The following is a 57,671-nucleotide window of genomic DNA, read 5'->3' on the forward strand; positions in this document are numbered from 1 at the left end:
TGAATGGTACGACGGTATGGCTTACGGGACGATCAGTGGGAACGGATTCAAGACCTCCTTCCCGGACGCGAAGGGCATGTGGGGGTAACCGCTCGGGACAACCGGTTGTTTGTCGAAGCGGTGTTGTATCGTTATCGGGCCGGGATTCCCTGGCGGGATTTGCCGGAACGGTTTGGCGCTTGGAAAGCCGTCCATACGCGCTTCAGTCGTTGGGCCAAAGCGGGCGTTTGGGAGCGAGTATTCAAGTACTTAGTGGAGGATGCCGACAACGAATACGCCATGATCGACAGTACCATCGTCCGGGCTCATCAACACGGCGCCGGGGCCTCAAAAAAAGCGGCGACGTCCAAGCCATCGGTCGGAGTAAAGGTGGATGGAGCACGAAAATCCATGCGACGGTAGACGCGTTAGGCAATCCGACCGGGTTTGTTCTGACGCCGGGGCAGGCCTGCGACCTAGCGGGAGCGGACGAACTCTTGCCCACTCTGGAAGCCGAGATCGTCATCGCGGACAAGGGCTATGATGCCGATCAACGGGTGATTGAACCTTTGCAACAGGCGGGTAAAACCGTCGTGATTCCACCGAAGCGGAACCGCAAAGTCCCACGCGAGCATGATCGACACCTCTATAAGGCACGCCACCTGATCGAGAATTTTTTCTGCAAACTCAAGCAATTCCGCGCCATCGCTACCCGCTATGACAAAACCGATTGCAACTTTCTGGCCGCCATTTTTCTCACTGCAGCCGTTATCTGGCTCAATTGAGGACACGCCCTAAAGCTCCAGGCATCCCGTTAAAAGCCATTTAAAAAGAAAGTATGCCTCGGGAAGACCTAACTCATACCTTCAAGGTGGGTAATTGACACACGCGCACAGCATTCTGGACCGGCGTCGCGCCGGCATTCTCCTGCATATCACTTCTTTGCCCAGCAATCTCGGGAACGGGGATTTAGGTCAAGACGCCTATAGATTCATTGATTTTCTGGCAGGCTGCGGCGTAAGCGTTTGGCAGACGCTTCCGATTAACCCCACGCATGCCGATGGTTCACCCTACCAGTGCTTGTCGGCCCATGCCGGTAATCCGCTGATGATAGACCTTAAATGGCTGTCCGATCGTGGCTGGCTGCCGGCGTCACTGGCTCCTATCGGGGAAACGTCAGCCTTTGATTATCGAGTTCGCTGCTTAAAGCAGGCCTTCGAATCTTTCAAAAGATGCCCGCAAGGCGAATACCGCGACGCTCATGACCAATTCGTCAAAATACATGATTGGTGGTTATCGGATTACGCACTCTTCATAGCGCTAAGAGAGGACCTCGGCAACAAAGCATGGCAGGAATGGCCCGTAGCAATTCGGGACCGCGAGCCCGCCGCCCTAAAAGCAGCTCAATTACGTCTGGCGGATAGCATCGCCCGAATTAAATTCGAGCAGTTCGTCTTTTTCGAACAATGGATTGAATTACGGCGCTATGCCAAGCAGCGGGGAGTCGTGCTATTCGGCGACATGCCAATATTCGTTGCCGGCGACAGTGCGGACGTATGGGCTTGCCGAGAGTTTTTCGACTTGACGGACAGAGGTTATGCCCGCGTCGTAGCCGGGGTGCCGCCCGACTATTTTTCGGCCACAGGCCAACGCTGGGGAAATCCCCACTATAACTGGGAACACATGGAATCCACTGGGTTCCTCTGGTGGCTGGAACGATTCCGGAGTCAATTGGCACTTTACGACTGGGTGCGCATCGACCACTTCCGCGGTTTCGAAGCGTACTGGGAAATACCCGCCGAATCCGACACGGCTATTCACGGCCGCTGGGTCAAGGCTCCCGGCAATGCTCTATTGGATAAGGTATTTGCCACGCTCAACGGCTCCGGCCTGCCACTGGTTGCGGAAAATCTTGGCATTATCACACCCGAAGTCGAAGCACTGCGTACCCAGTTTAATATTCCCGGCATGCTAATACTGCAATTCGCCTTTGACGGAGGCGATGATAATCCTTATTTGCCCGATAACCACACCGAGAACAATGTGGTCTATACGGGCACTCACGACAACGACACCACGCTATCCTGGTACGAAAGCTTACCAGAGGCGCAGCGGTATCGTGTTTGTGAATATCTTCGCAATCATTGCGATGACGATGACAAAGAAGTGCGAATGCCACAAAGCCTCGTCCGGTGCGCATTGGCTTCTGTGGCGAGATTAGCGGTAATACCGATGCAGGATGTCCTGGAACTGGGCCATGGACACCGCATGAATACGCCCGGAACAATCGCCGGCAATTGGCAATGGCGTTTTTCCTGGGAGCAACTCACAGAGCACAAGGCCGCAAGCCTGGCCGAGATGGTTCGCTCTTATGGACGGCACATCTAGATCCGCCTGAGCACCTTAACATCCGGCGGCGCAAACCTGCTCCGCGCTTGCAGATAACTTCTGGTTGCGGTGCGTTACTCCAAAAAACGCTTCGATAATCGCCATGTCGTGATATTCGAAACGCGAATGCTTATAGCCTTTGAGAGGCTATCTTGCGGTGAGGGACGACGAAGTTAGACTAGGCTGAACGTAGCCAGAAGAAGCTTTGTTGCATAAATTCGGTGAGGGTTCGGCCATACGGCAACTAACTTTCTCAACCTCTTTACGCAACAAAGCTTAGCGATCAGATGCTCCTCCGGAGCCGTTATTTTTTCCTCCGGTCTTAGCGCTTGCCTGCAGATATTAACTCCTGCTTTAGCGGCAAGATTTCTTACGGTTTTGCGTTCTGTATCTGTCTTTCAACTTGAGATCTCGTTTCCTCAAAAGCCTTGACGGGCACGCTCTCCATTTCCCTGCTCTTCAAGAGGAAAACTCCGACAATAGCTGCCACGATGATACCGCCGATGTAGAGCCAAAAATTGTCTTTTTCTTGTTCCATCTTTTTTTACCTCAACAAAACTCTTTGGTTTGTGACACAACGCTCCCTGACATCAAGAGCGTCTAGTTAGGACCGTAACTAAGTTACGCCCGCTGGTGAAAACCTCTCATCAGCAGAGACTTTCCACGCAACGGGACACTATTCTATGAGCGTTAATAATGATGTTCAAGATTTTAGCCTTGACTTTTTTTTAGCGTGAAGCGGGTTGAGCTCTAAGGCGTTGGCTTTACAGCATTTTCTCGTTTCTCAAAAATTCTTGTAAATGTTCCATTAAGCCCTCTGCAGCCTGTTCGATCATGTCCCGCACCCGGATGAAAAGGACTTCTTCGGCGTGAAAAGGATCGGGAACATGGTGCGTTTTGAACTGTGGCGCAAAGTCGAGAAGATACCGAATTTTGTGGACTTGACTTCTCGGACAAATAAACCTCAGCGCGTCGTAATTTTCTCCGTCCATCACCAGAATATGGTCGAATCGCTGAAAATCAGCGAGCGCAACCCTTCTCGAGCGTTGACCGCTAATATCGATGCCCCGTTCCAGCATGGCTCGCTGAGCACGCGGATCGGGCGGATGCCCCAAATAGTGGGCATGGGTTCCGGCCGAGTCTATGAATATCTCGTCCACGTAACCAGCCTTTTTCACCAATTCCCTCAGGGCGCCCTCGGCCATGGGGGATCGGCATATGTTGCCCGTACAACACAGCAAAACGTTAATTTTATTCATGATCCATAGTTACTCCGGATAGCTGGAGCTTCAGGTGTGCAGGATGATTCCTGGTTGTCCGCTTTGGCAGCCAAACCTTATCTCTCACTTGTTGTAAAGAATTCTCATACCGAAGAAACTCATTCACCCATCTGTAACAATAAACCGCGTTTGCGGGCAACATGAAAGGCGAAAAGATAAAGGATGAGGCCGATCAAAAGGTAAATCGCATTCAGCATAACGGCCATCCAAAACAAATCGAGGGGAAAAACATGCTCGCGCACGACCGCACGCATGCCTTCAAACACATGGCTGGAGGGTAACAGCAGAGCAACTTTTTGCAGCCAGTCGGGAAGCACCGAGATCGGATAATAGATGCCGCTGAGGGGTGCGACGGCAAAAATCACCGCCCAGGCCAAACTCTCGGCTCCCAGCCCGTAACGTAATACGAGTGCGACCACCATCAGGCCGATGGCCCATCCCATGACGAGCAAATTTGCAAAAAAAGCCACGAGCGGGAGTCCCATATCAAAGATCGAATAGCGATATAGAACGACCGCCAAGCCTGCGGCCGCTCCGACACCGATCGATGTCCTCAGGAAACTTACCGTCAGCAAGGCCATGACCAATTCATGAGGACGCAGCGGACTAACGAACAAATGCCCGAGATTTCGGGAATACATCTCTTCGAAGAAGACTACGGAAACGCCCAATTGGGCGCGAAACAACACATCCCATAGCAACACGGCGCCGATCAACAATCCCGCAGCCTGCGCCACCCATTCGCTGTGGCCGATGAAGAATTGATTGATAAAACCCCACAAGACCATCTGCATCGTCGGCCAATAGATAAGCTCGATAAGCCGAGGCCAGGAGCTGCGCATCAAATACAGGTAACGCATGACCAGGGCGAAAATACGACGCAGGCTCATAGACATCACTGTTTCAAGCTGATTGGTGTTCTCGGTCGCGCGCGATATCGATAAAAACCTGCTCCAGACTGTCTCTCCCATACTTCTGCACCAGCATGGCGGGCGTACCCTGATCCACGATACGGCCTTGCTTAAGAATCAAGACGCTATCGCATAGCCGCTCCACCTCCTGCATATTGTGAGAGGCAAGCAGCACCGTTGAGCCGGACCTTTGCTGATAGGCTTTCAGAAACGTTCGGACCGTGTCTGCCGAAGCCGGATCCAAGGAAGCGGTTGGCTCATCCATCAGCAACACTTCAGGCTCATTCAAGAGCGCTTTGGCTAACGCGACACGGGTGCGTTGTCCCGCCGAAAGGGACCCGTAAGAGCGATGCATCAGGGCTTCGAGGTCGAAGGTCTCCGCAAGAGAGCGCAAACGTCGAGCCCGGTGCCGAATCCCGTAGAGACGGGCGTAAACGTCGAGATTTTGCTTGACCGTAAGGCGATGCGGCAAGTCCACGTAAGGAGAGGTAAAATTCATGCGAGACAGCGCGGCATAGCGGTTTTTGACCATATCCACGCCCAGAATCCGGATACTCCCCGAAGAAGGCAGTAACAGCCCCAATAGCATACCCAGAGTGGTCGTTTTCCCTGCCCCATTTCCGCCGAGCAAGGCACAGGTGGCGCCTTCCGGCACATCGAACGAAATTCCGTCTACGGCCACCACGGGACCATACCGTTTGCAAAGACCGTGAACTTCGATTGCGGGAACCCGCATAAATTTATCCTCTGCCTAATACGACGCACGAAGCCTGCTTGTTGGATTACCGTAGCCTCGAACATAGGCTTTGCCACTTTTTAGTAGAACGATGACACCCGAGCCGAACACTACTTCCATATCGTGTAGACCGCCTGAACCGGCTGTTGGCGTTGGAGCGATCGTTTTCGATGCATCCGAGCGAGTTCTTCTGATTCGCCGCGGCAAAGAACCTGCCTTCGGACTATGGTCGATCCCCGGAGGCAGACAGGAACCCGGCGAGACTCTCATTCAATGCTGCCGGCGCGAGGTACTTGAAGAAACGGGAATCGAGATAGAGCCAGGTCCTATCGTTGCTCTCGTCGAGCGGATTGTCAGCAACTTTCATTACATCATCATCGACTTCGTCGCAGTCCCGAAAGATCCTGATGGCCCCGACCCCAACCCCGCCACCGATGTCTCCGACGCTCTTTGGGTGGCGCTTACCGATTTGAATCGCTACCCACTCGTAGAGGGTCTGGAACGGGTTATTCGAATCGCTCGTGAGAGTTCACGCTCAGGTTTCGCTGTGGGCTTAGTCGATGCCGATGGGATTGGCCGCGACTTCTTGCCCAATCTCTAGCCGGAGATACACCACTTGGAGATTTCCAAATTTAAGTCAGGCGAAGACGGAAAATTGCAACCAAAGCGCCCGTAAGCGCCAGCAGTGTTGGAAAGAAAGCCGCAAATATTGGGTTCATCTCATAAATCAGGCCCAAGTGGCCGAATGTACGGTCAAACAAATAAAAGCCCAATCCGATAACGACACCCACTACGATGCGCTGCCCCATACCGACCTCTCGACGAACCGGCAGCACAAAAGGCGCGGCAACAAGCAACATGACCAAGGTAACCGCCGGATTCACGATTCTTCCCCAAAACGCCAGTTCGACGGACGAAGATTGCTGTCCGTTTTCCTTCAGATAATCGATGTAGCGCGACAGTTCGTAAGCCGATAGGTTTTCCGGACTGATCACGAATGCATTCAGCAGATTCGGCGCAAGCACCGAGGACCAATCGGTATGTGCTTTTTGTTCGGTGACGATCCCATCGGCATGAAATTGGCTCTCGCGAATGTTGTCCAATCGCCACTGCTTGCCATCGTAAACAGCTTTGTCGGCATGCGTGGCCGAATGGAGTTTCTGTGCCTCGTCCAGCTTGAAGATATTGATATCGCCTAAATTTTCCGGCCGTTCGATCTGACGAATATTGATGAACACATTGCCGTCTCGCACCCAGAACCCGTACTTGGTTCGTGATGCCACCTGCTTTTTCAATGCGGTAGCCTTGAGCGTATGAGCCGCGCGCTCCGCTACGGGAGCGATGTATTCGCCGATCCCCAGGGAAATCAACACTAGCATCATTCCGCCCGCCAGCACCGCAGCGATGATACGCAGGCGAGAGACTCCCGCGGCTTGCATGGCCACCAACTCCCGATTATTGGCCAAGGCTCCCAGGGTAACCAGGCTTCCAACCAATGCAGCGGAAGGCATCAGCTCATAGAAGTTACGCGGTGAAGTCAAGATCAGATATTGAAGGATATTCGCCAGACCATAATTCCCCTGGCCCAAATCCCCCAACTCATCTGCAAACGTGAAAAAATTAAGGAGCACCAGCAGGATCAACACAGCAATCAACGATCCCTTGATCACTTCTCCGGCAATATATCGGCTTAGGGTTTTCATAACCGGAACTTATCCTTGGCGACCTGGATGATCCAACCAAAGCCGAGATTTCTAATGAACAGGACTCCGGCAATGACCAGCAAAAAGAAATAAACCCCGGAATAGCTCAGCCAGAGCGGTATCTTCTCGGTCATCAGAAGACCCTGGGTGATCTTTTGAGCATTCTCGTAAACCACATAGATCAGAAAGGCTGTAAATACGTTGCCGTAGACGCCGCTACGTGGCGCAATTTTCGCTAGCGGAACGGCCAAAAAGCTCAAAAACAGCACCCCAAACGGTACCGCCAACCGTTTCTGCAACTCCGCCAGTTCCCGTGGCGTGTGCGAATACCACAGCATAACGCTATCGGCGGCCTCGCGCTTAAGCGACGCCGTCTCACCCTCCGGACCATCTATGCGCACGGCGTATTCCTCAAACTCGCTGATGATGAAATCAGCCTGTCCGGGTATCCCTTGATAACGGCGGCCGTTCTGCAAAACGACGAAATACTCGTTTAGTTCGTTTCTTTTGAGTCGCCCGTTCTCAGCGATAACCACGCCGGTCTTGTCCCGCTGCCGGCTTTGCACGAAGATCTTGTGCATGGAGTTGTCTTCGTTCAACTCCTCGGCGTACAAGATGACATCGCCTTGGCTGAATTCATTAAATCGGCCCGGCTTGATACCACGTATGTCGGCGCTTTTCTCGTCCTTCTTCATAAGCGCCTGAGCCTGCCGCTCGGACCACGGCATGACCTGCAAAGCTAAAATGGTGGCCAAACCACACACCGGCAGCACCAGCCAGCTCATCGCCCGATAGACGCGACTGGAACCCACTCCGCTGGACGCCAGCACCGACATCTCGTGATCCCGGTACATACGTCCCAGCACGGTCAGTGTCGCCATGAACAAAGCGGCGGGAAGCAATTGGGCGGTTGCCGATAGGATTTTGAACCCGAGCAGTTGAAATATGGTTTCGCCGGACAATTCGCCTTCAATGGCTTTGGCGAGAATGTTGAGAAACTTACGACTGACGATGATTACGACCAAGACACCGAGAACAGCACTCAAGGTCTTGGCGAGTTCCGCCGCCACCATCCGGTCGAGTACCGAGATGATCGGGGCATGTCTCCACTGAAGCGGTTTAAAAGGATGGGGTTTCATAATAAGCTTTAACGATTCGAGGCCTCCCTTGAAGATTGCGATCAATTACACAATCCATCCTTAAGCAATAATCCGCAGATTTTACCATGGACTATTCGGCAAAATGTGACTCGCTCGACACGGTTACCGCCAACTGTGCAATTCTAGGCTTTCACCAAAAACGAAAACTGACCTCGGCCGGAAGCGCTTTAGACGATCATTTAGGAGGTTTGATCTCCAAACTTCTCAAGCGCGACGACATCGAAGGAAAAGTCGGTGACATCCTGTTAATAAACCATGTTCCCGATGGCGATATCGAGCGCATTTTACTCGTCGGTCTCGGCAAGAAGGGCGAGTTGGGTCCCGCCGCTTACCGCAAGGCGCTAACCACCGCGGCGAAATTGCTGAAGGATTCAGGCGCAAAGCTCGCCGTAAGCCTTCTCCACGAACCGGAGGTCGAAGGGCGCGATTTGGGCTGGAAGGTCCGTCAAGCCGTGGAAATCCTCGAAGGAAGCTTATACAAATTCACCCGGTTGAAAAACGACGCGGACGATAAACCGCAACGCCTATCCAAGCTGCAGTTCCTGCTCGACAGTGAGGATCAACTGGCCGAAGCCAAGCTCGGCATCAGACAAGGCCAGGCCATCGCTAACGGCATGAACATCGCCAAGGACTTGGCCAATTTGCCGGGCAATCTCTGCACTCCGACGTATCTGGCCGAACAAGCGGAACAGATGGGCAAAAGCCGCAAAATCAAGGTTCGAATACTGGATGAATCCGATCTCGAAGAATTGAACATGGGCGCTTTCCTATCCGTCTCCAAAGGCAGCGAACAGCCCGCCAAGCTCATTGTCATGGAGTATTCCGGCGCCTCATCGAAAGCCAAGCCGTTCGTTCTGATCGGCAAAGGCCTCACTTTCGATGCCGGCGGCATTTCGCTGAAGCCGGCAGCCAATATGGATGAAATGAAATACGACATGTGCGGAGGCGCGAGCGTTATCGGCACACTCTCGGCGGTCGCCGAACTCGAGTTGCCGCTCAACGTGGTGGGATTGGTTCCGGCTTCCGAGAATCTCCCGGACGGCAGGGCCAATAAACCCGGCGACATCGTCAAGAGCATGTCCGGTCTTTCCATCGAAATTTTGAATACGGACGCCGAAGGCCGCTTGCTGCTGTGCGACACGCTCACCTACGCCAAGAAATACGAACCGGCCGCCGTAGTGGATGTCGCCACCCTGACCGGCGCCTGCATCGTCGCTTTGGGCCGTCATCCCAGCGGACTCTGGAGCAACAACGAAGACCTGGCAGCGGCGGTACTCAAGGCCGGCGAGGCATCTTGGGACCGGGTGTGGCGCATGCCGCTCTGGGAGGAATATCAGGAACTGCTCAAGTCCAACTTCGCCGATGTCGCCAATATCGGTGGACCCGACGGCGGCAGTATTACTGCCGCATGTTTCCTGTCTCGCTTTGCCAAGGAGTTTCCGTGGGCTCACGTGGACATTGCCGGAACCGCTTGGAAAAGCGGCAGTGAAAAAGGCGCGACAGGACGCCCGGTGCCGCTTCTGGTGCAATATCTGGTCGACCAAGCGAAATGACCCGGATCGATTTTTATGTATTGCCGACCGGGGATGCTCATAACCGGCGGTTGATGGCATGCCGACTCACCGAAAAGGCCGTTAAGCAAGACCTTACGGTTTTCCTTTATGCATCTTCCGAAGACGAAGAGCGGGTGCTCGACGATTTACTGTGGACATTCCGGCAAGGCAGCTTCGTAGCCCACGAACGGCTCGATGACTCGGGAATCCAAGGCGAAGCGCCAGTGGTCATCGGGCGCCAAACTGCGCCACAGCCTGCCAAGGACATACTGATTAACTTGAGTGCCGATATACCGCCCGCTCTCGACCGGTTTGAACGTCTGATCGAACTCGTCGACCAGGATGAAACGATAAAGCAGGCGGGCCGCCGCCGATACCGGCTCTATACGGATCAAGGACATACCATTCAGACCCACCACTTGGATAAGCCCGACTGAAGCCCTTGAGCCCCCGAGTTTTCAATATAATTCAAGATCGATCGCCCTGCGCCGACCCTAACGGCGTGATCGGCCATCTCTCATAGAACAACAGAACACGTCATGGATAAAACCTACGAGCCTCATTCCATAGAACCGCGATGGTACAAATTCTGGGAGGAAAACGGATATTTCGCGCCCAGCGGAAGCAGAACACCTTACTGCATCATGATTCCGCCGCCGAACGTGACGGGCAGCTTGCATATGGGACATGGCTTCAACAACACCGTCATGGATACTCTGATCCGCTACCACCGCATGCTGGGCCATAACACCCTATGGCAGATGGGCACCGACCATGCCGGCATCGCCACACAAATGGTGGTGGAACGGCAATTGGCAGCGCAGAACCTCACTCGCCATGACCTAGGCCGCGAAAATTTCCTGGAAAAAGTTTGGGAGTGGAAGGCCGAATCCGGTGGAACCATTACCCGACAGTTGCGCCGACTGGGTTCGTCGGTGGACTGGAGCCGGGAACGCTTCACCATGGATGAAGGTTTGTCCCGTGCCGTGCAGGAAGCCTTCGTGCGCCTCTACGATGACGGGTTGATTTACCGCGGCAAGCGCCTGGTGAATTGGGACCCCAAGCTGCACACTGCCATCTCCGACCTGGAAGTGCAGAGTGAGGAGGAAAAAGGCAGTCTGTGGCACTTTCGCTATCCGCTGGCGGACGGCTCGGGCCATTTGGTCGTCGCCACCACCCGCCCGGAAACCATGCTGGGCGATACCGCCGTGGCGGTGCACCCGGCGGACGAGCGTTACAAGCAGTTGGTGGGTAAGACCGTCAGGCTGCCCATTACGAACAGGGAAATCCCAATCGTTGCCGATGATTACGTCGATCCCGAATTCGGCACCGGCTGCGTGAAAATCACTCCGGCCCACGATTTCAACGACTACGAAGTGGGCAAGCGCCACAACCTGCCGCTCATCAACGTGTTGGACAAGGATGCCCGGATCCTGCACGAATTCACCGTGCTCACCTTTGAAGGCTACGCGGGAACCCACGGCGAACAGGCGCCCGAAAAGTATGCGGGACTGGACCGTTTCGAGGCGCGTAAACAAATCGTCGCCGAGTTCGAAGCACTGGGGCTATTAGAAAAAATCGAGCCGCACACTCTCAAAGTACCCCGCGGCGATCGTTCCGGCGTGGTCGTCGAGCCCTGGCTCACCGACCAGTGGTACGTCAGCGCCAAGGAACTGGCCAAACCCGCCATCGAAGCAGTGGAAGACGGCCGCATCCGCTTCGTGCCCCAACAGTACGAAAATCTTTATTTCTCATGGATGCGCGATATTCAGGACTGGTGCATCTCCCGCCAATTGTGGTGGGGTCACCGCATCCCGTCCTGGTACGACAATCACGGCAACGTCTACGTGGGCCGCAACGAGACGGAAGTACGCTCCAAATACAGCCTCGACGCCGGCCTGGAACTGCGCCAGGACGAGGATGTGCTGGACACTTGGTTCTCCTCGGCCCTGTGGACTTTCTCGACTCTGGGCTGGCCGGACGAGACGCCGGAATTGAAGACCTTCCATCCCACCGACGTACTGGTGACCGGGTTCGACATCATCTTTTTCTGGGTGGCACGCATGGTCATGATGACCATGCACTTCATGAAACACCCGGACGGAAGCCCGCAAGTCCCGTTCAAGACGGTTTACGTGCACGGGCTGGTGCGCGATGCGGAAGGCCAGAAAATGTCGAAATCCAAGGGCAACGTGCTGGACCCCCTGGACATCATCGATGGCATCGGCTTGGAAGACCTGGTTGCCAAGCGCACCGGCGGCCTGATGCAGCCGCAAATGGCGCAGAAAATCGAAGCACGCACCCGCAAAGAGTTCCCTCAGGGCATCGCCGCATACGGCTGCGACGCCCTGCGCTTCACCTTCGCTTCCCTGGCCTCCACCGGGCGCGACATCAAGTTCGACATGGGCCGGGTCGAGGGCTACCGCAATTTCTGCAATAAGCTGTGGAACGCGGCGCGCTATGTGCTGATGAACACCGAGGGCAAGGACTGCGGACTGGATAATGCGAACGTAAAGTTCACTCTGGCGGACCGGTGGATTCGGAGCCGTTTACAACTGACGATACGAGAGACGATCAGCGCGATCGAGAGCTATCGTTTCGACCTGGCCGCTCAAGCGATCTATGAGTTTGTTTGGAACGAGTATTGCGACTGGTACTTGGAATTGTCCAAACCTACGTTGTATGGCGTGGAATCCTCTGATGGCAGGGAAACACTGATCTCTATCGAATATGTTTTAGGAACACGCCAGACGCTGGTCCACGTATTGGAAACAATTCTTCGCCTGGCCCACCCGCTGATGCCTTTCATCACCGAAGAAATCTGGCAGCGCGTAGCGCCTTTAGCCGACAAGAAGGGCGTGAGCATCATGTTGCAAACCTATCCCGAGATCGATGAAAGCTGGATCGACCCGGAATCGACGGCCGAGATGGAATGGGTCATGAACATTATCTTGGGCGTTCGGCGCATCCGCGGAGAAATGAACATCGCGCCCGGCAAGCCGCTGCCGCTTTTGGTTCAAAATGGCTCCGAACAGGACCGGCTTTGGTTGAACCGTAACCAAGAGTTCATTGTAAAACTGGCCCGCGTCGAAACCGTAACGTGGCTTTCGGAATCCGAGGCGGCTCCGGAGTCGGCCACGGCTCTGATCGGCGAAATGAAAGTTCTCATTCCCATGAAAGGATTGATCGACAAGGACGCCGAGCTGTCACGGCTGGAAAAGGAAATCCAGCGCTTGTCCAAAGACCTGCCTCGAATCGAAGGCAAGCTGAACGACGCTGGCTTTCTTGAAAAAGCCCCGCCCCAGGTTATAGCTAAGGAGCAAACCCGCCATCAAGAGATTCGACTTAGCCTAACGGAGTTGCAGGCGCAGGCGGAAAAAATCCGCGCTTTATAGGGCCAGTCAACTATATGCAAGACGATTCGGCCAAAGAAACCCCTGAAAACAGCCCAAAAGCGATCGACGCTGGTTCGTTGGCGGTCCACGAGGAGGACATCCCGACAACTCTGGAAGACTGGACCAGTTGGCTGCGGGACAAAGAAATGCCCATTTTCTCCCACACCGCGCAACGCCTTAATCAAGCAATTGAAGATAAACGCTCGGGAGTATCCGAACTCGCGAAGATCATTCTCGAAGATCCGGGTTTAACGGCCGGGCTGCTGAAGCTCGCCAGCAGTCCCTACTACAATCCCAACAGCGTTCGTCTGGCCACCGTTACGCGAGCCATCGTGTTGCTGGGACTTAATGTTATCCGCGAATTGGCTTTAGCCTGCTCGTTCATCGAAACGGTCATGTCGAAGCATGGGAAACAGCAAGTCAACAAGGAAATCGCCTGTGCCTTGCACAGCGCAGTACAGGCGAAATCACTCGCAATTTTGGTCAACGATCCGCAGCCGGAGGAAGTATTCATCGCCGCCTTGCTGCACAACATAGGCCACATCGGCTTTTGGTGTTTCGAGCTGAACATGGGTGGCAAGATCCAGGAGTTAACGGAAAAGCAAAAAATGCCTGCGGAAAGAGCCGAAAGAGCGGTCCTGGGATTCCAGCTTATTCAGCTCGGCGCCTCGTTGAGCAAAACCTGGCGCCTCGGCGGATTGATCGAAGAAGCATTTTCCGGCAGATCGCCCCGTACGGAGTACGTTAAGCTGGGCTACCAAATCGCGAGAGGTTCTTCACGCGGGTGGCAATCCGAAGAAATCAAGCGCTGCATCTATAGAGTGGCCGAGCTGACGGGCCAACCGCACCGCAACTTGCTCCAGCTATTGCAGCGTAACGCGGAAAGCGCGGTAAAACTCGCCAGACAATTCGGAGCCCATGAAGCCATGGCATATATTCCCGGCGCCGAGCGGGAATCGACGGCTCGGCAGCGGCAAACCGACGAATCCACACAGCGGGACGAAGCCGGCCTAATGCAAATTATGCAGGATATTACCAACCTCTTATGTGGTGAGTTCGACTTGAATCTAGTCTTCGAAATGGTCATGGAGGGAATCTATCGGGCTTTGCGCATGGACCGCGTGCTTTTCGCGTTGTTGACGCCGGATCGTAGACGGCTCAAGGAAAAGTCCGCTCTCGGATGGCCTCCGGTCGAAACCCGGGGGCTCTTGCAAGTCGGCATTGGCGGTTCACCGCCCAACATTTTTTCTAATACGCTGGAGAAGAACGAGTACCTTTGGGCGCGTGAAACCGATGCGGAAACTCAACGGCTATTTACCGGAGAGGTCATAGCGCATTTCGGCCAACACGATTGCTGCCTCTCACCAATCAGCTTCGACAAAAAGGTCATCGGCCTCTTCTATGCCGATCGCGCGTTTAGCAAAGAGCCGATCACGCGGGATGTTTTTGACAGTTTCCGTCAGTTGACCATGCAGGCCAATATCGCCTTGAAGCTTATTCAAGCGCGCTGACATTCGACGGTATCGTAAACCACTCCGTTCGTCGGACATCGGAGCAAACTGGATAAAGTCTACGTATCAACTAATATTATCCAGGCTTTCAACACACGCATGCTTAGCAGTCCGCAGCGTTAATACTCATGGCGACCACGGCGACGAAATTGCAACTCAGCGGATTGGCCAGAAGCCTGGTCAAGGATGGGCTGTTAACGGAATCCGATGCGCAGCTTCATTTCGAAGAGGCTCTGCGAAAAAAGACCCATTTCGTAAGCTATTTGGTCAACAACAAAATTCTCGATAGCCTGACTATCGCATCCGTGGCATCGAGAGAATATGGAGTTCCCCTGTTCGACCTGGATGCGATATCTCTGGACATGATGCCGATCAAGGCAGTCAGTGAGAAGTTGATCCGCCAACACCACGTTCTACCTCTTTTCAAACGCGGAAACCGCCTGTATTTGGGTGTTACGGATCCGACCAATCTCCAAGCTCTGGACGAGGTCAAATTTCATACCCGATCAAGCACCGAAAGCGTCATCGTAGAGGAAGACAAACTGGCGCGGATGATCGACACGGCGATGGAAGCGGTCGACACCTCGTTCAAAGACTTGTTGGACACAGATCTCGACAATCTTCACATTACCGGTGGCGATGAAGCCGATCAGCCGGCCGAAGGCGACACTTCCGACATAGACGATGCGCCGATTGTCCGTTTCGTCAACAAAATTCTCCTCGACGCCATCAAGAGGGGTGCTTCTGACATCCACTTCGAGCCTTACGAGAAAAATTTCCGCATTCGCTTCCGCCATGACGGCATGCTTCACGAGATCGCAAGCCCTCCGCCCAATCTGGCAGGACGTATGTTGGCGCGGCTTAAGGTCATGTCACGAATGGACATTGCCGAGCGGCGGATACCTCAGGACGGCCGTATCAAGATGGCGCTGTCGAGAACTCGCGCCATCGACTTCCGTGTCAACTCCTGTCCGACGCTATTCGGCGAAAAGATCGTACTGCGTATTCTCGATCCCACCGCGGCCCAACTCGGAATTGAAAAGCTCGGCTTTGAGCCGGAGCAGCAACAAAATTTTCTGAGCGCCATCAATAAGCCCTACGGAATGATCCTAGTTACAGGACCTACCGGAAGCGGCAAAACGGTAAGCCTCTACACCGGGCTCAATATCTTGAATACGGCCGACCGCAATATCTCGACGGCCGAAGATCCGGTGGAAATCACTGTACCCGGCATCAATCAGGTCAACGTCAACGTCAAAACCGGCCTGACCTTTGCCGAGGCGCTTCGGGCGTTTTTGCGGCAAGACCCGGACGTCATCATGGTGGGCGAAATTCGTGATCTGGAAACGGCTGAAATTGCGGTCAAGGCTGCACAGACCGGCCATTTGGTGCTATCCACCCTGCACACCAATGATGCGCCTCAAACGCTCAACCGCTTGATGCAGATGGGTATACCCGCGTTCAACATCGCCTCCTCCGTGCTGTTGATTATGGCGCAACGGCTGGCACGGCGACTTTGCGAACATTGCAAGAAGGAGGAGAAACTCCCCCCGGAAGTCCTGTTGGAAGCCGGTTTCCGGGAAAACGAGCTGGGCAGCTTCACGGTTTTTGGACCGGTAGGCTGCGATAAATGCGTAAAAGGATATAGAGGCCGGGTCGGTATTTATCAGGTCATGCCCATTTCGGAATCCATTAACCGCATCATTCTCGAAGGCGGAAACGTCCTTCAGCTTGGCGAGCAAGCGAAAGCGGAGGGCGTAGCAGACCTACGGGAGTCGGGTCTGCGGAAAATCAAGGCCGGCATTACCAGTTTGGAAGAAATCGACCGCGTCACCCGAGACTGATTTTTTATGGCAAAAGAAGAACTTATTCTGTTTTATTGGGAAGGTGCCGACCGCACCGGCGGGCGCGTCAAAGGGGAACTGTCCGCACGCACCGAGACTACGGCCAAGGCCGAACTCCGGCGCCAGGGCATCAAAGTAATTAAGATCAAGAAAAAACCCAAGCCGCTGTTCAGCGCGCGAAAGAAAAAAATCACGACTAAAGACATCGCCGTATTTAGCCGCCAGCTAGCGACCATGATGAGTGCAGGCGTACCGCTGGTTCAGGCCTTCGATATTGTCGGACGCGGCCACGAAAATCCAAGCATGCAAGATTTGATTATGAGCATCAAAGCGGATGTCGAGGGTGGCAGCCCCCTTGCCGAAGCATTGGGCAAACATCCGATTTATTTTGACGAGCTATTTTGTAACCTGGTGCAGGCCGGCGAGCAAGCCGGCGTTCTAGAGACGCTGTTGCACAAGATCGCCGAATACAAGGAAAAAACCGAAACCCTTAAAGGCAAGATCAAGAAAGCCTTGACTTATCCCACAGCCGTCATCGTGGTTGCCTGCATCGTAACCGCTATTCTGCTGATTTTTGTTGTACCGACATTTGAGGATTTATTCAAAGGTTTTGGGGCGGATCTCCCAGCATTTACCCAAATGGTTATCGAGATGTCCCGGTTTCTCACGGCCTGGTGGTATGTAGTACTGGGAGTCCTTGTCGTTATCGGCTTTGTTTTCGTAAAGCTCAAGCAGCGCTCCGCCGCTTTCAATCATGCCCTGGACCGATTTATGTTGCAGATACCGGCTATCGGCACAATCCTGCACAAAGCCGCTATTTCGCGTTTTGCCCGAACCTTGGCCACCATGTCGGCCGCCGGAGTACCCTTGGTAGAGGCGTTGCAATCGGTGGCCGGCGCTACCGGTAATATTATTTATTCCAATGCCGTCTTGCGAATGCGGGACGAGGTAGCCACCGGACATCAGCTTCAGCTAACCATGCGTCAGGCAAATCTATTTCCCAACATGGTAATACAGATGGTTGCGATCGGGGAGGAATCCGGCTCCCTGGACAGCATGCTTGCCAAAGTGGCGGACTTCTACGAAGAAGAAGTAGACAACGCCGTAGATTCTCTAAGCAGTCTTCTTGAGCCCATGATCATGGCATTCTTAGGGGTGGTCGTCGGTGGCTTGGTAGTCGCCATGTACTTGCCGATATTTAAACTCGGATCCGTTGTCTGAACGAGAGAATACGGACGTGACTCCATCCATCCGATTACTGGCTGATAATCCCCTTTTGTTCTTGGCCGTTATCGCCGCTTTGGGGCTCGTGGTCGGCAGCTTTCTAAACGTGGTCATTCACCGGCTTCCGGTTATGCTGGAGAAAAACTGGCGGCGCGAGTGTCAGGCCTTTCTGGATCTCGAGCCTGAAGCCGATCCAGGTCAGCCCTACAATTTGCTAGTTCCGGGCTCTCATTGCCCCCAATGCAAACGACCGATTCGGCCTTGGGAAAACATTCCGATCGTCAGTTATCTAATGCTTAAAGGGCGATGCGCAGGGTGTGGAATGCCGATAACCTTTCGCTACCCGGCTATCGAGGCGCTGACCGCCGTGATTTCGATCGCTGTTGCCTGGCATTTCGGCGTTACCTGGCAAACCGCATCCGCGCTGCTACTCAGCTGGAGTCTAATTTGCCTGAGTTTTATCGACTTCGATCGCCAACTGCTTCCCGACGCGATTACAATGCCCATACTCTGGCTGGGTCTGTTTCTCAGTCTGTTTAACCTATTCACAGACAGCACTTCTAGCATACTGGGAGCCATTTTCGGATATCTATGCCTTTGGCTGGTATACCATCTGTTCAGGTTAGCGACCGGCAAAGAAGGAATGGGACACGGCGATTTCAAACTGCTTGCTTTGCTGGGCGCTTGGCTGGGATGGAGCATGCTGCCGACCGTGGTGCTCCTCTCTTCTTTGGTCGGGGCTGTAATCGGCATCGCCATGATTGCCATTTTCAGGCACGACCGCAGCATTCCCATTCCATTCGGTCCTTATTTGGCTATGGCTGGGTGGATTGCGTTGATGTGGGGTCACGACATAAACGCCGCTTACATGCGTTTCGCGGGGATTTCCGGCTAAGAGCTTGTGAAATAACCTACTACGCGGCCCGAGTCCGCGCCTGCGATGCTCAACGTACCCGATCCAACGAAAGCACATCGCGTAAGCGACTCATTAATCTCCCTCTCCCGATCGCTCACAGTACATCTCCCTCTGGGAGAGGGTTGGGTGAGGGCCGTACACCCGCGCTTTTTATGCAGGGCTTCCATGCCCGGCACCCTTCGGGCGGCTACCGCCGTGTACCAATTCGCCGGGAGCGACCATTCTGCCGGGAGCAGAATGGGACGAACGGAGTTCGCCCGGAGGGCAAAGTCGAGGAAAGGATTTTGTCGTTTGGAACGTGCAAAACATGTCCCGAAGGGCGAGCCTCAGGGATGAGGCGAGTAAATCGGCCATCCTGCCGATTTGTCGACGCGGACTCGGGCCGCTCACTGCGGTTTTTTCTCAACCTCTGAGTTAATATGCTCAAGATCGGCCTAACCGGCGGGATCGGCTGCGGCAAAAGCACGGTTGCCGAATTATTCGCCGCCAAGGGTATTCCGATTCTGGATGCGGATGTGATCGCCCGCGAGTTGGTCGAGCCAAACCAACCGGCATTCGAGGCGATAAAGCAGCACTTCGGAGCGGCGATTCTAAAAGATGGCTGTCTTGATCGAGTAAGGTTGCGAGAAATCGTTTTTTTCGACCCCGAAGAAAAACGCTGGCTTGAGACCCTGCTACATCCCTTGGTGTATTCCGAAATAAACCGAAGACTAGCGATTCTATCCGCGCCCTACTGCATCTTGGTCGTTCCCTTGCTGCTGGAAACCGGACGAAGACATCTTGTGGACCGGCTACTCGTCGTGGATTGCCCAGAAGACTTACAGCGGCAGCGTGTCGAGCTTCGCGATGGACTGAGCCAGCCAGAAATCGAAAAAATTATGTCCTCCCAACTTAGTCGCAGCGAACGGCTCGCGGCCGCGGATGATGTGCTCGAAAACATTGGCGATAAAGTAAGTCTCTCAGACCAAGTCGAGCAATTACACCAATTTTATCTCGCTCTTAGCAGACATTGATTGCCACGAGTCTCGCACAAAATCAGGTACAAAAGGTAGGTATTGACTAATTGCCGGGATAAACGAAAATGTTGATCGCCAACGGACACCCTTAATTTATAAATCCTGGATCGGATTGTTTATTATGCTTTCTATTGCCGAAACTCCCGCCTTAAACGATTCCATCATTTATGAGTTCCCGCTTAATGAACGCATACGTGTGCTCATGCGGCTCGAGCAACTCTTTCAGCAGCTTGACCACTTCATGACCGGTGATTCGATTTGGGACAGTCGGGCGGTAATCGCAACCCTGCTGGATGTCCTAACTCTTTTTAGCCGCAATGATCTTAAGTCGGAAACTCTAAAGGAATTAGATCGCCATGCAGCAGTGCTCACTCGAATGGCGCACAATCAAGACATTGATCATGCCAAGCTAGATAAAATCCTGACTAAGCTGGACAAATTAAGTAAAGAGCTTTACGCCACCCCGGGTAAACTCGGCCTCTCTCTGATGGAGAACGAGTTGTTTAAGAGCATCTCTCAACGCAGCGCCATTCCGGGCGGGACTTGCTCATTCGATTTACCCGCCTTTCATTACTGGCTTAAACTCGACGACCACACACGCCGACAAGATCTCGAGAATTGGCTAGAGCCGTTCCGGCTCATACGTTCGGCTATCGATATTCTGCTAAATTTCATACGCACCGGCGCCGCCCCGACCGAAGAACGGGCTAGCGGGGGCTTCTTTCAGAAAAGCCTGGATCACACCCTGCCATTTCAACTTCTCCGCGTCGGCGTGAAGCGTTCACAACCATATTTTGCCGAGATTAGCGGGGGCAAACACCGATTTACCGTCCGTTTCATGATTCCTGATACGGTTGAACGGCCAACCCAGTGCCAGGATGACATTACTTTCCAATTAACGTGTTGCTTATTGTGACGAGCGAGCTTGTCCGACGCACTTCCATACAAAATCATTAAATGTCCTCGCTGTCGAAAGCCGGTAGCTTGGAACGAAACCCATCCGTTTAAGCCATTTTGCAGCGAATACTGCAAATTGATCGACCTGGGCGAATGGGCTACAGCCTCCTATGCCATAGCCGGTGAGCCGGCAGCCCCCGACGCATCGGACGGCGAAACACCGTTATCTAACGACCATACTGATCACCTTCCGGGTCCATAAGCATCGAGGACCACGCGCCCACACTATGGAGCGCCGTTCTTGAAAACTCATCCTAAACCCTCATATTTACAAGCGCCTGTTTTAGACCAAACGAGGAGTCCTCCATGCCTATCTATGAATACCAATGCAAATCGTGCGGCCACGAATTCGAAGCGATACAAAAAATCAGTGACGATCCCTTGAAAGAATGCCCTGCGTGCGGCGATCTCGAATTGAATAAATTGGTGTCGGCTGCCGGGTTTCGGCTAAAAGGCGGTGGTTGGTACGAAACGGATTTCAAAGGCGGCAAAGACAAGAAAAAGAACCTGGCCGGCGAAACCTCGGATGGCAAATCGGATACATCGCCAGCCAAGAAAGAAACTCCAAAGCCGGCAGCGGATGCAACCTCGTAAACTTGTACATGGACTGCCAGGCCCGTAATATTCCCGGTTTTTATTGATCCAAGTTAGAGATATAGCGATGCGTAGCCACAGATGTGGAGAATTGACGGAAAGCCATTTGAATCAGGAAGTGGATCTTTGTGGCTGGGTTCACCGCCGCCGCGATCACGGCGGTGTAATCTTCATTGACCTCCGCGACCGCGAAGGGTTGGTTCAGGTCGTATTCGATCCCGATTATGGGGAAGCCTTCAATGTGGCGGAAACGGTCCGCAGCGAATATGTGCTCAAAGTGCACGGCAAGGTCCGCCGGCGTCCAACCGGAACGGAAAACCCCAATTTACCGACGGGAAAAATCGAGGTTTTGGCTACTCGCTTGGAGATCCTCAACAAAGCCGAAACGCCTCCTTTTCCTCTGGAAAGTGAAATTGAAGTCAGCGAAGAAACCCGCTTGCGGTTCCGTTACATCGATTTGCGCCGCCCGGTGATGCAGCATCGCATGAGAATGCGGCGCGACATTGTGCGTTTCCTTAGGCAATTTCTCGATCATCATGGATTCTATGAAATCGAGACGCCTTTCCTGACCAAAGCGACCCCGGAAGGCGCGAGGGACTATCTGGTCCCGAGCCGAACTCATCCCAATCATTTCTTCGCTTTGCCGCAGTCGCCGCAGTTGTACAAACAACTCCTGATGATTTCCGGCATGGATCGCTATTATCAGGTGGTACGTTGCTTCCGGGACGAAGACCTGCGCGCCGACCGCCAGCCGGAATTCACGCAGCTCGATATCGAAACGTCTTTCATGGACGAAAAACAGATTACCGATCTAATGGAAGACATGATCCGGGATCTGTTCGCGGAAGTGCTCAAGGTCGAACTCCCCAATCCGTTTCCACGGCTCACGTACGAGGAGGCCATGCGGCGGTACGGCTCGGACAAACCGGATCTGCGCATCCCGCTGGAACTGGTGGACGTGGCGGACCTGGTAGCTTCCGCCGAATTCAAAGTGTTCGCCGGCCCCGCCAACGATCCCGATGGTAGAGTCGTGGCGCTTAAAGTCTCCGGCGGCACCGATTTGTCCCGCAAGGAGATCGATGATCTGACCCAGCATGTCGCCATATATGGCGCGAAGGGCTTGGCCTACATTAAAGTCACCGACCGTAGCACCGGCATCGAAGGCTTGCAATCGCCCATCGTCAAATTCCTCCCTGCGGAAGCCGTGCGCGGCATCCTTGACCGGGTGGAGGCGCAAACCGGCGACATCATTTTCTTTGGCGCCGACAAAGCCAAAATCGTCAACGAGGCCATGGGCGCCCTGCGCCTCAAGCTGGGCCACGACCGGGGCCTCGCGCAAGGCGACTGGAAACCGCTTTGGGTGGTGGACTTCCCCATGTTCGAATGGGACGAAAAGGAGAACCGCTGGTTCGCCCTGCACCACCCGTTCACCGCGCCCAAATGCAGCCTCGAAGAGCTTCAGTCCAACCCCGGCCAGGCACTCTCCCGTGCGTATGACATGGTGCTGAACGGTACCGAAATCGGCGGTGGTTCGGTGCGTATCCACCGCACCGAAATGCAGGACGCCGTATTTAAGCTGCTCGGTATCGGGGACGAGGAAGCCCAGCAGAAATTCGGGTTCCTGCTCAATGCCCTCAAGTACGGGGCGCCGCCTCACGGGGGACTCGCCTTCGGCCTGGATCGACTGGTCATGCTCATGAGCGGCGCAACCTCCATCCGCGAGGTCATGGCCTTTCCCAAGACCCAGTCGGCCTGGTGCCCGATGATCGACGCCCCGGCCATGGTTACTGACGCCCAACTCCGCGAACTCGGCATCCGCCTTCGCCGTCCGCAGGAGGGAGAAAAAGGCGACACGGTCTAACTCACGGTACAACCGAAAGCATGCAATTGGCGTTAGCGTAGCTTGTGCCGAAGCCATAAACCTCTGACAGGAATGGGCTTCGGCAACGTCACTATCAACCTGGCGGCAGCCAGGCCCATTTCCAGTTCCGCATACTGTCGCAAAACATAGACATCGGCGGCGGTTTCCGCACCCACGGGCTACAATGCCGTCGACCACCACCTCGGTCAAGACCGCCTGGACCCGCTCTGGACCTAAGAATACTTAGGTCTCCAACATGTTCGGCCAAACCATGCCCAATCTCACGACCAATGTCGTCCTGCAGCGACTCCACACCCTCCGGTATTCACTAAATCCCGACAAATCCGCATTCAAAACGCCTCCGTTCGAACACATACATTAACCAAAGCATCACCCCACTGCAGAGCTGTCCTGATCGATTCAACGGCCGTTTCTAGGAAAAGGCCCGCACTTACTGCTCGTTAAGAAAGTAATGTCAGTAACCTCTAATTTTAACGTTCAGGAACGGCGCGGCTTCCAGCGCGCTTAGCTATGACATTTCTTAAGTTTACGAGCGGTAACCGCCCGCTCCCGTAGCGTACGCTCTAATCGCGTACTTTCTACTGTATATCGTGAAAATCGCACTCCTTGATGTGTAGAGTAGAAGTAATAGCTGGCCCAGGTTTTGCTTAATATCAATCCGTGAGGACGTCACGCTGACTTTTTTCTGTTGAGAAATGAGGCATCGGAATATTCGGCTTCCGTAAGTATTTAGGAGATAGGATCGGGATTCATGAATTTACGGAGAATTATGGACAGAAGGGTTTGGTTGAGATCACTGCCTCTAGGCGCGCATGCAATTCTGGTAATGCTGAGTGGATGCGACAGTCAGTCCGCATCCGAAAAAGCGACTCAAATTGCGGCGCGGGTCAACGGGGAGGAAATTTCCGTCGGCCAAATCGATGTGCTCGTTGCGCGTTCGGGCGCGGACACCGACGGTCAAGCCAAAAGCACACAGGAGAAAAGCATAGACAACTTGATAGATCAACAACTTCTCTCACAACAAGCGATCGAAAAGCACCTTGATCGCGACCCCCAGGTCACTCTCGCAATGGCGATGGCTAAGCGTCAAGTCCTTGCGCAAGCCTACCTCGATCATGTTGGGCAGGCGGTTTCCAAACCGGAGCCCGGCGAAATTAGCGCTTTTTACAAATTTCATCCTCAGCTGTTCGAAAAGCGCAAAATCTACAAATTCGACGAAATATCCATTCCCCTAACCCCCAAAAATCGCGATGCCATCGAGCCGCATGTAAAGCAGCCCGTTCGGTTCGATGCACTATCGAAATGGCTGCAAGAGCAAAATATTCCCCATACTTCAGAAACGGTAGTCCGTGCCGCTGAACAGCTGCCCTTGGAACGACTTGAAGAATTCGATCATTTGAAGAAAGGGGAAGCTGCATCCTTCACGGAAGACGAAAAGCTCGTTGTACTGCAATTGTCGGCCATCAAGGAAGCCCCTCTCGATTACGATAAGGCCGCCCCCCTAATCGAGGTATTCCTCATGAACCGGAATCGCAAAGTGCTGATAGATCGCGAGTTGAGCCGCCTCCGTCAGGCCGCAACCGTAGAGTATTTCGGCGATTTTGAAAAACCGGAAACACCCCGCCAACGGTGAGCAATAAGGCCAAATATGTATCGGATAACACGGAACAAGCTGATAAAAAACGATAATAGGATAACAATAAACTTCACGTTCGCCCTAGCCAACCGATAATGAATTTCACAAGGATCAGAATACGAATCTCTGTTTTTTTCAGCAAGTAACATTGGGGTTATATATGAATGTAGAAACTCTCCGAGACATTTTTTACAAAACGGCTTTCGCTCTGCTGTTCGCCTGGGTCAACGAAGCCTCCGCATTGAACATAAAAGATGATGCTTCGACTTTCGTTATGCATCCTAGCAATGACGACAAAATTGACTATTTTATCGATAAGTCCAGTTTCGGTATGGCATCATCCGGCGATTCCTTTTTCGCTGCAAGCTCATTTTCCGAGATAACCAGCAACCGCTATAGTCCCCTGTCCTTCACCGATATCAATACCTTTACCCTTGAGATATTAGCCCGCCAATCTTCTAAGGACTGGAATATGAGCGGACAGGAGATAACTTTCAGCGAAATGCAAAATACCCCGCTAAAGGCCGCGGAGATTGGCGACCACTTGAAAGGACAAAAAGGCTATTCTTATATCGGTTACGCTTCCTCAGCACCTGAAACAGAGACCTGGCTTATGATGCTGGTTGGAATTACATTAATCGGATTGCAGGTAATACGCGGCGATAAGAAAACCGAGGCCATTTATTCCTCGATCCAGTAGCCGTAACCGTCGGAAGGCGGCTCAACCTAATAATAAGCTTATTATTTTTTAGTCGCCCATCAAGGGGGATTAGTATGTTTTTGCCTGCGCATATTGATATCTTGTATTACGGTGCCGATATTTTCGGCTTGGGATAGCCATCGCTAGCTATTCTGCCCCAAAGTAGTATTTCAAAGCTTGATCTGGGGTAGGAGACAATAATGGAGGAAAAAACGTGCAAGCAGTTGATAGGCCGGCAGTTCTGTTAGTCAGAAGTCTTCTAAATCCGACGGTAATTGTCGCGTGTTTCATCGTGACGATTCACTTCTACGGATTGAAGATCGAAAAACAGTACTTCTTGCTGTTAGTAATAACCTTTTTGATCGCCTCCCTAATTTTTGACGAAATCGATCTGGAGCCGGATTTCAAATCGGGTCTCTTGCGCTCCTTCGGGAGCGTTTTCGCCCGCTGGACCTTTTTATTCGGTTTCCTGGCGATACTGGGGTTTGCGGCGAAAATGTCAGACGAGTTTTCGAGAAAACTGCTGCTCACCTGGTTTTTAGCCACGCCTTTGGTACTTATTGCTTTTCAACTGCTGGCCCATCGCGCATTGCAGTCGGCGGTCTCGCAAGAGGATGCCCAACGCAGAGCGATCATTATCGGGGTGAACGAACTGGGTCTCAAACTAGCGAATCAATTTGAATCTGCGCCGTATCTGGGAATCAGTTGCGTCGGCTTCTTCGACGACAGGAGCCCCGAACGTCTCGGAGTAAACGATATTACCTTATTGGGAAAAATGAACTCGGTTGCGGAATTCGTCCGAACAAAATCGATTCATCTCATTTACATCGCGTTGCCGATGATGGCTCAGCCGCGAATTTTCGATCTTCTCGACAAACTTAGAGATACCACGGCTTCCATTTACTTTGTCCCCGACATTTTTATCTTCGATCTTATTCAGGCGAGATTCGGGAACGTCAACGGCATCCCCGTCGTGGCCGTCTGCGAATCTCCGTTTCACGGTGTTAATCGGGTCATGAAACGCATCGTGGATATCTTTTTCTCATCGGTCATTCTGGTTTTGATTTCACCTTTGATGCTGGCGATAGCTATCGGCATCAAACTGAGCTCACCCGGTCCCGTCATTTTCAAGCAGCGTCGTTACGGCCTCGATGGAGAGGAAATTAAAGTCTACAAGTTTCGAACTATGACGGTTTGCGAGGACGGTAATACTGTTCGGCAAGCTAGAAAGGACGATAATCGAATTACCGGTTTCGGCCGCTTTCTTCGAAAGACGTCATTGGACGAATTGCCGCAATTTATCAATGTATTGCAGGGACGTATGAGCATCGTCGGACCGCGTCCGCACGCCGTCGCTCACAACGAGTTATATCGGACGCAGATTAAGGGTTACATGATCCGCCACAAGGTAAAACCGGGCATTACCGGTTGGGCGCAGGTTAATGGCTTTCGGGGAGAAACCGATACCCTGCAGAAAATGGCAGCGCGGATCGAATGCGATCTCGATTATCTGCGGAATTGGTCGCTTTCGCTGGATTTGTGGATCATTTTGAGAACCGTCGGTGTTTTCTTTAAGCAGGAAAGCGCCTATTGAGCACAATCCGCCTCACGCGTAAAACCCATTAACTCCCTTTTTCAAATTCGGCTTTATTTTCGGAAGTTATTCGCTAAAACATGCCTAGACCATCAGGTATTTGCTTGCAGTTTCTCTTCGGTCTCATCGCTTTGCTAAGCCTCTCGACTTCGCGAGCCGATTATCTGCTCGGACCCAACGACGTCGTCCGTATCGCGGTTTACGGCAATGAGGATCTCGCCACTGAAACCCGCGTCTCGGACAGCGGAAAAATCACTTTTCCGCTGTTGGGGGAAATCGAAGTGGGCGGATTGTCCGTCGGAGAAGCGGAAACCCGCGTCGAAACCCTACTTTCGGAACAAGGTTACGTACGCAATCCCCAGGTGAACATCACCGTGCAGGAATACCGCAGCCACGAGGTGGCCGTGTTGGGTTTCGTGAACAAACCCGGTCGATACGCCCTGGATACGGCAAGCACCGTGACGCAGTTGATCGCCTTGGCGGGAGGGGTGAGCCCACAAGGGGACGACCGGACTATCGTGACGCGTTCGCGGAACGGGCAAACCCATCGCGATGAGCTGAATCTCAAAGAGATGCTTGAGGACGGGAAAGCATCGGAGGACATCTACGCCGAAGACGGCGATGTCATATTCGTGCCGCGCGCTCCGGTTTTCTACATCCACGGCGAAGTTCAGCGTCCCGGCGCCTATCGCCTGGAGCGGAACATGTCCGTCGCGCAAGCGATTTCATTGGGCGGAGGCGTGACTCCCCGCGGCAGTCTGCGGAGCATCACCATCAAGCGAAAATCCGCCGAAGACCTGCAGACGACTCTCGATGCGGAATTGGACGGACTGGTTGAAAAGGACGATGTGATCTATGTGGGCGAACGATGGTTTTAACGAATATCCCGGCGAGAACGTGCATACCCTGGTCCTCGTGGCGGACTTCCTGGATTGGTAGGTCGATATGAATTTAAATCAGTTCCTGCAAATTCTACGGGCACGGCTGCGGGTGCTCGTCCTTACGCCGCTGGCAGCCGTCCTGATCGCCCTCGCGGTCAGCCTGATGCTGCCGAAAACGTACACCGCCACGACGACCCTGGTCGTCGATTACAAGGGCGTGGATCCCATTACCGGCTTGGCAGTCCCGGCGCAGCTGATGCCGGGTTATATGGCGACCCAAGTGAACATTATCGGCAGCCACAACGTGGCGCTCAAGGTCGTGGATCGGCTCAAACTGGCCGACCAGCCGGAATCGAGGACACGCTTCGAGCAGGAAACGAAGGGAACGGGAGACATTCGGGATTGGCTGGCCGATCTGTTACTAAAAAAACTGGAGGTTCAGCCGTCCCGGGAAAGCAGCGTCATTCAGGTGGGTTATTCGGATGCCGACCCGGCATTCGCCGCCACGCTGTCCAACGCATTTGCGGAAAATTATATCGCCACCAACCTGGAGCTGAAGACCGAGCCGGCGCGCCAGAACGCCGCCTGGTTTGAACAGCAAATCAAGGGACTGAGGGAGAATCTGGAGAAAACTCAGGCCAGCCTGTCCAAATATCAGCAGGAAAAAGGCATTGTGGCCCTGGACCAACACTTGGATGTGGAAAGCAGCCGACTGGAAGAGCTATCCAAGCAACTCGTGGTCGCTCAATCGCACGCCTACGACTTGATTTCCCGCCGCAATCAATTGGAAGCGGCAGGCCGTTCTTTCCTGCCGGAAATCCAGCCGGACGTGCTGACCAATTCCCTGATCCAAGACCTGAAAGCGAAATTGGCGCTGGCCGAGACCAGGCTCGCCGAAATCGGAGAGAAATACGATACCAACCACCCCGCCCATCAGCAGGCCGTCGCCGAAGCCGACAGCCTCAAACGCAAGCTGGCGGCTGAGATAAAGACAATCCTCCGAAGCCTGAATACCGGCGTGGAAATCGCACACGCGCGCGAAAGCGAGCTCAAAACGGCGCTCGGCGAACAAAAGGCAAAAATACTGGAGCTCAATAAACAGCGGGACGAACTGTCGGTGCTTACCCGCGAGGCCGAACATGCCCAGCACTCTTACACGGCCGCTTTGCAACGATTCAACCAGACGCGCCTCGAAAGCGAGGCCAGCCAAACCAACATCGCCGTCTTGAATCCGGCCAAACCGCCGTTGCATCCGTCGCGGCCAAAAGTGCTGCTGAACGTCGCCGTATCGGCTTTTCTGAGCGTCGTTTTGGCGGTCAGCCTGGCGTTGCTGCTGGAATTGCTCGATCGCCGCGTCCGCTCTCCGGAAGACTTGAGCATTGCGCTCGGACTCCCCGTCATGGGGGTGTTGACCGATGCGAAGTTACGCCGCCCGCGGTGGCGATTGGCTTTCCCCAAGACCCCGGCCTGAAGCCGCCATGAAACCGGTAACCTCCGAATTACCAAAGCCGCGTGCAAGCTCCTCGCCGTCGCCGCGACGGCGGGGCCCGAGACTTCGGTTTCGCATTGCCCAACGAGACTTTTTATGACGCAAACTCAGGCGCTCAGGACTAAGCCCGAAACCGCCAGCACCGATCGCCGCATCGGGCAAATCCTGCTGGGATCGGGCAGGCTTTCGCCGCTCGATGCGGAACGGGTGCTCCATTTCCAGAGGGAGACAGGTCTGCGCTTCGGCGAGGCTGCCCTGCGGCTCGGGCTGGTGTCCGAGGAAGACATCAGCCGGGCGGTTTCGGAACAGTTCGATTACCACTATTTAAAGCTCGGGCAGGGAAATTTCAGTGCTCAGCTCATTGCCGCCTATCAGCCGTTCAGCTCCCAGATGGAGGTGTTCCGCGCCGTGCGCAGCCAACTGATGCTGCGCTGGCACGGCGACGGGAGCAAAACCTTGGCCGTGGCGAGTCCTCGCCGTGAAGAAGGGCGTAGCTACACGGCGTCGAACCTAGCCGTCGTATTTTCCCAGCTGGGGCAGCGAACGCTGCTCATCGACGCGGATTTGCGCCATCCGAACCAGCATGAAATCTTCGCCTTGGGCCGCAACTGCGCGGGGTTGTCCGATCTCCTGGCGGGCCGAGGCAGCGCCGAGTGCATCCGACGCATCGAGGAATTCGCCGATCTGTCGGTGCTCCCGGCCGGCACCATCCCGCCCAACCCCTCGGAATTGCTCAGCCGCGGTGCATTCGACGCGTTGCTGAGGGATTTCGCGGCAGCATACGATATCGTCCTGCTGGATACACCCGGCGGAATCGCCAGCAGCGACGCCCAAACCGTTGCCGCCCGCGCCGGTGCGTCCTTGCTGATCGCGAGAAAGCACATGACGCCCTTGGCCGAAACCGATTTTCTCCGGCAAATGCTGACGGCGGTCGGATGCCGGGTGCTGGGCGCGGTGCTCAATGAGTTTTGAAGGCTTCCTGCGCCGAATGCCGGATGAGGTTTTCGGATATGGCCTTTAGAAGCGTATTTCTTCTCGCGCAGTTGGTGCTGGTCATCAACGTGGAGCAATTGCTCGGCATCGCCAACGCCAATCCCATCGAGAAACTCCTGTTTATCCTGGCGGGCTTGCTGTTCGTTTTCACCCACCGGCGCATTCAGGCCAACCTTGCCCTGCTGGGTCTCATCGTTCTCGTCACCTTCGTCTGCGCTCTCCTGAGCGAGTTCGACGCCTTCACCTGGAACCGATACGTACGAAGCCTGGTCAGCCTCTGCGCCTTCCTGCTTTTTTTCACGGCTTTGCCGGAAGACCGGGATCGGGATTTCATGCTGCTGATCGCGGCGTTTTTTCCGGTCGTCTCGGTATTGCTCGGAGCGGTCTACGACGCGCTCGGCCTTACTCACCTATGGATGACGGATTATCTCGGCACCCGCCGGCTCTCCGCCAATATCGGGCCGGCATTCCTCGGAGGAGCCGGCTATACGGGCGCGGTGGCGGCCAGCTACCTTGCCCTGCGGAGACGGCCGCGCTATCTCCTGCTCGCGCTCGCCAACACGGCGATCACCATGCTGACGGCGTCCCGCATGCCGTCGGCGCTTGCGCTCGGCGTCACCGGCGCTGTGTTGTTCATGGAAACCCGGTCCGCGGTGTTCAGGATCTTGATGGTTCTTTACGGCAGCGTCGTCGTGGCAGGGCTTTTCTATCTCCTGGGCGACCAGTTGCTGGCTCGCGTGTCGTCCGACTCCCTGAGCGGCCGCGACATGATCTGGAACGAGGTCAGCAGCTACGTTTACCGCTATCCCTATTTCGGCATCGGCTTGGGACACCAGATGGACATCCTGTCCGCACAAACGTCCGCCACCACGCGTACCATCGCCGCGCACAACGAATACCTTCGATTCACCGTGGAGGTCGGCTATATCGGCGTGTCGATCCTGGGCTGCGCCTTTATCGCCATGCTGGTGAACCTTCTGCGCCATCCGTATTTGACAAAAAAATGGGCTTTTCTAATGGTTTGTGCGTCTTTCTTCGTTTATTCGGCAACCGACAACACATTTAGCGTCGCCCAGGCCTTCATGGCGCTGGTCGTTGCCTTCATCGGCTCCTGCGGAGGCCGCGAACCGGTTTCGCTCCCCCTTCAATCGCACGGCCGTCAACTCTTTGGGACCGCCAGGCCTGCCATCGGCCGACCGCCCGCAATCTGAACCCAAAACAAGCGTAGAGGAGAACCGACAAACATGAATCTCGGCAGACTCAGATGGGCCCGACTGTGCCTGGTTGAATTGAAGCGCCTTTGGCTGGTGAAGATATTCGGCATGGACATCCACCCGTCTAGCCAGTTTTCGCTGTCCACCAAATTCGATTTGACCAATCCCAGGGGGATTCACGTGGGCGAAGAGTCTTACATCGCTTTTGATGTCGCCATTCTTACGCACGACATAACTCGCGGCGTGCGCTTGCACACCCGCATCGGAAACCGGTGCTTCGTGGGGGCCAGAAGCATCATCCTGCCCGGGATCACCGTCGGAGACGAAAGCATCGTCGGAGCCGGCTCGGTGGTCACGCGCGACGTACCGTCCCGGACGATCGTGGCGGGCAATCCGGCCCGCGTCATCAAAACTGGCTTGGAGGTCGGGCGCTTCGGCCGGCAGGAAGGCGCCGACGAGATGCAAGACCGCACTGCGCTGGAAAACGGTCTCGACTAATGACCACGAACGAGAACCGACTGAAGGGGATGGAAAAATAAAAATTAACGGGGGGATTCAAATGCCAAGTTGTCTGATTGTTGTCGAAAATCTTCCGGTGCCGTTGGATCGCCGCGTATGGCAGGAGGCGACCGCGCTCCGCGATGCCGGTTGGCAAGTTACGGTGATCTGCCCAGCTACGGAAAAGTACCCCGAACGGGAAGCCGTGATCGACGGCATCCGGGTCTACCGTCATCCTTTGCCGCTCGAGGCCAAGGGCGCATTGGGCTTTTTACTGGAATACGGCGCAGCGCTGTTCCACGAAACGCGTTTGGCGTTCAAAGCGTTTCGACGCCACGGGTTCGATATCGTCCACATTTGCAACCCGCCCGATCTTCTGTTCTTGGTCGCGCTGCCCTATAAAGCGCTCGGCCGGCCGCTGATCTTCGATCATCACGACATCTGTCCGGAACTTTACGAATCCAAGTTCAAGAAACGCGGCCCGATGCATACCTTGCTGCGGATCTTCGAAAGACTCACGTTCCGGTTTGCGGACGTGGTCGTCTCGGCCAACGAGACATTCAAGGAACTGGCCGTGAAGCGCGGCGGCAAGCATCCGGACGATGTGTTCACCGTATACAGCATTCCGGACCTTAACAAGTTCAAACGGGTGCCGACTAGCGAAGCGAAAAACACCATCACGGTGGGATACGTAGGCGTCGTGGGCGCTCAGGACGGGGTCGACAACCTGATTCGTGCCGTCGCAGCGCTACGCAACGAATCCGGAGTGCCGGGATTCACCTGCAAGATCGTCGGCGACGGACCGGAACTTCCGACGCTGAAAGCCTTGGCTCAGTCACTGGGGGTGGCCGATATTTGCCGGTTCACCGGCTTCCTATCCGGCGAATCCTTCCTGGCCGCTCTATCCAGCTTCGACATCGGCATCATTCCCGATCCCTTCGACATCTATAACGACAAAATCAGCATGAACAAAGTGTTCGAATACTCCGCCCTGGGGGTGCCCATCGTCGCCTTCGAGCTCGCGGAGACCAAACGCCTCCTCGGCAATGCCGCCCGTTACGCGCCCGATCATACGCCGGAGGGACTGACATCCGCCGTGGGCGCCCTTCTGAAGGACGAGTCCCTGCGTCGAAACTATGCCGAGCGCGCCTTGGAACGCGCTCGCATACATTTTCACTGGCCCGATCAGGTCGCTACCCTTCTCGCGGCCTACGATCGAGCGCTGATGCGCCGCGCCGGTTTCGATGAAGCGCGTGCCGTTCGGAGCGAGCATTCATGAGCGCCGTTCCCACCGTCGAACATGGGCGCTGCGCGGAGGTGGACGCGCTGCTTTTCACCACCACCGATAGCGTCGGCGGTCGTGCCGACGAACTGGAGCGAATGATTCGGAGCGTCGAGCGCGCAGTGGCGACATCCGACCTTCGCATCGTTCAGTATTTGCTGCTGCAGCGTCACGGTCCCGACCGGCCGTTGCCTAAAATGCCGGACTATATTCGGGTAACGGCGATTCCCGAGCGAGTGTCGCTCTCCAAGGCGCGAAATATCCTTATGGACTTGGCACGCAAAGACGGCATGTTCGAGCGCTCGTTGATGATCGCGTTTCCCGACGACGATGCTTGGTATCCGGAGGGCACGCTGGAAGGCATGCTGGCGTTGTTCGCCGGCGATGCCTCTCTCGATCTCGCCATATGCCGCTATTCGTCCTCGCCTTCGCCACTCTCCGCCCTACCCCGAGATTTGCGCGCCGCACGGCCGGTGAGCGTCGGCAAGCTCGTCGCCAACGCCTCGTCCAACACGATTTTCATGCGAGCCGCTCGCGCCGCGCAAATCGGGGATTTCGACGAGTCCTTGGGCGTTGGCGCGTCGATCAACGGCGGAGAAGATCTCGACTTTGCCCTGCGCGCCTATGTCGCCTCCGGAGAAAAAGCAGTCTGGATCGACGCCCCCGTGGTGGGCCACCGAGACCCGCTCAAATCGCTGCGTGCCCATTACTATGCCGGCAGCCTGTACGCGATTTTCCGAAGCGCGGTCTCCAGCCGCACGATTGCGCTGCAAGCGGCGCGAAAAGTGCTGGTAGGCATCTACCTTCTGCTTCGCCGCGAACTGGCTTTGCCCGATTTTTCACGGGCATTGCAGCTTGCCCGACAAGCCGGAGGCAACGAGCCGGCGCGGTCATGAGGAAGTCCATGAGAAAGCGGTTCGACACCGCCATTGCGGACGCCGTGTCCGTCGGCGATCAGCTCGATGCGCGCCGCGCCGCGCCGGCTTTGCCACAAACCGGAAGGGGCGTTGCCCCTCGCTGGCGATGGTGGGTGCTGGCTGTAGCAGCCCTGGTTCTGGCCGGATCCGTCGGCTGGGGAGGATGCCGTTTCAAGCCGAAGGAGGCCCTGCCGGCGATTACACCGATCCCGATCGAAACCCGTTCGATCACCGAGTTTTCGAAGACCCAAGCCTCGGAAAATATGGCATCACCGCTGGTCTTCCGTGGCGGTCTGGTGATCGAATCCGCCTCCCCGCATTTCGGCGGGATTTCGGGCCTCCGAATGACGGAGGGCGGCCATGGCTTCGTCGCCGTTACCGATGCCGGCTACTGGGTGCAAGGCCGTTTGCTCTACGACGACGGCCGTCCGAGCGGCCTTGCCGATATCGTCATGTCCCCGGTATTAGGACCCGAAGGAGAACCGCTCCGGCAAAGCGGCAAGGGGGACATCGAGTCTTTCGAGCTGACCGCCGAGGCCGCTTACCTGGGATTCGAAGGGTTCCGCAACGGGGTGGCCGTTTTCCGGCCGACATCCGGACTGCTCCTGCACCCCGGCCAGCTCTTGCCGATTCCGCCGGAGATCGCGGCACTGCCGAAAGGCCGCGGTTTGGAGGCTCTCGCCACGATTCCGGCGGGACACGCCTTCGGCGGCGCGCTCCTCGCCATCGCCGAGCGGGACCGAACAGGCCGCGGCATGGCTCCGGCCTGGATCTTGAAGGACGGGACAGCGCACGAATTCAAGGTTCGTCTGAAGGACGGCTACGACATCAGCGACGCCGTTTTTCTGCCGGAAGGCGATCTCTTGTTGCTCGAGCGCGGACTGTCGCCGCTCGGCGGTTTCAAAATGCGCCTTCGGCGTATCCCGGCGGACGATATCGGTCCCGGAGCCGTTCTGGACGGAGCGACGCTTCTGGAAGCGAATCGGCTGTTTCATGAAATCGACAATATGGAAGGCGTCGCGGCCCATCGCGACGAAGGGGGATCAACCATCGTCTCCGTCGTTTCCGACGACAACTTCCTGCCGGTTCAACGCAAGTTGCTGCTGCAATGGGAGTTGAAATGAGCGCGTCCAACGCCGATCGCTCCCGTCCGGTCGCGGTTTTTCTGTGCGAGGATTTGCCGGTTCCGGGGCTGAACGGGTATTCCACCTACAACCATGCCTTCCTGAAGTACCTCGAGGCCCGGGACTTCGATGCCCACCTGGTGATTTGCGGACCGCGCCTGCCAGCACCGATGTTCCGCCCCAGCCGTCGGCTGGGCTGTACAAGACTCCATGTCCACGTGCCGGGAACGTTTCGGCTGGGGGACTGGCGCCTGGTCGCAAACCCGCGGGCTCTGGTTCGATCGGTCTACCGCTGGCTGCTCGATAGCGCGGGAGGCGCCTGGACCCGCCGGCTGGCGGGATGGCGCGGCGCAGCGCGGGGTAGAACCGCGCCCATCGGTCGTTATCTGAGCGAGCCGGATCTCCGTCGGCTGGCGCCGCTGTTCGCCCAAATCACTCCCGACTACGTCTTCGTCGACACCATTTTCCGGACGCGGGCCGTGGAGTCGTTGCCGAACCATGCCCGAAAGCTGCTGATCGCCCACGACGTATTTCACAAGCGCTGCGAGTCGCTGGCGGCTCGCGGCATGACCGCCGTTCCGCCGGTGAGCCGGGAACAGGAGCAAGCCATCCTCGGCCGCTTCGACGTCCTGATCGCGATCAGCGACGAGGACGCCCGCGACCTCGAGGATCTGGCGCCGGAAGCGGAGATCGTCACCCTTTCGGTGCCGGTCGAATCGCGGCCGATAAAGCGCCGGACCGTCCCGGAGCCCCACATCCTGTATCTCGGCAGCCAGGCGCCCCACAACGTGGACGGACTACGCTGGTTTCTGGAGAACGTCTGGCCGCTGGTGCGGGAGGCACGGGACGATTTCGTCCTGGACGTGGCGGGCGAGGCCGGGCTTGCCTTGAATCCCGGCATGCCGGGAGTGGTCCTTCACGGTCGCGTTCGCGATCTGTCCGAACTGGCCGGCCGGGCCCTGTTCGCCATCAATCCGGTGCTGGCCGGCAGCGGCATGAAGATCAAGATGCTGGACTATTTCGCGTTCGGCCTCCCCTGCATCACGACCGGTGTCGGAGCGGCCGGATTTCCGCCCGCCGACGAAAGCCCCCTCGGGATCTGCGACGACCCGGCCGATTTCGCGGCAGCCATCCTGCACTGGGGCGGCGATTCGGACTTGCGCGAGCGCCTTCGCGAAAGCGCCCTTCGCTACGCGGGACGTTTTTCGGGCGAGGCGTTTTTTGCGCGTTTGGACGCCGTCCTGGGCCGATAGGCGGAAAGCATGAGCAGCACATCATCGACATTGGGCAACAAGGTTCTATCGGGATTGATCTGGTCGGCCGTCCGCAACTGGGGCGGTCGGCTGGCGAGCATCGCCGTATTTTTCCTGCTGGCCAGATTGCTGTCGCCGGAGGAGTTCGGCGTGTTTGCCGCCGCGGCGGCGGTGCTCGCCTTCGTCGAGATCTTCGTCGAGCAGGGCCTCGGCGACGCCATCGTGCAGCAGCCCACCATCGGCCCGCGGGAATTGAATACGGCCTTCCTGGCCAATTTCGTCTTCGCCGTTCTCTTGGTCGCGGCCATGTGGTGGGGCTCCCCCTACATCGCTTCCGCGATGAAAATCGACCGCCTGACCGAAATTCTCCGGGTCGCCAGCCTGGGAATTTTCATCAACGCTCTCGGTCTGTGCCAGCTGGCTTTGTTCCGGCGGAATTTCCAGTACCGTTGGCTGGCCGTCAGGACTTTGGTCTCGACCTTCCTGGCCGGAGCGGCCGGGGTTTGGCTGGCCTTGGCCGGATTCGGCGTCTGGAGCCTGATCGGGCAATTCCTCCTCGGTGCGTTGATCAACCTGGTATTGCTCTGGGCCAAACCGATCTGGAAGCCGGGCCTGAGTTTCAGCACCACAGGGTTTGGACGGCTCGTCCGCTACGGAAGCAATATCCTCGGCATGCGCTTGCTGGATTTCGCCAATACCCGGGCCATCGAGCTGGCCATAGGCGCATGGCTGGGGGCCGCCACGCTCGGGCTCTACGCCGTCGGTTCCCGCATCTACACCATCATGATGCAGCTCCTCAGCTCGGTGGTGCTGGATGTGGCCCATGCCGGCTTCTCGCGGATCGCCGGGGAACGGGAGCGATTGGCCCAGGCGTATTACCGGGCGATCACCGCCACCGCGGCCCTGGCGATGCCTTGCTTCGTCCTCGTTTCGGCGGTCGCGGCGGAACTGTGCGTCACGGTGTTCGGCGCCAAATGGGCCGAGAGCGCGGACATTCTGGCGCCGCTCGCTCTGCTGGGGGCGGTGCAGACGCTCCAGTACTACAACGGCTCCGGACTGAATGCCATCGGCCGGTCCTCCACCACGCTGTCGATCGCAATCGTCAAGGTGATGGGTACCGGCGCCGCGCTGATCGCGACGAAAGGGCAAGGCTTCGACGCAACCGTCAAGGCTTACGTGCTCGCGCAACTCGTCGCCACGCCGTTGAGCTTCTATTTCGGGAGAAAGCACCTAGGGGTATCCATCCGGAGGATCGTGCGGTGCGTTTTTCCGTTCGTCCTGTCGGCGGCGGCCATGTTTTTCGCGGTCGGAGCGATAAGCGCCGAGATCGCCGATGTAGGTCTGAACCCGCTAACGGATCTGGCCGTGAAGATTGGGGCCGGGATAGCGGTTTACGCCGCGGGGGTTGCGCTCCTGGGCCGGCGCCATTTGATTGAATCGATGCAAACTATCAAGTCCATGAGGCGCGGATGATTGAACAAGGTTCTAGTAAGACCCAAAAGGCGATCAGGATCAAGAACGTTCGGGCGAAGGGGTTTCGCGCCCGCCTGAGAGAGTTCCTGCGGGTCCCGATGCTGTATCGGGAATGGCAGCACGAAAAGCGGCAATTGGCCAATCCGTCTTCTCCGGACCCGCTCAAAGCCTGCAACTCGATCCTCATCGCTCCGTGCGATCCGGTCACGCTCGCAGGCTCCAAGGGCGACGAGGCCATGATCACGGCATTCGTCGAACGAATCCGCGAGTTCAACCCCGACTGCCGATTCGGGCTGCTGACCTACCACGACCGGGTTCCCGAGACGCTTGCCGGCCTCGGCGCTCGCCCCGAGCCGGTCTGGGCGAATCCCAAATGGTCGCTCCGCCAACTGGTCCGGACCGTGTCCCGGTACGAGGGACTGGCGATCGTCGGCGGCGATGTGATGGATGGCTACTACACCCCGCTGACCGCTCTGCGCTTGTGGGTGGTCGGCGATATGGCGGCGCGGCTCGGAAAGCGAAGCGCGATTCTAGGATTCTCGTTCAACGACAAACCGTCCCCGCGTTTGCGGCGCTGCCTCGATTCGCTCGATCGGCGCTTCGTCGTTTCAGTCCGGGACGAGGTTTCGCTCGAACGCTTCAGGCGTTTCTCCGCTACCGAAGCACGGCTGGTCGCCGACGCGGCCTTTCTGTTAAGGCCCTCGTTCAGCGAACGGATCGAAGCCGTATGCTTTTGGGCCGATTCGCAACGGGCGGCGGGGCGTACGGTGGTGGGCTTCAATCTCCATCCGATGCTGATCAAGGAGGGCGACCAAACCCGGCGCTCGGCGATGATCGACGCCTCGATAACCGCGCTGCGCAATGTCGCGGTGCGGGACGACGTGAGCTATCTGCTCATCTCGCACGATTTTCGCGGCGGCCCGATGGGGGACGAAGCCGTTCTCGGCCCGATTTTCGAAGGTCTTCAGGGCGAGTTGGGCGAGCGGATTCGCTACTGGAAGGATCGCTTCTCCGCAAAGGAATTGAAGGCGATCGCCGGCGTAACGGATGCGGTGCTTACCGGACGGATGCACTTGGCGGTCGCGGCGCTCGGCCAGGGCGTGCCGATCGTCGCCGTCACCTACCAAGGCAAGTTCGAAGGGCTCCTCAGACACTTCGATCTTCCCGAACGTCTGGCGGTGTCGCCCGAGACCATTCTCGTTTCTTCGCGCCTGGCGTCGCTGATCGACGAATTGATCGCATCCCGCGAAGTGCTCGCGGCCTCGATTGCGGAATTTTGGCCGAGGGTTGAGCGACGCGCCTTGCTCAACATCGAGCCCTTCCTCGCGCAGGGGGCGGATGCCGCGTTTTGAATCAGTGACGATAAAGCGAGGGTTTCAACAATGAGATATCTACGGTTATGGAGCGGGCTTGCGTTGGTGCTGGCGGGAGCGGTGTTTGCACCGACGGCCGTAGGCGAAACCGGGCCGTCGCCGAGCCTGCCCGGCAATGAGGACATCAAAGCCGCCTTCGCCGCGCTGAAGGCGGGCGAAGGCGGCTACGCACCGGCCCGTGCCGCCCGCGAGTACTGGGACGCGGCCCGTCGGCGCGTGGCGCAGGACCCGCGCTGGACGGCTTGGTTGCAGGAGCGAACCGACTGGGTCGACAACTGGATGACCACGACCCGCGATCGCGCGGACTGGGTCGCGGGCTGGATGCACGACTACGTCGATCCGAACACGGGCGCTCTCCTCCACTGGACACCCGATCAGCCGATACCGCCCGACGAACCCGGCAACGAAAAACTGCGCGCCGCCTGGATCGCCCACAATCGGACGTACAACATCGATCGCGTGCTGGACGCGGCCCGATTGTTCCGCCTGACGACGGGCAATACGCGCTACTTCGATTGGGCGGCTTCGCAGCTCGATTTCTACGCCGATGCTTACCGCGGCTTTCCCCTGCGCAACTGGAACGGCCAGGCCCGGCTGATGAGCCAGAGTCTGGATGAAGCGACACGCGGCTTGGTGTTGATCGAAGCGGTCCGGCTGCTGAGGCCCCAGCTCCCGACCGCCCGCGCGGACCACTGGCGCGATGGGCTGTTCCTGCCATTGGCGGCCAACGTGATGGCCTCCTCGCGCGAGGTTCACAACATCGCCGTGTGGCATGCCGCGGCCGTGACCCTGATCGGGCTCGAGTTCCAACAGCCCGAGTTGATCCAATTCGGCAAGACGTCGGCCCTGGGCATCCCCTCGCTCCTGACGAAGGGCGTGTCGCCGGACTGGTTCTGGTACGAAAACTCCATTTCCTATCAGGATTACGTGGTCCAGGCCTTGGTGGAGATGCTGGTCGGCGCTTCGCTGCGCGGGCGGCTGGACGAGTTCACGCGGGAACTCTGGATCGCCCAGAACCTGATGATCGCGCCGATGACGGTCCGTTTCGCCCATGAGAACGCCCCGACCCCCAACGATTCGCAGCCCGACCGCAAGGCACCGAACCGCAAGCTGTGGGCGGCGTCGCGCCGGGTATTGCCGACCTGGATCGGACTGGACGAAGCGAAGAAACTGACGACCTGGGACACCTTGCTCGATCCACCCAAGTCGGTGGCCTCGGTGCCCGCACTGCCCGACGTCGTATCGGGCCCGGTGCCGGGACTGGATGCCGTCCAAATCGTGAAGAACGGCTGGCACGCCTTGTTGCGCTACGGCCAGAAGGCGAAATTTCATGCCCAGCAGGAATCCCTCGCTTATGACCTGCAATACGGCGACACCTGGATTCTCAAAGATGCCGGCACCGTCGGCTACGGCTCTCCGCTGCACAACAACTATTTCCGCCGAGCGCCGGCACAGAACGTACCTTTGGTCGATGGTGACGGGCAAAACCCCTGGCCCTCCGAGGGACAACTCGACGACGTCGCGGCGGACGGCTCATCCGCGGCGGTTTCCCATCCGAACTACCGTCCCGGCGTGACGGCGGCAAGGCGTCTCGCCATCGGACCCAACGGCTTTGTCGACACGGTGCAGGTGAAAACCGCCTCCGAAACCCCGCACGCGATCGGCGTGGTCATGAACACCGCCTGCGCCGTGGCCGCCGTCGACCAGACTTTGGCGACGGGGCCGTCGCTGCCCACTGCAACGGCGTTCCGTCACTGGAAGAACTGGGTCGCCTACTCGGCTCCGGGCACCTGGAGCGCTACGCTCGACTGCGCCGGCCAGCGGTTTGCCCTGACGATATCCGGATCGTCCATGCAGCGGGCGTATGTGGGGACCGTCCCCGATTCTGCGCCGCCTTATACCCGCCGGGGTCTCTACGTCGAAGCCTTGGCGCGGGAAGCGCAATTCACTCTGGCGTTCCGCCCGCTCGAATTGCCCCAGGCGTCGGCGGGCCCATCAGGCGGCGAGCAATAAGCCCTGCCTATGCGCATCACGATGGTCTGCAACGAGCTGCCGTTTCCGCCCGGACACGGTGGGCTGGTCGACGTGTGGCGCCGGCTATGCGCCATGAAGTCGGCGGGCGTTCGCATTCATCTCGTCTGCTGGGGCGGCGGAACAGCCGGGACGCCGCAACCGGAACATCTCGGCAAGGTACGGGAAGTCGTGGAGGAACTGCACGTTTTCCCGTTCGAACGGAACTGGCCCTCGCGTATCGAGCGGATGGTACGCCTGTGGCGACTGCCCTGGCGCGTGGCCTCGCGCACGTTGACTCCCGATGCTTTTCGTTCCCTGCTCGATGCGCAACGCGCTTTCGGTAGCCGAGCGGTCTGGCTGGACGCCCCGTACGGCGGCGAGGTGGCGCGCCGCTTGGCGCGCGAACTGAGGGCGCCTTTGCTCTACCGCTCCCACAATATCGAGCATCAGTACACCAGACATCAGGCAAGAATTGCCCGAACGGTACGAGAACGGGTTCGGTGGGCTCTCAGTCTGATCAATCTGAACCGTTACGAGCGCGGGATTCTGAACGAGAGCTCCGCGTTCTTCGATATCTCCGTCGACGACCTTGCCCATTGGAAGAAGCTCGGGTTTATGTCCGGACATTGGCTGCCGCCCTTGGTGGACGAGGTTTTCGCGGAACGCCTGAGTGCGCCCAGGGAGGCTTCGCCCAGGTTCGACGTCGGCTATCTCGGCAACCTGTTCATGCCCAACAACGTCGAAGGCTTAGTCTGGTTCCTGGAAAAGGTGGCGCCACGGCTTCTCGATGCGCGGCCCGGATTGTGCCTGTTCGTCGCGGGCAGCCATCCTTCCGATCGGATACGAGCGGCGCTCGCGGCCCGCCCCGAAGTCACGCTGATCGAAAATCCACCGGAGGCCGTCTCGATCTTGCGCGATGCGCAGGTCTTGATCAACCCCGTATTCGCGGGCAGCGGAGTCAACGTCAAGTCGGTCGAAATGCTCTTTTCCCCTGCCGAATTGATAAGCACGCCCCAAGGCTTGGCCGGACTTCCCGACGAGGTCAAGCGCTGCTTCCGAATCAGCCAAGACGAATCCGGGTTCGCGTCCGCGATTCTCGACGGACTGAGGGCTCCGCCGGTGGGCAGTGCGTCGGGCTCCGAGAGCCGCGCGGCGGCGCGGTCCTATTTCCGTGCCAAGCGGATCGATGAAATTTTGCCGATTCTGTTTCGCTAGACACTCGCAGCCGTGAATAGCCATAACCCGGTCCGCATGTTTTTCGGAAATTGCATCGAGAACAGAGCTTCCCATGGGCTCGGCGCATTGCGGAAGAGCATCAAGCCGCTCTGTATCACGCTTACTGTGTTGCTGGCGAGCGTCCCAAGCGGCAGAGAAGTCCGTTGTGATCCCGGGAGAGGCGATTCGGCCGTGTTTGTTTCAATCGATCACCCAGGCAATCCGGCTGACCAGGTGACGGGGTGGGGGAAAGTGGATTACTCGTTTGAAATTTCCAGATACGAGGTCACTAACGAGGAATACGCCGAATTCCTGAATGCTGTGGCGCGCCATGGCGATTCGAAAGGCCTTTACTCGCCCCTGATGAGCCAACACTTTTTCGGTGGGATACGGGCGGAGCCGCACGGCAACCAAATCCATTATCGAGTGAAGCCGGGATATGCCCGCCGGCCGGTCACCTTCGTATCTTGGTTCGATGCGGTTCGATATGCGAATTGGCTGCACTTCGGAAAGCCGAATCCGGGGTATGCCGTATTGGGCACTACGGAGGGAAATGCCGCCACTGGAGCCTATGACACCTCGAAACTGGAGAGTTTGGGCGATGGTGCGAATGTTAAGAGAAACGCGAACGCGCTCTATTGGATACCCAACCGCAATGAGTGGATCAAGGCCGGCTTCTACGACCCTGCTCGGAAAGGCTATCGGGAGTTCGCGACCGGATCTGACGAGAGACCTTCGGCATTAGCGCCGACCGATAAGTTCAATAGCGCCAATTTCTATTCCGGAAGATGGGCTGCCCCTTTTCCGCATCTCACCAAGGTGGGCTCTTACCCCGGATCGAGCAGTTCTTTCGGAACTTTCGACCAGGCGGGAAACGTTATGGAGTGGGTAGAGGATCGAAACGGCTTGGGACGCATGGCACTCGGAGGATCTCTCTTCATGTACGGCTCGGCGCTGCGCAGAAGCTACCGCGACAGCGAACTGCCGGACCAAAAGCTTGCCACCTTTGGATTCAGGGTTGCCCGCACCGCCAAACCGATTCGTTCGGTCGCGGCTGCACATTCCCTTCCGCTAAATCCCGATCCTGTGGAGCGTACGAAAGAGGCTACCGCACGTGGGGCGACGGCTGTTCCAGACGTCCGGGACGATAGAAGCATAGGGGCCGACATGGCGTTCGTGAAGGTGACATATCCAGGGAATGGCAACGATCCTCTTTATGGCCACGGGTGCACACCGTATTCGTTCGAGATCGGCAAATACGAGATCACCAATCTTCAATATGCGGATTTCTTGAACGCCGTTGCGTCGAAATCCGATCCGTTCCAACTGTTCCATGAAGATATGCAGTTGGGAGTCGTAGGCGGCATTGACAGACGCAAGAACGACGATGAGTTCGTTTATTCCGCTAAAGCAGGCTGGGAAGACCGCCCGGTGACCTATTTATCTTGGTATATGCTGGCCCGAATGGCCAATTGGTATCACTACGGGAAACCGAGAACCGGGCGGTCTGAGCTCGGAACGACAGAGGGAACCGAGTCGCGAGGCGCTTACGACACCCGCGCGTTCCCGATCGCACCGGAGGTACCTGTCGAAGTTTCAAAGCTTCCACCCATGAGAAATCGGGGGGCGAAGTTTTGGATCCCGAGCAATGACGAATGGTACAAGGCGGCCTACTTCGATCCCTTGAAGCCTGGAGAAAGGAAATATTGGGATTACCCGTTGATGACCGACAACTCACCCAACAATTCCCTACCGCCAGGAGATCGAAACACGGCTAATTATCAAACGACCCGGCTCGGTGTCGGGGAGCCGTGGTACGTCGCGAGAGTCAACGACTATCCGAACGCCGCAAGTTTCTTCGGGGCACAGGGTATGGCGGGAAATGTTTGGGAATGGATCGAAGAGTGGCGAAGTCAAGGTCTAGGGACGTGCTGGCGCTGCGAAACCTGGACGCGCGGACTTAGAGGAGGCTCCTTCAACTACTCGTACGTCGGATTGCATGCACTCAATCTGGATCCCGGAGATCCCGCTCATGGGTACTTTGTCTATGGCGGCCGATTGGCCAGGGCATCGTCCGTGGAAACAGATACGGTGAAGGAGGCAAGTTGCGGAAGGCTCGACATGCTTTTCCGGAATTTGACGCCAAGCTGGGCTGCCGTCTATGGCTCGGTTGTCGGAATGGGTGCTTCGCTGTTGATCGGGCTAGTCGTTATCGGGATTCGACGGTACGGAAAGTCTCGCCGCATAGGCTGATGGGAAGGGTTTGCGCAAGAGATTGAAAGCGTTACGTTTAAGACTGCAAGCATCGAGTAGTCATGTATAAGCCGAAGGCGAAAACCATCATTTCCCTCGCGTTTTTGGTGTGGACGGAAGCCTCTTTCGGCTCCGCCGATCCTACCGACACTTTTCAGCCCTATTTATCGGAGACACTGACCTACGACGACAATCTTTTCCGCCGCTCTAACAAGATCAATCCGAACGCGCCGATAAACGGATCGGAACGCTGGGACTTGATCAACCGGTTTTCCGCGGGTCTTAAAACTTATATTCCGGTGAGTCGGCAAGAATTCCAGCTCGAGGGTAAGGTCGACGACAACCATTACGCCAACCACGATCAGCTGAACCATGTCTCATCCTTGGGAAAAGGAACATGGAAATGGCAAGCGGGAACCTCCTTCGGCGGGATACTTGGTTACGGCTACAGGCAGTATTTGGGAGGTTTTACCAACACGGGTTTTTTCGGAAAGGATCTCATCACGGACAATACAGCCTTAGTCGATATCAATTACAAATTCAATCCCGGCTGGAGATTGAACGGACAATACCGATGGCTGAACAGCGAGCATGACGCACCCCAGCGGACGTTTCTGGATTTGATTAGCAACACCGGTATCGTAGGGCTGCACTATAAATCTCCCGACCAGAATACGATCGGCGTTCAGTACCGGCACACGGATGCGCGCCTGCCGAATCGGGAGCGGATTTTGTCTTCGCTGATCGACAATCAGTACCAGGAACATGAAGTTAGCGCCCTCTACACGTGGCGGATTACCGGAAAATCTCTGATGGATGGGCGCCTCGGCTATCTCATGCGCCATCATGAGCAATTTTCTCAACGGGATTATCAAGGCGAGGTTTGGCGACTCAATTATCAATGGACGCCGACGGGAAAAACCGTGATTACGCTATCGGGTTGGGGAGATTTGTTGAGCGATACCTCGGATATCGCGGCCAGCTATATCGTCACCAAAGGATTGAGTATCAGCCCCACGTGGTCGGTAACACCAAAGATCGACCTGCAAGCGAAATTCAGCTGGGAAGAACGGCAGTACGCCGGCGATCCGAACATACTCGCCGGAGTGAAAACCCGCGAAGACACGATCATGACCGGCCAATTATCGGCTTCCTATGACTTTGCCGATCACGGCCAATTGAACATCGTCTACCGGAAAGAAAACCGGGACTCCAGTCGCGCGTTTTCCGATTACGAATACAACACGGTTTTTGCCAATGCCATCCTGAAGTTTTAACCCCCCAAGTCCGCATTTGTCACACCGCTTTGTGGCGAGGGAGTACGGTGCACCACAGCGCGACTGGAGGGGTGTAATAAATGCGGCTAGCACCGACTATTACGCACTATTTTGCTGTGTTATTATCGGCTTTATCACACTAGCGTTACCGTCGAATTATGTCCGCATCCGCCCTTGCCATACAGCAATTTGCCCTATTGGATGACACCGAGTGCGAGGAACGAATCGTCACCGCGAAGCGCAAACTCGGTGACCGTTGCGTGATTCTGGGCCATCACTACCAGCGCGACGAGGTGTTCCGTCACGCCGACTTAACCGGCGATTCCCTCAAGCTGTCCCGCGAAGCCTCTAAGTCCAGTGCCCAGTACATCGTGTTCTGCGGCGTGCATTTCATGGCGGAGGTGGCGGATATTCTGTCGCGTCCCGAACAAATCTCGATTCTGCCCGACCTGGCGGCCGGCTGCTCCATGGCCGATATGGCCAACTTGGCCGCCGTCGAGCGGTGTTGGAGCGAACTCCGGCAATTATTCGACCCCGACGAAGCCGTGACGCCGGTCACTTACATCAACTCGGCGGCCGATCTGAAAGCCTTTTGCGGGCGGCACAACGGCATCGTCTGCACCTCCAGCAATGCCCAGAAGATTCTCGACTGGAGTTTCGCCCAACGGCAGAAAGTGTTGTTCTTCCCCGACCAGCATCTCGGACGCAACACCGGTTACCGCATGAGTATTCCGCTGGACGAGATGGTTACCTGGGATTTCGCCAAACCCATGGGCGGCCTGACCGAAGACGAAATCCGCCGGGCCAGAATCATTCTGTGGAAAGGCTTCTGCTCGGTGCACCAGATGTTTCGGCCGGAGCATATCGACCGCTTTTTGGAACGCCATCCGGACACGCGGGTGATCGCCCATCCCGAGTGTTCTTTTGAAGTCTGCCAGAAAGCCCAGTATATCGGCTCGACCGAATACATCCTGAAAACCATTCGCGACGCGGAGCCGAATACCCGGTGGCTAGTGGGCACCGAGCTCAACCTCGTCAACCGGTTGGCTCAGGAAGTCAAGCCACAGGGCAAGGACGTTCATTTCATGTCCCCGACCGTGTGCATGTGCTCGACGATGTTCCGAACCGATCCGCAACATCTGCTTTGGGTGCTGGAAAACCTGGTGGAAGGGCATGTCGTCAACCGCATCAAGGTACCCGATGCCGAAGCACGCTGGGCCAAGCTGGCTCTGAACAAGATGCTGCAACTGGCTTGATTCGTAACGCGCTCGGTAGCGAGCGCGGATCTCTTCATTTCAGCCTCCGCTCTTATCGCAGTCGGTAAATTCGGCCGATTGCCTTATAATCCGTTTTTTTGTCCCGCACTGTCACATGCAGATTCATTTGGTGGCCGTCGGCAACCGTATGCCGGATTGGGTAACGGAGGCTTATTCGGAATACGCCAAGCGCCTGCCCCGGGAGTGCGAACTGGTGCTGAAGGAAATCGCCCCGGCGAAACGCGGAAAGAATGCCGACATTGACCGACTGACCGGCGACGAGGGAGAACGGATGCTGTCGGCCTTGCCACGCGATGCCCATGTGGTAGCGCTCGATGTTGCCGGAAAAGAGTGGAGCACGCCGGAGGTGGCCGGAGCTTTGGCCCGCTGGCTGGAAAACGGACGCGACGTGGCGCTTTTGGTGGGAGGACCCGATGGGCTTTCCCCGGCTTGCCTCACGCGCGCAAATCAACGATGGAGCTTATCGAAATTGACGTTTCCCCACCCCGTGGTCCGCATCATCGTAGCCGAGCAAATCTACCGCGCCTGGAGCATTCTGCAGCATCACCCCTATCACCGTTAGCATGGACACCCAAAGTCCGCAGATTATATTGGCTTCGGCATCGCCACGCCGCCGCGAACTGCTTGATCAAATCGGCATCACCTACGAAGTCATGCCGGCCGGGGTCCACGAGCAACCGTTGCCGGGCGAACTCCCTGAAACCTACGTCCAGCGCGTGGCGGCGGAAAAATCGCTGGAGACTTGGCAGAACAGCGGCAGCAGGCTGCCGGTGTTGGCTGCGGATACCGAAGTCGTATTGAATGGAGAAATCTTGGGCAAGCCCCTGAACTTCGAGCACGCTTCACACATGCTATCGCAGCTGGCCAATCGCGAGCATCGAGTGCTAAGCGCCGTTTCGCTCCGGCAAGGCGACCAGCACTGGGAATCGCTGAGCGTAAGTACCGTGGCTTTTCGCCAAATCAGCGGTGAAGAAATAGAAGCTTACTGGGCTACCGGCGAACCCCACGACAAAGCCGGCGCGTATGCCGTTCAGGGCAAAGGCGCGGTCTTCATTCGGCACCTGTCCGGCAGCTATTCCGGGGTAATGGGTTTGCCGCTTTTCGAAACGGCGGCGCTGCTGAAGCACGTCGGCATGTCGGTCCTGAGCGTTCCAGCACCCTAGCCGGCGCATGAGCGACGAAATACTCATCAACGTCACGCCGCGGGAAACTCGCGTAGCCATCGTCGAAAACGGCGTATTGCAAGAGGTCCTGATCGAACGAACCCGCCGCCGCGGCCTGGTCGGCAACATCTACAAAGGCAAAATATGCCGAGTGCTGCCCGGCATGCAGGCGGCTTTCGTGGACATCGGACTGGAGCGGGCGGCATTTCTGCACATATCGGATTTGGGCGCCACCGATCGGGAGAAGACAACCACCGATCAGATCGAGCAGGTTTTTCACGAGGGGCAGGAACTGGTCGTACAAGTCGTCAAAGACCCTATCGGCGCCAAGGGCGCGCGACTCACCACCGAGATCGCCATACCATCCGTGTATCAGGTCTACATGCCTTGCGGCCGAACCTGTGGCGTATCCCAGCGCATCGAGTGCGACCGGGAACGGACGCGGTTACGCACCTACATCGAAACCTTTCAGAAAGAACATGTTACCGGCGGATTTATTGCGCGAACCGCCGCCGAGAGCATCGAAGAGTCCGCGCTCCGCACCGATATGCTGTTCCTGCTCAAGCTGTGGAACTCCATCGCGCAGCGGATCAAAACCGTCAAGCCGAAAACCTTGCTGCATGAAGACTTGCCGCTCAGCATGCGGGTCCTGCGCGATCTGCACCGCGCCAGAGTCGAGAAAATCCGGGTCGACTCCCGCGAAACCTACGCGCGCCTGGTCAAGTTCGCCAAGGAATTCGTCCCGGAACTGGCCGCCCTCATCGAACATTATGCCGGCGAGCGTCCTTTGTTCGATCTGTATGGCGTCGAGGATGAAATCCAAAAGGCCCTGGAACGCCGGGTCATGCTCAAATCCGGCGGTCACTTGGTGTTCGACCAGACCGAGGCAATGACGACCATCGACGTCAACACCGGTGCCTTCGTGGGTGGACGCAGCCTGGAAGAAACCATCTTCAAAACCAATCTGGAGGCGGCCCAAGCCATTGCCCGCCAATTGCGGCTGCGCAACCTCGGCGGCATCATCATCATCGATTTCATCGACATGCGGGACGAAGACCACAAGCAGCAGGTCCTGCAGGCGCTGGAAAAAAGCTTGGAAAAGGACCATGCCAAGAACACCATCAGCGAGGTGTCTTCTCTCGGACTGGTGGAAATGACGCGCAAGCGCACGCGTGAAAGCCTTGAGCACATCTTGTGCGAGCCTTGTCCCGCTTGCAGCGGGCGCGGCGTGTTGAAAACGCCGGAAACGGTCTGCATGGAGATTTTCCGCGAAATTATCCGGGAAGTGCGCCAATACAACGTTCAGGAACTTCTCGTACTGGCATCCAACGAAGTCGTCGAACGACTGCTGGATGAGGAGGCCGACACCTTGTCGGAGCTGGAAACGTTCCTGGGGGTCCGAATCAAGTTCCGCGCCGAAGCGCAATATACCCAGGAACAATACGATGTCGTCTTGCTGTAGCACCCTCTTTTGAAAAGCGTCCTTCGTTTCGCTCACCGAACGACGCTGTATTCCGGCCTTTGCCTTATCGTCATTCTGGCACTGGCGCTGACAGCCCTCCGTTTCTGGCTGCTACCCGGAGCATCGAGCTATCGCCACCGACTGGAAACGCAACTCGGCTCCCTGATCGGCGAGACCGTCCGGATCGAAGGTCTATCCGCCCGCCTGCACGGGTTCCATCCGGAGCTTTCCCTGAACGGCTTTCACATCCTCGACTCGCGAGGCAAGCCAGCCATCAGGTTCGCCGCGATCCGCATCGACATCGATCCGCTTCGCTCCTTGCTAACCCGCGAGCCCAGCTTCGACCGGCTGGAGATCGTCGGAGCAAAACTCTCGATTCGACGCAGGCAAGACGGCACGATCGGCATCGTAGGGCTTAACGCGAGCGACCGGCCGCCGGCCTGGCTTATGGCCGACGGCCGCTTCGAGCTGTTGGACTGCGACCTGGACTGGCAGGATTTACAGGGGAACGGGCCACCTCTGGCTTTGGGGCAAGCCGATATCCGCCTTGTCAATAACGGCGGAAAACACAAGCTCGGGCTCGACCTCGCCTTGCCTAAAAGGCTGGGCAAAGCATTTCGGCTCGCCCTGGACGCCGAAGGCAATCTATTCCAAGTCGAGAAGTGGTCCGGAAAGCTTTATCTCGAAGGCAAACTCATCGATACGGCCCAAATAACGGATGCCTTGCCAAGGCCGTATTTCGCAATGAAATCCGGCACAGTGGATTTCAGACTCTGGGGACACTGGAACGGCGCGCTAAATTCGGTGGCGGGAGACATCGAGCTCGCGAAACCGATATTTGCCCTCCGGCGGGACACACACACTGAAGACCAGTTGGCATTGGCTTCCTTGGAGAGCCGGTTCCGGTGGCAGCGGGAAAACGACGGCTGGCGCCTGGACTTGGACCGCTTCAGGCCAGCTCTCAACCGTGTTTGGCCCGAGTCCCGCCTGTCTCTCGCTCTCACCCGGCGCCCCGATGGAACGCCTTCCGTCGTTCGCGCCGCGGCATCTTACCTGGAGCTGGGTGACATCAATACCGCCTTACATGCCCTTCCATTGCTCGACGCGGAAGCCGGCGGAATTTTGAGGGACTTAGCGCCGCGCGGCTCGCTTCGGAATGCCAGCTTCTTTTTCGCACCCGAAAGATCCATGGGCGAACGCATCGCCTTGTGCGGCAAATTTGATGATTTAGGCGCGAACGCCTGGCAATCGCTTCCCGGGTTTTCCGGCCTGAGCGGAAAACTGTGCGGCAACGATCAAACCGGCCGCGTCACGTTGTCCGTCGAAAACGGGAACATTCAACCGGCCACGCTGGGACTTAAGACCCCGGTTCGCTTGAATAAAGCCAGGGCCGATCTGTTCTGGCGGCAGACCGATATCGATTGGTCGTTTTCCTCCCGCTCGCTTTCAGTCGAGAACGACGATCTAGCCGCACGCGGCCGGTTCAGAGCCGTGTTGCCAAAAAATAAAGAGGCCTCCGCCTTCCTCGATCTACGAATGCAGTTTGGCGAGATGAACATGGTCGCCCTCAAGAATTACCTGCCTTTCGCCGTAATTCCTCAAACTTCGACATGGGTGGAACAGGCGCTGATCAGCGGATGGGTCCGGAATATGCAACTCCTGTTTCACGGCCCCGTCGCCGATTTCCCGTTCTATCGAAACGAAGGCGTATTCGAGTCCTCGATCGAAGCGCAAAATGTCGAGCTTCGCTTTCACCCGGACTGGCCGCCGCTGACGCAAACCGACGCCCGCTTGCTGTTCTACGGGCCCGGCATGGAAATCGGATCTACCAAAGGTCAGATCGGCCAAGGCCGGATTTTGGAAGCGCATGCCGTGGCCGAGGACTTGGATCGCTCACCTTGGCTCACGCTATCCGGGACCGCCCGGACGACGGTCCCGGATAGTCTGGATTTCCTCGCCCACTCCCCTATTCGAGACATCCCTGAAAAGCTCGCCAAATTCGTGACTACAGCAGGCGAGACGGACATTTCCCTAAACTTGACCATTCCGCTGGATAAGAAACTGGGCGACACTGCCGTCGAAGGCAAAGCCGAATTCAAAGACGCGACGCTTCGCATCGAGGATACCGGCCTGGAGCTGCGTCACATCAACGGTCCCCTACACTTTACGCGAACCGGATTGAGCGCCAATGGCATTCGAGCCTCTGTATTGGACCATCCGGCCGTTATCGGCGTCGCACCGGAAAACGACGATATCGTAGTCGAGCTCAAAGGACGAGCCGGCGTTTCGGACCTGCAAAGACAATTCCCCGGCAGCTTCTGGCGTTTGGCGCGCGGCACCACGGATTACCGGCTCGGTCTCCGCATTCCGGAGTCACTCGGCGCCGAAAGCGACCCGCTGGTTTTGGCCTTGTCGTCCGGATTGACCGGCATGGAATTGAATCTGCCCGCTCCTTTCGGAAAAAGCGAAAAAACCAGAAAAGACTTATTCATTGAAATGGTGATTCGCACGGGCAGCAAGATTCCGCTGCGACTGACCTATGGGCAGGACATCGCGGCGCAGCTCAGGCTCTCCCAATCGGCTGCCGGCCTTAAGCTTCAAGGCGGCGATGTGGCCGTTGGAGCACCGCTTGCGTCGACCGGCCCGGAACCGGGGGTGGCGGTTTTCGCCCGGGTGGATTCATTGGAGGCCGCCGAATGGCGCCGATTGCTGCCCGATTCGCCGGACGATCCGAGCAATCCCAACCTCTTGCGAAAGCTGGATCTGAACGTCCGGACAATGTACTGGAACGGTGAAGTGTTGGGTCCCTTGACCCTGGACGTGCAGCGGGAAGGTCAACGCTGGCAAGGCCGTCTCGACAGCGGCTACGGAAAAGGGACCTTTGAAGCCTCGGCAGATTCGGTGACTCTCGATCTCGAACATCTTAAATTGCCGAAATTGAACTCTCATGAAACCGAACCGGCCAACGCCGTGCCGCTCGATCCGGCCGCCGTGCCGAATCTGGCGCTCAAAGCCAAACGGCTGCTCTGGCAAGGGGCCGATCTCGGACCCTTCGTACTCGAAACCGAACGCCATGCTCACGGCATGATCGTCAAAGCACTCCAGGTAGAGACCAAAAACCATCGCTTCGACATCCACGGCGGCTGGACACGGTCGGCGGACCGAACGGTGTCCACCCGCATCGAAGGCAAAATCCGTATCGAGGATATGGGAGACTTCTTGACCGCCTTCGACTATGCCGGCGAGGTAAGAGACACGCCTTCGGACATCGATTTCGCCCTGTCCTGGCCCGGTGCGCCGCAGCGATTCTCCCGAAGCGAGATTGCTGGGGACATCAAGATGAAGCTGAGCAAAGGCGCGCTGCTCAAGGTCGAACCCGGTCTGGGCCGAGTGCTCGGTATGTTAAACTTAGACACGCTGTGGCGCAGGCTGTCCTTCGATTTCAGCGACCTGTTCGGCAAGGGCTTGGCCTACGACGGCGTCCGGGGAACCTTTCAACTCGGCAAGGGTCAAGCGATAACAAAGGGTTTTCTAATCGATGCGGTTCCCGCCAAGATCGTCATCAACGGCCGTGCCGGATTGGTGGCGCGGGATTTGGATCAAATCGTCACCGTCATACCCCACACCAGCGTCGCCCTGCCCATTGCGGGCGCCTTGGCCGGCGGGCCCGCAGTCGGTGCCGCCGTGCTTCTGGCCCAGCAACTGGTCGGCGAGAAAGTGGACAGCATCACCGCGACCCACTATGCCGTTAAGGGTAGTTGGGACGAACCGCAAATCACCAAGATTAGCCGCAACCTGCCGCTCGACATCCTTGATCGGGCCTGGAGCGGCATGAAAGATTTATCGGGTTTTGGCACCGAAACGGAGAAAAAAACGAATGACTAAAACGGTTCTCGCCGCTATCCAGATGGCTTCCAGCCCCAATGTCAGCGCCAACCTCATCGAGGCGGGGCGGCTGATCGAAAAAGCCGCGTCCCAGGGTGCCGGCCTGATCGTGCTTCCGGAAAATTTCGCCATCATGGGTAAATCCGAAACCGACAAACTGGCCGTTGCCGAAACGGACGGTTCGGGGCCGATCCAGGACTTTCTCGCCAGAACGGCAGAGAAGCTGAAGGTCTGGCTGGTGGGCGGCACCATGCCGATCCGCGCCAACGGCGACAAAGTCCGCGCCACCTGTCTTGTCTATAACGACAAGGGCGAGCGGGCAGGACGCTATGACAAGATCCATCTGTTCGACGTCAACGTGCCTGGCACCGACGAACAGTATCAGGAATCCAGGACCATCGACGCGGGTGACGAGGCCTTAGTATTGGACACGCCATTCGGTCGACTCGGCCTGTCGATCTGCTACGATCTTCGGTTTCCCGAACTCTTCCGGCAGATGGCGGACAGCGGCATGGACATCCTCGCGGTTCCCTCGGCTTTTACCGCGCGAACCGGCGCCGCCCACTGGGAACTCCTGGTGCGCGCGCGATCGGTCGAAAACCTGTGCTATACCGTCGCCGCCAATCAGGGCGGGTTCCATATCAACGGCCGGGAAACCTTCGGCCATAGCATGATCGTGGACCCTTGGGGTCAGGTGCTCGGCAGCCTTTCTCAGGGCGCCGGGGTGGTTGCCGCGGAATTCGACCGGGACCGCCTGCAAAAAGTGCGAGCCACTTTCCCGGCCCTGACACATCGGAAACTTCGTTGCCGTTAACCGTCACGACGTGTAGCCTAGCTTCCATCGTCTTTTTATTCAGTACACCTTACGTATGAATCATGATCCTCTTGTGATAGCCCGGCAAACCCTGCTGGAGCCGGCGGGCCTCATAGGCGGCGACATCGATCGCGTCATGGGACAGCTTTTGGGCGCGTCGGTGGATGCCGCCGACGTTTATCTTCAATCCACCCGGTTCGAGTCCTGGATGCTGGAGGACGGTATCGTCAAGGAAGGTAGTCACAGCATCGAACAAGGTGCCGGTGTGCGTGCCGTTTCCGGCGAGAAAACCGGATTCGCCTACAGCGACGAAATTACTCTGCCGACCCTGCTCGAAGCCGCCAAGAACGCGCGGGCCATTGCCAGAGAAGGCGGCCGGGGCAAGCAGGAAATTTCCGGAATACATCGCCCGCCGCAGCTTTATCTGCCGATCGACCCTCTGCAATCGCTGCCCGAAGAGGAGAAGATTGCCCTTCTCAAACGCCTGGACGAGGAATGCCGGAAACTCGATCCGCGCGTCGAGCAGGTTATCGTGAGCCTTGCCGGCAGCCATGAGGTCGTTCTGGTCATCGGCCAGGACGGAATTCCCCACGGCGACGTGCGTCCCCTCGTGCGGCTCAACGTCAGCGTGATCGTCGAGGAAAACGGGCGGCGCGAGCAAGGCAGCTGCGGCGGTGGCGGCCGCACCGATTACCGCTTTTTCTTGGAAGAAGATCGGGCCATCGAATACGCACGGGAAGCCGTGCGCCAAGCCTTGGTGAATTTAGACGCGGTCGACGCCCCGGCGGGAACCATGACCGTGGTCCTCGGACCCGGCTGGCCCGGCGTCCTGCTGCACGAAGCAATAGGGCATGGCCTGGAAGGCGACTTCAACCGCAAAGGCACCTCGGCCTTTGCCGGGCGGATCGGCGAGCGAGTGGCCTCGCCGCTCTGCACGGTGGTGGATGACGGCACCCTGCCCGGCCGCCGCGGCTCGCTCAATATCGACGACGAAGGCGTACCGACGGAGTGTACGGTATTGATCGAAAACGGCATCCTGAAAGGCTATATGCAGGACAAGCTCAACGCTAGGCTCATGGGCGTATCACCCACCGGGAACGGTCGCCGCGAATCCTATGCGCATCTGCCCATGCCCCGCATGACCAACACCTACATGCTGGCGGGATCTCACAATCCGCAGGAAATCATCGGCTCGGTGAAAAAGGGGCTTTTTGCCAAGAATTTCGGCGGCGGCCAGGTGGACATCACCTCGGGCAAGTTCGTGTTCTCCGCCAGCGAAGCCTATCTGATCGAAGACGGGAAAATCACCCGGCCGGTCAAAGGCGCGACCCTGATCGGCAACGGTCCGGACGTGCTGACCCGCGTCAGCATGGTCGGCAACGATTTGCAGCTCGACACCGGCGTCGGCACCTGCGGGAAAGACGGCCAGAGCGTACCGGTGGGCGTCGGCCAACCAACCTTGCGGGTGGATGGGCTGACCGTGGGTGGGACTCGGGTCTAGAACGGTTTGAACAACAGGTCACGAAGAATGAAATACACTGTCGTTTTTCATCGCACTGAAGAAGGTATCAGCGTTTCGGTACCCGGACTTCCAGGATGCTGGTCCGAGGGCGAGACCGAGGAGGAGGCGCTGATAAATATTCGAGACGCCATTCGTGAGTACCTAGCTGCGGTGGCTGACATGAACCGCGACCAGGAAACCCATGAAATCGAAATCGCGGTTTAAGCATGCCGAAAATTCCGGGTATAAATCACCTGGAAGCGGTACGGGTCTTCGAAAAAGCAGGGTTTCGGGTCATTCGGCAGAGCAAGCACATCGTCATGAGTGACGGAGAACGCATCCTCACCCTACCGCGCCACAATCCGATCAAGGCCTTGACTATGGGTGGAATCGTCAAAGATGCCGGTCTCACAGTGGATCAGTTTCGAAAGATGCTTTGAGGACGTCGACCGCGCCACACCCGTTCCATATATCCGAACGATTTAACGAACAGTAAGGAGCCATCCGTGCAGGAACCGATCGCTTTCGCACGTGAACAAGAACGACTCGAACAACTGAAATCCCTGGTGGCCGATTGCCTGGTGGAAGCCCAGCGACAAGGCGCCACCGCAGCCGAAGCCGGCGTCAGCCTGGAACACGGCCTTTCCGTCACCGCCCGGCTGGGCGAAGTGGAAACCATCGAGCACCATCGCAGCCGAGGGCTCGGCGTCACGGTTTACGTAGGCCAGCGCAAAGGTTCGGCCAGTACCACCGATCTCAGCGCGGAAGCAATGCGGGAAACAGTAGAGGCTGCTTGCCGGATCGCCCAGTATGCGGCGGAAGACGAATATGCCGGACTACCCGACCGGGACATGTTAGCCACCGAGTTTCCCGATCTCGACGTTTATCATCCCTGGGACCTCGACGCGGAGACCGCGATAAACTTGACCATAGGCTGCGAAAACGCCGCACGGCATTTTCATCCCGAGATCGTCAATTCCGAAGGCGCGAGCCTCAATACCTTCCAGGGCTTGCGGGTGATGGGCAACTCGCTGGGATTCCTCCACGGTTATGCGTCCAGCCGCCACAGCCTGAGCTGTTCGGTCATCGGCCAACGGGGCGACAGCATGCAGCGAGACGACTGGTGGACGGTGGCCCGAGCTGCCGGAGATATGGAGCCCGCCGAGCTGGTGGGCCAAAAAGCCGCCGAACGCACGGTACGGCGGCTCGGCGCCCATTCACTGAGCACCCGGCAGTGTCCGGTGATTTTCGCGGCGGATATCGCATCGAGCCTGCTCGGCCACTTCATCGGCGCCATCCGCGGCGGCAATCTCTATCGGAAATCGTCCTTCCTGC

At 56.9% G+C, this 57,671-nt stretch carries 49 protein-coding genes (1 of these 49 running past the window's edge); 43 read left to right on the forward strand and 6 right to left on the reverse strand.

Going from position 1 to position 57,671, the window contains the following annotated elements; translation table 11 throughout:
- Positions 1–3 precede the first annotated feature (3 nt).
- Together VEB01_RS06220 and malQ are read left to right on the forward strand one after the other, a co-directional pair.
- Positions 4–764, forward strand: a protein-coding gene (locus VEB01_RS06220) for an IS5 family transposase (protein WP_324873874.1) whose coding sequence is annotated in 2 segments (ribosomal slippage) — positions 4–328 and positions 328–764 — 762 coding nt in all. Because the reading frame shifts where the segments join, the coding sequence is not laid out codon by codon here.
- A gap of 94 nt (positions 765–858) precedes the next feature.
- Entirely contained in the window at positions 859–2,367 is a 1,509-nt protein-coding gene (malQ, locus tag VEB01_RS06225; RefSeq protein WP_324873770.1) for a 4-alpha-glucanotransferase, read from the forward strand.
- Positions 2,368–2,737: 370 nt separating this feature from the next.
- Here malQ and VEB01_RS06230 read toward each other — a convergent pair whose 3' ends face one another.
- The 4 genes from VEB01_RS06230 to VEB01_RS06245 all read right to left on the reverse strand — a co-directional run bounded on the left by VEB01_RS06230 (position 2,738) and on the right by VEB01_RS06245 (position 5,294).
- A complete protein-coding gene (locus VEB01_RS06230; protein ID WP_324873772.1) occupies positions 2,738–2,905 on the reverse strand; it encodes a hypothetical protein in 168 nt (55 codons plus the stop codon).
- A gap of 226 nt (positions 2,906–3,131) precedes the next feature.
- Complete coding sequence (locus tag VEB01_RS06235; protein ID WP_324873774.1) at positions 3,132–3,626, reverse strand: low molecular weight protein-tyrosine-phosphatase; 495 nt, start codon at positions 3,624–3,626, stop codon at positions 3,132–3,134.
- Between the two features lie 119 nt (positions 3,627–3,745).
- A complete protein-coding gene (locus tag VEB01_RS06240; RefSeq protein WP_324873776.1) occupies positions 3,746–4,537 on the reverse strand; it encodes an ABC transporter permease in 792 nt (263 codons plus the stop codon).
- Positions 4,538–4,550: 13 nt separating this feature from the next.
- Positions 4,551–5,294 (reverse strand): ABC transporter ATP-binding protein, encoded by a 744-nt coding sequence (locus tag VEB01_RS06245; RefSeq protein WP_324873778.1) that lies wholly within the window; start codon positions 5,292–5,294, stop codon positions 4,551–4,553.
- A 91-nt stretch (positions 5,295–5,385) separates the two neighbouring features.
- Here VEB01_RS06245 and VEB01_RS06250 point away from each other — a divergent pair, with 91 nt between their 5' ends.
- The gene (locus tag VEB01_RS06250; RefSeq protein ID WP_324873780.1) at positions 5,386–5,895 is read left to right on the forward strand and encodes an NUDIX hydrolase; all 510 of its coding nucleotides are present in this window, start codon (positions 5,386–5,388) and stop codon (positions 5,893–5,895) included.
- A gap of 31 nt (positions 5,896–5,926) precedes the next feature.
- Here the strand turns inward: VEB01_RS06250 and lptG are convergent, their stop codons facing one another.
- The gene (gene lptG / locus VEB01_RS06255) at positions 5,927–6,997 is read right to left on the reverse strand and encodes an LPS export ABC transporter permease LptG (RefSeq protein WP_324873782.1); all 1,071 of its coding nucleotides are present in this window, start codon (positions 6,995–6,997) and stop codon (positions 5,927–5,929) included.
- Positions 6,994–8,136: an LPS export ABC transporter permease LptF gene (gene lptF, locus VEB01_RS06260; protein WP_324873784.1), complete on the reverse strand. Its 1,143-nt coding sequence runs from the start codon at positions 8,134–8,136 to the stop codon at positions 6,994–6,996. Before lptF ends, lptG begins: the two co-directional genes overlap by 4 nt.
- A gap of 86 nt (positions 8,137–8,222) precedes the next feature.
- Between lptF and VEB01_RS06265 the strand changes: the two genes are divergently transcribed.
- The 40 genes from VEB01_RS06265 to pmbA all read left to right on the forward strand — a co-directional run.
- Entirely contained in the window at positions 8,223–9,710 is a 1,488-nt protein-coding gene (locus VEB01_RS06265; protein ID WP_324873786.1) for a leucyl aminopeptidase, read from the forward strand.
- Complete coding sequence (locus VEB01_RS06270; protein ID WP_324873788.1) at positions 9,707–10,147, forward strand: DNA polymerase III subunit chi; 441 nt, start codon at positions 9,707–9,709, stop codon at positions 10,145–10,147. The genes VEB01_RS06265 and VEB01_RS06270 overlap by 4 nt, the downstream gene beginning before the upstream one ends.
- 102 nt (positions 10,148–10,249) lie before the next feature.
- On the forward strand, positions 10,250–13,105 hold the full coding sequence (locus tag VEB01_RS06275; protein WP_324873790.1) for a valine--tRNA ligase: 2,856 nt from the start codon (positions 10,250–10,252) through the stop codon (positions 13,103–13,105).
- 14 nt (positions 13,106–13,119) lie between these two features.
- Positions 13,120–14,616, forward strand: coding sequence for an HDOD domain-containing protein (locus VEB01_RS06280; RefSeq protein WP_324873792.1), 1,497 nt, complete (start codon positions 13,120–13,122; stop codon positions 14,614–14,616).
- A 128-nt stretch (positions 14,617–14,744) separates the two neighbouring features.
- Positions 14,745–16,460, forward strand: a complete 1,716-nt coding sequence (gene pilB, locus VEB01_RS06285) for a type IV-A pilus assembly ATPase PilB (RefSeq protein WP_324873794.1) — start codon at positions 14,745–14,747, stop codon at positions 16,458–16,460.
- Between the two features lie 6 nt (positions 16,461–16,466).
- Positions 16,467–17,681 carry a type II secretion system F family protein gene (locus VEB01_RS06290; protein WP_324873796.1) on the forward strand — a complete coding sequence of 405 codons (1,215 nt, stop codon included), beginning with the start codon at positions 16,467–16,469 and terminating at the stop codon, positions 17,679–17,681.
- A gap of 16 nt (positions 17,682–17,697) precedes the next feature.
- Positions 17,698–18,579: a prepilin peptidase gene (locus VEB01_RS06295; RefSeq protein WP_324873798.1), complete on the forward strand. Its 882-nt coding sequence runs from the start codon at positions 17,698–17,700 to the stop codon at positions 18,577–18,579.
- A gap of 440 nt (positions 18,580–19,019) precedes the next feature.
- Positions 19,020–19,613, forward strand: a complete 594-nt coding sequence (gene coaE, locus VEB01_RS06300; protein WP_324873800.1) for a dephospho-CoA kinase — start codon at positions 19,020–19,022, stop codon at positions 19,611–19,613.
- A gap of 124 nt (positions 19,614–19,737) precedes the next feature.
- Positions 19,738–20,532 (forward strand): cell division protein ZapD, encoded by a 795-nt coding sequence (gene zapD / locus VEB01_RS06305; protein WP_324873803.1) that lies wholly within the window; start codon positions 19,738–19,740, stop codon positions 20,530–20,532.
- Positions 20,533–20,541: 9 nt separating this feature from the next.
- Positions 20,542–20,775 (forward strand): DNA gyrase inhibitor YacG, encoded by a 234-nt coding sequence (locus tag VEB01_RS06310; protein WP_324873805.1) that lies wholly within the window; start codon positions 20,542–20,544, stop codon positions 20,773–20,775.
- 104 nt (positions 20,776–20,879) lie between these two features.
- Positions 20,880–21,167 (forward strand): FmdB family zinc ribbon protein, encoded by a 288-nt coding sequence (locus tag VEB01_RS06315; protein ID WP_324873806.1) that lies wholly within the window; start codon positions 20,880–20,882, stop codon positions 21,165–21,167.
- Between the two features lie 67 nt (positions 21,168–21,234).
- Complete coding sequence (aspS, locus tag VEB01_RS06320; RefSeq protein ID WP_324873808.1) at positions 21,235–23,028, forward strand: aspartate--tRNA ligase; 1,794 nt, start codon at positions 21,235–21,237, stop codon at positions 23,026–23,028.
- Positions 23,029–23,875: 847 nt separating this feature from the next.
- A complete protein-coding gene (locus tag VEB01_RS06325) occupies positions 23,876–24,682 on the forward strand; it encodes an EpsD family peptidyl-prolyl cis-trans isomerase (protein WP_324873810.1) in 807 nt (268 codons plus the stop codon).
- 163 nt (positions 24,683–24,845) lie between these two features.
- Complete coding sequence (locus tag VEB01_RS06330) at positions 24,846–25,385, forward strand: hypothetical protein (RefSeq protein ID WP_324873812.1); 540 nt, start codon at positions 24,846–24,848, stop codon at positions 25,383–25,385.
- 214 nt (positions 25,386–25,599) lie between these two features.
- A complete protein-coding gene (locus VEB01_RS06335; RefSeq protein ID WP_324873814.1) occupies positions 25,600–26,979 on the forward strand; it encodes an undecaprenyl-phosphate glucose phosphotransferase in 1,380 nt (459 codons plus the stop codon).
- An 80-nt stretch (positions 26,980–27,059) separates the two neighbouring features.
- A complete protein-coding gene (gene epsE / locus VEB01_RS06340) occupies positions 27,060–27,857 on the forward strand; it encodes a polysaccharide export protein EpsE (protein WP_324873816.1) in 798 nt (265 codons plus the stop codon).
- 67 nt (positions 27,858–27,924) lie between these two features.
- Positions 27,925–29,331, forward strand: a complete 1,407-nt coding sequence (gene epsF / locus VEB01_RS06345) for a chain length determinant protein EpsF (protein ID WP_324873817.1) — start codon at positions 27,925–27,927, stop codon at positions 29,329–29,331.
- A 114-nt stretch (positions 29,332–29,445) separates the two neighbouring features.
- On the forward strand, positions 29,446–30,321 hold the full coding sequence (gene epsG, locus VEB01_RS06350; protein WP_324873818.1) for a chain length determinant protein tyrosine kinase EpsG: 876 nt from the start codon (positions 29,446–29,448) through the stop codon (positions 30,319–30,321).
- A 38-nt stretch (positions 30,322–30,359) separates the two neighbouring features.
- Positions 30,360–31,553: an O-antigen ligase family protein gene (locus VEB01_RS06355; protein WP_324873820.1), complete on the forward strand. Its 1,194-nt coding sequence runs from the start codon at positions 30,360–30,362 to the stop codon at positions 31,551–31,553.
- Positions 31,554–31,586: 33 nt separating this feature from the next.
- A complete protein-coding gene (locus VEB01_RS06360) occupies positions 31,587–32,054 on the forward strand; it encodes an acyltransferase (RefSeq protein WP_324873822.1) in 468 nt (155 codons plus the stop codon).
- A 61-nt stretch (positions 32,055–32,115) separates the two neighbouring features.
- Positions 32,116–33,333 carry a glycosyltransferase family 4 protein gene (locus VEB01_RS06365; RefSeq protein ID WP_324873824.1) on the forward strand — a complete coding sequence of 406 codons (1,218 nt, stop codon included), beginning with the start codon at positions 32,116–32,118 and terminating at the stop codon, positions 33,331–33,333.
- Entirely contained in the window at positions 33,330–34,232 is a 903-nt protein-coding gene (locus VEB01_RS06370; protein WP_324873826.1) for a glycosyltransferase family 2 protein, read from the forward strand. Before VEB01_RS06365 ends, VEB01_RS06370 begins: the two co-directional genes overlap by 4 nt.
- 8 nt (positions 34,233–34,240) lie before the next feature.
- Positions 34,241–35,377 (forward strand): esterase-like activity of phytase family protein, encoded by a 1,137-nt coding sequence (locus VEB01_RS06375; protein WP_324873828.1) that lies wholly within the window; start codon positions 34,241–34,243, stop codon positions 35,375–35,377.
- Positions 35,374–36,630 (forward strand): glycosyltransferase, encoded by a 1,257-nt coding sequence (locus tag VEB01_RS06380; protein WP_324873829.1) that lies wholly within the window; start codon positions 35,374–35,376, stop codon positions 36,628–36,630. The genes VEB01_RS06375 and VEB01_RS06380 overlap by 4 nt, the downstream gene beginning before the upstream one ends.
- A gap of 9 nt (positions 36,631–36,639) precedes the next feature.
- On the forward strand, positions 36,640–38,103 hold the full coding sequence (locus VEB01_RS06385; protein ID WP_324873830.1) for a lipopolysaccharide biosynthesis protein: 1,464 nt from the start codon (positions 36,640–36,642) through the stop codon (positions 38,101–38,103).
- Entirely contained in the window at positions 38,100–39,455 is a 1,356-nt protein-coding gene (locus tag VEB01_RS06390; protein ID WP_324873832.1) for a polysaccharide pyruvyl transferase family protein, read from the forward strand. Before VEB01_RS06385 ends, VEB01_RS06390 begins: the two co-directional genes overlap by 4 nt.
- 30 nt (positions 39,456–39,485) lie before the next feature.
- The gene (locus tag VEB01_RS06395; protein ID WP_324873834.1) at positions 39,486–41,489 is read left to right on the forward strand and encodes a heparinase II/III domain-containing protein; all 2,004 of its coding nucleotides are present in this window, start codon (positions 39,486–39,488) and stop codon (positions 41,487–41,489) included.
- A gap of 9 nt (positions 41,490–41,498) precedes the next feature.
- The gene (locus VEB01_RS06400) at positions 41,499–42,704 is read left to right on the forward strand and encodes a glycosyltransferase (RefSeq protein ID WP_324873836.1); all 1,206 of its coding nucleotides are present in this window, start codon (positions 41,499–41,501) and stop codon (positions 42,702–42,704) included.
- 192 nt (positions 42,705–42,896) lie between these two features.
- Positions 42,897–44,957, forward strand: a complete 2,061-nt coding sequence (locus tag VEB01_RS06405) for an SUMF1/EgtB/PvdO family nonheme iron enzyme (RefSeq protein WP_324873838.1) — start codon at positions 42,897–42,899, stop codon at positions 44,955–44,957.
- A 62-nt stretch (positions 44,958–45,019) separates the two neighbouring features.
- Entirely contained in the window at positions 45,020–46,234 is a 1,215-nt protein-coding gene (gene epsL, locus VEB01_RS06410) for an XrtB/PEP-CTERM-associated polysaccharide biosynthesis outer membrane protein EpsL (RefSeq protein WP_324873840.1), read from the forward strand.
- A gap of 158 nt (positions 46,235–46,392) precedes the next feature.
- The gene (gene nadA / locus VEB01_RS06415) at positions 46,393–47,490 is read left to right on the forward strand and encodes a quinolinate synthase NadA (protein ID WP_324873842.1); all 1,098 of its coding nucleotides are present in this window, start codon (positions 46,393–46,395) and stop codon (positions 47,488–47,490) included.
- Between the two features lie 115 nt (positions 47,491–47,605).
- Positions 47,606–48,073, forward strand: a complete 468-nt coding sequence (rlmH, locus tag VEB01_RS06420; RefSeq protein ID WP_324873844.1) for a 23S rRNA (pseudouridine(1915)-N(3))-methyltransferase RlmH — start codon at positions 47,606–47,608, stop codon at positions 48,071–48,073.
- Between the two features lies 1 nt (position 48,074).
- A complete protein-coding gene (locus tag VEB01_RS06425) occupies positions 48,075–48,674 on the forward strand; it encodes a Maf family protein (protein ID WP_324873846.1) in 600 nt (199 codons plus the stop codon).
- 7 nt (positions 48,675–48,681) lie between these two features.
- Positions 48,682–50,136 carry a ribonuclease G gene (gene rng / locus VEB01_RS06430; RefSeq protein WP_324873848.1) on the forward strand — a complete coding sequence of 485 codons (1,455 nt, stop codon included), beginning with the start codon at positions 48,682–48,684 and terminating at the stop codon, positions 50,134–50,136.
- 9 nt (positions 50,137–50,145) lie between these two features.
- Complete coding sequence (locus VEB01_RS06435) at positions 50,146–54,021, forward strand: YhdP family protein (protein ID WP_324873850.1); 3,876 nt, start codon at positions 50,146–50,148, stop codon at positions 54,019–54,021.
- The gene (locus VEB01_RS06440; protein WP_324873852.1) at positions 54,014–54,835 is read left to right on the forward strand and encodes a carbon-nitrogen hydrolase family protein; all 822 of its coding nucleotides are present in this window, start codon (positions 54,014–54,016) and stop codon (positions 54,833–54,835) included. The genes VEB01_RS06435 and VEB01_RS06440 overlap by 8 nt, the downstream gene beginning before the upstream one ends.
- Positions 54,836–54,890: 55 nt before the next feature.
- A complete protein-coding gene (gene tldD, locus VEB01_RS06445) occupies positions 54,891–56,336 on the forward strand; it encodes a metalloprotease TldD (protein WP_324873854.1) in 1,446 nt (481 codons plus the stop codon).
- A gap of 27 nt (positions 56,337–56,363) precedes the next feature.
- Positions 56,364–56,561, forward strand: a complete 198-nt coding sequence (locus tag VEB01_RS06450) for a type II toxin-antitoxin system HicB family antitoxin (RefSeq protein ID WP_324873855.1) — start codon at positions 56,364–56,366, stop codon at positions 56,559–56,561.
- Positions 56,562–56,563: 2 nt separating this feature from the next.
- Positions 56,564–56,776, forward strand: coding sequence for a type II toxin-antitoxin system HicA family toxin (locus VEB01_RS06455; RefSeq protein WP_324873857.1), 213 nt, complete (start codon positions 56,564–56,566; stop codon positions 56,774–56,776).
- Between the two features lie 66 nt (positions 56,777–56,842).
- Positions 56,843–57,671: the 5' portion of a metalloprotease PmbA gene (gene pmbA, locus VEB01_RS06460; RefSeq protein ID WP_324873859.1), read on the forward strand. It continues 524 nt past the right edge of the window; only the first 829 of its 1,353 coding nucleotides appear in the window; it begins with the start codon at positions 56,843–56,845; its stop codon lies beyond the right edge, outside the window.

Source organism: Methylocaldum sp. (assembly GCF_035627495.1).
Classification (GTDB): domain Bacteria; phylum Pseudomonadota; class Gammaproteobacteria; order Methylococcales; family Methylococcaceae; genus Methylocaldum.

Coding starts and splice junctions, on each gene's coding strand:
- VEB01_RS06230 (WP_324873772.1), bottom strand. CDS start 2,905: ATGGAACAAGAAAAAGACAATTTTTGGCTCTACATCGGCGGTATCATC.
- VEB01_RS06235 (WP_324873774.1), bottom strand. CDS start 3,626: ATGAATAAAATTAACGTTTTGCTGTGTTGTACGGGCAACATATGCCGA.
- VEB01_RS06240 (WP_324873776.1), bottom strand. CDS start 4,537: ATGAGCCTGCGTCGTATTTTCGCCCTGGTCATGCGTTACCTGTATTTG.
- VEB01_RS06245 (WP_324873778.1), bottom strand. CDS start 5,294: ATGCGGGTTCCCGCAATCGAAGTTCACGGTCTTTGCAAACGGTATGGT.
- VEB01_RS06250 (WP_324873780.1), top strand. CDS start 5,386: ATGACACCCGAGCCGAACACTACTTCCATATCGTGTAGACCGCCTGAA.
- lptG (WP_324873782.1), bottom strand. CDS start 6,997: ATGAAAACCCTAAGCCGATATATTGCCGGAGAAGTGATCAAGGGATCG.
- lptF (WP_324873784.1), bottom strand. CDS start 8,136: ATGAAACCCCATCCTTTTAAACCGCTTCAGTGGAGACATGCCCCGATC.
- VEB01_RS06265 (WP_324873786.1), top strand. CDS start 8,223: ATGGACTATTCGGCAAAATGTGACTCGCTCGACACGGTTACCGCCAAC.
- VEB01_RS06270 (WP_324873788.1), top strand. CDS start 9,707: ATGACCCGGATCGATTTTTATGTATTGCCGACCGGGGATGCTCATAAC.
- VEB01_RS06275 (WP_324873790.1), top strand. CDS start 10,250: ATGGATAAAACCTACGAGCCTCATTCCATAGAACCGCGATGGTACAAA.
- VEB01_RS06280 (WP_324873792.1), top strand. CDS start 13,120: ATGCAAGACGATTCGGCCAAAGAAACCCCTGAAAACAGCCCAAAAGCG.
- pilB (WP_324873794.1), top strand. CDS start 14,745: ATGGCGACCACGGCGACGAAATTGCAACTCAGCGGATTGGCCAGAAGC.
- VEB01_RS06290 (WP_324873796.1), top strand. CDS start 16,467: ATGGCAAAAGAAGAACTTATTCTGTTTTATTGGGAAGGTGCCGACCGC.
- coaE (WP_324873800.1), top strand. CDS start 19,020: ATGCTCAAGATCGGCCTAACCGGCGGGATCGGCTGCGGCAAAAGCACG.
- zapD (WP_324873803.1), top strand. CDS start 19,738: ATGCTTTCTATTGCCGAAACTCCCGCCTTAAACGATTCCATCATTTAT.
- VEB01_RS06315 (WP_324873806.1), top strand. CDS start 20,880: ATGCCTATCTATGAATACCAATGCAAATCGTGCGGCCACGAATTCGAA.
- aspS (WP_324873808.1), top strand. CDS start 21,235: ATGCGTAGCCACAGATGTGGAGAATTGACGGAAAGCCATTTGAATCAG.
- VEB01_RS06325 (WP_324873810.1), top strand. CDS start 23,876: ATGCTGAGTGGATGCGACAGTCAGTCCGCATCCGAAAAAGCGACTCAA.
- VEB01_RS06330 (WP_324873812.1), top strand. CDS start 24,846: ATGAATGTAGAAACTCTCCGAGACATTTTTTACAAAACGGCTTTCGCT.
- epsE (WP_324873816.1), top strand. CDS start 27,060: ATGCCTAGACCATCAGGTATTTGCTTGCAGTTTCTCTTCGGTCTCATC.
- epsF (WP_324873817.1), top strand. CDS start 27,925: ATGAATTTAAATCAGTTCCTGCAAATTCTACGGGCACGGCTGCGGGTG.
- epsG (WP_324873818.1), top strand. CDS start 29,446: ATGACGCAAACTCAGGCGCTCAGGACTAAGCCCGAAACCGCCAGCACC.
- VEB01_RS06355 (WP_324873820.1), top strand. CDS start 30,360: ATGGCCTTTAGAAGCGTATTTCTTCTCGCGCAGTTGGTGCTGGTCATC.
- VEB01_RS06360 (WP_324873822.1), top strand. CDS start 31,587: ATGAATCTCGGCAGACTCAGATGGGCCCGACTGTGCCTGGTTGAATTG.
- VEB01_RS06365 (WP_324873824.1), top strand. CDS start 32,116: ATGCCAAGTTGTCTGATTGTTGTCGAAAATCTTCCGGTGCCGTTGGAT.
- VEB01_RS06370 (WP_324873826.1), top strand. CDS start 33,330: ATGAGCGCCGTTCCCACCGTCGAACATGGGCGCTGCGCGGAGGTGGAC.
- VEB01_RS06375 (WP_324873828.1), top strand. CDS start 34,241: ATGAGAAAGCGGTTCGACACCGCCATTGCGGACGCCGTGTCCGTCGGC.
- VEB01_RS06380 (WP_324873829.1), top strand. CDS start 35,374: ATGAGCGCGTCCAACGCCGATCGCTCCCGTCCGGTCGCGGTTTTTCTG.
- VEB01_RS06385 (WP_324873830.1), top strand. CDS start 36,640: ATGAGCAGCACATCATCGACATTGGGCAACAAGGTTCTATCGGGATTG.
- VEB01_RS06390 (WP_324873832.1), top strand. CDS start 38,100: ATGATTGAACAAGGTTCTAGTAAGACCCAAAAGGCGATCAGGATCAAG.
- VEB01_RS06395 (WP_324873834.1), top strand. CDS start 39,486: ATGAGATATCTACGGTTATGGAGCGGGCTTGCGTTGGTGCTGGCGGGA.
- VEB01_RS06400 (WP_324873836.1), top strand. CDS start 41,499: ATGCGCATCACGATGGTCTGCAACGAGCTGCCGTTTCCGCCCGGACAC.
- epsL (WP_324873840.1), top strand. CDS start 45,020: ATGTATAAGCCGAAGGCGAAAACCATCATTTCCCTCGCGTTTTTGGTG.
- nadA (WP_324873842.1), top strand. CDS start 46,393: ATGTCCGCATCCGCCCTTGCCATACAGCAATTTGCCCTATTGGATGAC.
- rlmH (WP_324873844.1), top strand. CDS start 47,606: ATGCAGATTCATTTGGTGGCCGTCGGCAACCGTATGCCGGATTGGGTA.
- VEB01_RS06425 (WP_324873846.1), top strand. CDS start 48,075: ATGGACACCCAAAGTCCGCAGATTATATTGGCTTCGGCATCGCCACGC.
- rng (WP_324873848.1), top strand. CDS start 48,682: ATGAGCGACGAAATACTCATCAACGTCACGCCGCGGGAAACTCGCGTA.
- VEB01_RS06440 (WP_324873852.1), top strand. CDS start 54,014: ATGACTAAAACGGTTCTCGCCGCTATCCAGATGGCTTCCAGCCCCAAT.
- tldD (WP_324873854.1), top strand. CDS start 54,891: ATGAATCATGATCCTCTTGTGATAGCCCGGCAAACCCTGCTGGAGCCG.
- VEB01_RS06450 (WP_324873855.1), top strand. CDS start 56,364: ATGAAATACACTGTCGTTTTTCATCGCACTGAAGAAGGTATCAGCGTT.
- VEB01_RS06455 (WP_324873857.1), top strand. CDS start 56,564: ATGCCGAAAATTCCGGGTATAAATCACCTGGAAGCGGTACGGGTCTTC.